Source organism: Pseudomonas sp., assembly GCF_049300855.1.
Classification (GTDB): Bacteria; Pseudomonadota; Gammaproteobacteria; order Pseudomonadales; family Pseudomonadaceae; genus Aquipseudomonas.
Map to the genome: position 1 here is coordinate 57,672 of NZ_JBAQKH010000061.1, position 57,051 is coordinate 114,722.

Sequence of the window (57,051 nt, forward strand, 5' to 3'; positions counted from 1 at the left end):
TAGATCCTAAGGTCTTTGCAAAGTCATTGCGATTGCCAGACTTCTTCTGAATCACTCCCATCTTTTCGGATACGTCAAGAAGCTCTTGGCGCCAAAGCATCATGAGCGCTTTGTCGGTGACAAAGTTTGGGTTATTTGATGCCTTGCGTTCATATCTAAATATGACTCGATCGCCTTGATCTTGCGCAACTAGGATTCCCCAGTATTCAGGAAGATTTCGTAGAGCCCACCGAACATGCTTAGTCGTAAGCACTAGTGTAAGTTTTGGGAAGGAGTGAGAATATACTTCCGCTTGTTTAAGAATTCGTTGAATGCTATCGGTTTCGCCTTTTATTTCAAAGCAATGCATTTGTTTATAAAATGCGACAACGTCAGCAATAGCATTTCCATTGTGTACATGAAGCTCCTGCAATATACGGCTAGGCCTAGGAGACCTGCTGTTTAGATGCTGCACCAGAGCGTTTCGAATTTCAGCATCTTTAAGCATGGTGATAAGTGTTCCGCTGTAACTTCTTTAAGTTTCTATTTTACACATGTGGGATAGACAAATCGACAAAGATAAGATGGAAGCGTCGTGTATGGGCTGCATACCAATTCGAGCGGATAGCTAGAGGGATTTGCTGCGAGAAGCCTGAGCAACCAGGCTGCGGCTCCCAACGCACTGCCTCCTGTGTGATCCAAAGCGGGGTGCGATGACCGCTTGGTACTCGGATCCACAAGCGTAGAAGCGTTCACCACAAGTTTCGATGCTTGAAGCGCTAATTAACGTTTGAGATTTTGATTTTCCCGCCAAACCCTCCGATCCAGCGATCTTTGATCGCGCCGATCGGAGGGTTCACTCGCTTTTTCTCGAAGCCAACTCGTTCCACCCTCCCATTTCAAATTTGATTAGCGTCAGGTCTCTTTTACCCATCAGCAATTGCCCTCAATCTCTTTCGAGTGCAACGCAGTCAGCGCTAGGGCCGAGCTTGTCGTGGGGTTACATCTAGAGATGTGGCGACAGCGGCGACATCGGCGACAACAATTGTCCTGTAAGGCTTTGAGCGTGGCGACAAAGTGGCGACTGTCGCCACTTTTTGCCCACTTTGGTCAGAGTACTTGACCGCCTTTGCGAGCGGGTATAAAAATTGGCGCACGAATCGCTGTCGTTTACAGCACCTGCCCAGGTAGTCAGAACCTTTAAGGCTACGCCACTTGCGTGGTGGTTCTCCCGAAGTGCGATTAGCGTCCGGCGGCTCGCACGGTCACTCCCCGAGAGTGATGGATGCCTACTCGACGGATCTGCCCACTGCGGCAGACGATGGACCTTCCTCGCTGCACTGCGACAACCTCACCTCTCGGCACATTTCGCTGCGCCAATAGGCGCCCGTCTCTTTCTTCTGGAAAGAGACGGGCGCTCGCAGCACTGCTGCAAGCCACGTCGTACAGGGCATTGCCGCAACTCTCCTCGTGACAATCGGCCTGACAAATCCGATTCGTCGCCATCCGCAACGACACAGGCACCGGTGCCGCAGCCAATGGAAAGGCTGCACCTGACTGACGGTCAGGCATGCCCCAGGTGTCGATGTTGTTGCCTTCTCCCTCCCAGGATCTCCAGGTGCCGAACTCGTCAGTCGGCACAGCCTCCACCCGCCCGTATCTTCGGATGCGTCTAAGGAGGCCAGATTCATGGAGTCATGCCCTTGCTCCCGGTCGTAAGGAGCCGTTCGTTCCGCGTCAGTGAACACCTCACAGGCCGCAGGGGCCTTGATCCCTGATAACACTCAACAGCCGTGGCGGGACTACGTGAGGACAACCAGCAATGAACGAGGAGAGGGCCCATGCAGCAGTTAGATCCGAAGCTTGAACTTCCACGACCACCTCGACCGCTGATTGAGTCGAATCCCGTGGCCCAGCCTTATCCGATGCAGGCACTGGGTGGGATTCTTGGGCCTGCGGTGGAGCGCATGGCCGAGGTCATCGGCGTGCCCCAAGCGCTGGCCGCGCAATCGGTGTTGGCTGCCTCGGCGCTGGCTACTCAAGGTCATGCGGGCTTACAGCTCGACGGGAGAAACTATCCCCTGTCGCTGTACCTGATCACGGTGGCCGCGTCAGGGGATCGTAAAACGGCGGCGGATCGATGTGCATTGCTCTCAGCACGGCAATGGGAGCGTGAGCAGTGGCAGCGTTACCGCGAACAGCTTGCACGGCACCGTGCCGCACAGCGGCAGGCGCAGCGTATCAAGCCTGGCGATCCTGAGTCCTCGAACGGGGCGGCGCTCGAAGCGGAGCCCTCAGCCCCCAGGCTGATCACCACGGACCCGACTATCGAGGCCCTGATCAAGGGCCTCTGTCATGACCTGCCCAGCATGGGGCTGTTCTGTGATGAGGGCGGACAGTTTCTCGGCAGCAGCACCATGAGCCGGGATAACCGTTTGAAAGCGGTCACGACCTTGTCGTCACTCTGGGACGGTAGCCCGATTGATCGTGCTCGCTCCATGGCCGGTGAAAGCCTGCGGGCTTATGACCGGCGCTTGAGCCTGCACCTCATGCTGCAACCGTACTTGGCCATGCAGTTACTCAGTGACCCGTTGCTGCAGGGGCAAGGCATCCTCGGTCGCTGCTTGATGACCTGGCCCACCAGCCTGGCCGGACAACGCAGCTACCAGGCTGTCGACTTATCCAAAGACGCCGCCCTGAAGCGATATCACCGCCGCCTTTCGGCCCTGTTTCATCAGCCGTGGTCACTTTCCGCTGACGGTGCCTTGCAGCTATCACCGCTTAGCCTCAGTCCGTTGGCCCGCCGTCGCTGGATTGATCTACATGATGCCATCGAAGCCCAGTTGGGTGAGTTTGGCGAGCTGGCCAGCGTACGGCCTAGCGGATCGAAGGCCGCCGATAACCTGCTGCGCGTCGCCGGCATCCTGGCAGTCGTGGAGGAGAGCGGTGTGGTAGAGGTCGACCATATCCAACGGGCCTCCGCTTTAGTCGGCTACTACCTCACCGAGATCCAGCGCCTGACCGAACAGGAACCTGTGTGCCGGGTAAAGGAGGAGGCGGACCGGCTGCTGCGCTGGCTGCAGGTCAAGGATTGGAAGCACTTCAGTATTCGAGACCTGAACCGCAACGGACCCCGCTTTGCCCGTAAGAGCAGTCGCCATGCCACCAAGCTGTTGGTCGAGTTGCTTGATCATCAGTGGCTGATCACCGACGGTCACACCTTCGAGGTGCGCCATGTTCAATCTTGATGAAGCACTGCGCAACCACTTAGCTCAACGCCAAAAGGAGCCGAAAGCGCGGTTTGTCGCCGGTGTCGCCGATGTCGCCACCCTCCGTAGAACTATCACCTCGACGACAGCCATTATCCAATGGTTAGAAGAGGAGGGTGCGCATCTCTACGTCACCGACAACACCCTGTGTTTTCGCCCATCTGATTGGACTCAGTTCGCCATCGTGTGCGCGAACTGGCGAGCCCTTTTACATGATCTCGTTGCAGTCGATGAGGAGCAGAGAAATGGCTCGGATCGGCAGGCGTGACGGTCGCAACTTTGGCTTTGGTCGCCAGCTCAGCTATGCAGGCCCGCAAGCACTGAAAGATCTGTTTGGCGATGGTCATTTCAGTACTGTCAAAGCCCATAGTGATCGTTGGCGGGCATTCGCGCAGTGGTGTCGATCCGAGGAAGGACCGAGGCTCAATGACGCGCGGCAGATCGACCGCGACATCCTCATGCTGTACGCCACCCACATGCGGGAGCAGGTTGATCAGGGCAACGTCGGCATCGCCACCGCGCAGAACCGCCTGTCCAGCGTGAACCGAACGATGGCTGCGCTGCGCGGTGATCAGTACGTCAAAATCTCCAGTCCGAGCAAGGCGCTGGGCTTGCAGCGCTCAAGCGTGCGTAGTGAGGCCCCGCAAGGCCAAGACCGTGTGCAGGTCAGGCTGATTGCGCAAGCGCTGTCAGATCGTCAGCAAGATAGGGTGAGCGCCATTGTGCTTCTTGCTCGGGAGACCGGAATGCGCCTGCGTGAAGCGATTTTGGCGGACCTGCCACGGCTGCAACGAGAGGCCCATCGACTGGGCAAGATCAATATCCAGGACGGCACCAAAGGCGGTCGATCAGGCGCATCGGCACCGCGTTGGGTCGCGTTCACGGATCAAGTTCGCGCGGCCCTCGACAGGGCTACCGAGGCTTCCCCCACTGGCAGCCGGAATTTGTTGGCGCCCGACGAAAGCTACAAAGACTTCATCCAGACAGTCGTGCGGCCGGCGCGGGATATTCTGCATGAGTATGGATTGAAAGGCTTTCATGAGCTACGGGCGGCTTACGCTTGTGAGCGCTATGAGCAACTGACTGGCTTTCCTGCCCCCATCAATGGAGGTCGTGGTCATCGAGAAGATCGAGCACTCGATCAGCGTGCAAGACAGCAGATCAGCCATGAGTTGGGACATAACCGCATCGATGTGATGAGTGCCTACATTGGAGGTCGGCGATGAAGTTTGAATTCGACATGGCGTTGTTTCTGAGCCCCGTGCTCAAAGGTGCCCATGTCACGCGGCAGCGGCACATCAGACAGGCAGGAAGGATGCATGAGGCGATTCGTGAGCGCTGGGGATGCGCGACGCCCTGGTCCTGGAAGGAAAAGCACACCAGATGGTTTTTAGAGCGCTATCTGCATTGCTCAGCACCAGCGACTGTCTATTACTATGAATTAACAGCAGGGCTGATCCGCCGTAGAAAGACGCAACTCGTGGTTGTCTGATAGATGCTTTTAAGCGTGAGCCCCTGAATATGGGAATGCGGAGCCTTCCCATATTCAGGGGCTTGGCCGAAGAGGCGCAGGCATCCGAAAGGTATGGCGACAGTCGTTATTTCTGTCGCCATGCTCCACGACACGGATGGCATGAATTGGCGGCGGTGATGCTCATCGTATCGGCACGACATTGCGGTCCCTGGTTTGATTGATGGCCGATGCCGACAGGCTGCCGGTGGCCGCCTTCTGGATATGTTCACTCCACCAAGCCATCATCGGACGCCGGCGTTCGATGTAGTCCGTCCTGTTGTAGGCGCTACGAACTTCGTCCTTGTCGACATGCGCCAGCGCGACCTCGATCAGTTCTGGATCCCAGCCATGCTCATTCAGGATGGTGCTCGCCATCGAGCGCAAGCCGTGGCTGACTAGACGGTCTTGAAAGCCCATGCGCTTCAACGCCATGTTGGCGGTCTGGCTATTGGCATGGGTGCGGGGATTTCTATCTGAGGGGAACACGTACTCTCTGTTACCGCTGAGTTGCTTGAGCGTCTCCAGTAACGAAAGTGCTTGATCGGTAAGAGGGATTGTATGCTGCCGACGCTTTTTCATTCGTTCTGGCGGAATGGTCCAAATGCGCTTGTCGAAGTCGATATCTGCCCATCGTGTGGTGGCTGCTTCGGCAGGGCGGGTCATCGTGTGCAGTTGCCATTCGATCAGGCAGCGGGTCGTGCGCTTGATGCTGGCGTTCGCGATTTCCATCATGAGCTCGGGAAGCTCCTCAGGTGGTAGCGCAGCCATGTTCTCTTTCTTGGGTTTCTTGAACACCGCCCGAATTCCATTGAGGGGGTTCGCAAATATCAGACCGGAGTTGACCCCGTAGGTCATGATCTCGTTGAGTCGTTGGCTCAATCGTTTCACGGTTTCGAGGCTCCCTTTGGCCTCGATTGGGCGAAGGATCTTGATAACCATCGGAGCAGTGATTTGAGAGAGTTGCGTTGTTTTCATGCTTGGGAAAACATGAAGCGTCAGCGATCTCCAAATGTCTTCGGCGTAGGCTTTGGTTACGGAGTCTTTCTTCAGCTCGAACCAGGCAGTGGCCACCTTCTCGAAAGTGTGTTCAGTCTCAGCAAGTTTGGCTTGCCTTACCTCGTCACGCTGGGTTTTGGGATCAGTGCCCAAAGCGAGCAACTCACGCGCCTCTGCGGCTTTCTTCCGGGCGTTGGCTAGGGAGAGGTCGGGGTAAGGACCAAGCGCCATGTTGATACGGCTTCTGGTCAACGGCTCGCGGTAATTGAAATTCCACATCATCGAGCCGCTGGCGCGTACTCGAAGCTGCAAGCCATCGCCGTCGCTGAGGACGAAGTCTTTACCAGTTGCCTTGACCGCCTTGAGCTGGCGATCGGAGAGGCGGGTTGCGTTAGTAGGCATGGGGGCTACCTCCAGCACCGTTTTGGTATCCTGAAAATAGCATCTGGTAGTCCGGGATACCACCTGGGATACCAAAGCGCCTGGAACTCAGGAACTCTCCAAAGACCCCAATAGCCATGAAACCCCCGTATTTACTGGATTTCAGGCACAAAAAAAGACGTCCGTGGACGTCTTTAGATGATGAAGTGGTGGAGCCGGGGGGATTTGAACCCCCGTCCGCCAGTACTCCGCTGTCGGTACTACATGCGTAGCCGTTTCTATTAAGTTAACCCTCAGCGACCCGAAGGGCAGGGTGCTTTGGGCGAGTTGTGTAAGTTTTAGCCGCTTCGTCCACAACGTACTACACGGCGATTCTGTTCTATATGACAATCATTTTGGGTTTACAGACATCCCCTGATGATTGCTGGACCCGAAGGTACCAGGAGCATTGTCAGCTGCAATTAAGCAGCGAGAGCAACACCGTATTGGTCGTCATTGGCAACTATAAGTAGTTGCAACAGTGGATTTACGACTTCTGTTACCAAGTCGGCATGCACCTAAAGTTTCGCAACCGGCGTCGAATCCTAAACGGCCCCGAACTCATTGCTCAGTACATCTGTTTGAGCAACAAGCCTGCGCAGTGTACGTCAAACGGTGGTGGAAGGCCAACCCGAAGGTTGGCTTCCGGGTGTGTCAGTTACGCGTTGGATTGCGGATCTGCATTTTCGTGATCATGCCGTTGCTGATCTCAACGCATTTCTTGTCATCCCCGGCAGCTTGCGCCTTCATGGCATCTTCCTGCGCGGTCTTGACGTTGTTCAGCGACGTCTCCGGAATGGAAGGCTGGCTGGTAATGAAGTCTTTAATGGTTTGAAGATTCCCGGCACACAGGTCTTTATCCGCCGCAAACACCGGCGACGCCAGAAGTGCACCAGCGATGAACAATCCAGCAATTGCAGAATGCTTCATGGGTATCTCCTTGAACGATGGGGGCTCGGTGCTGCCGGACGGTCTGGCGGCGATGCCGAGGTCATGACAGGCCACGTTAGTGTAGTGCCTGTTCAATCGACCGCCACGCTACGCAGGAATTCGGTTTTTTTTACATTTAGTATGAAAACGCCATCTCGCCGAGTTCACTTCTTGGTGTCGCCCGAGGCGTTCTGGATTTCCAGAATGGTGCGCTGGGTTTCTGCCAGGCAATCGTCGATCTTGCCTTGGGACTTGAGATCCTGGGCCTTTTGCACACTGGCCGAGACGCGCGCGTTCAGATCAGGCGACGTCTGATATTGCGATTTTGCGTTGTTGATCGTCTGCAGATTGGCTTCGCAGAGGCTGGTGGGCTTATCAGCGGCAAACGAAGTGGAGGCCATCATCGAGGCAGTCACGAACAGACCAAGCAATACAGAACGTTTCATGTGTATCTCCTTGCGCTGAGGGATCCAGACTTCGCTGACCTTGAGCGCCGGTCACCGAAAGAAGGAACGGCCCCGAGTATTCAGGGCCTGTTCTGTGGACTGCGGTCTTGCGCAAGGGTTCTGATTTTCTTCAGGTGGCCTTCGCCTGAGTGACTCGATCGACCAGATAAACCAGGCCGTGATAGTCGATGCCGCCGTGCTGCGTCAGGCCGATTTCACAGGTGCGGCTGGTGGAAATCCCCTCGCTGCAATGCTGCACCGCGTCCTTCAAGGTGCGCAGCGAATGGCTGTTCAGCTCCGGCGTGGTGAAGCCTTTATCGCCGGCGAATCCGCAGCAATGAATACCTTCCGGGATCACCACGGTTTTGCTGCACTTGCGCGCCAGATCTATCAGCGCCTGGCTTTCGCCCAGATGCTGAGTGCTGCAGGTTACGTGCACGGCAATCGGTGCGTCTTGCGGGGTGAAGTCCAGTCGGTCGAGAAGATGCGTACGGATAAAGCGCACCGGGTCGTACAGATCCAGACGGGTTTTTCCTACGTCCTGCACCAACCGCAGCGTGCATGGGCTGGTGTCGCAATAGATCGGATCAAGCCCGCCTCGACTGGCATGCAGCAGTGCGCTGATCAATTCCTGACGCTTGTGTTCGGCCTGCTCGGCGTAGCCTTTGGAGGCAAAAGGCTGACCGCAGCAGAGGTTGTCCTGATTGTCCGGGAAGACTACTTGGTAACCGGCCTTTTCCAGCAATCCACGGGTTTTATCGTAGAGCGACATCTGTTCATTATCACCCGCCGCCGGGCCCATGACTCGCGATACGCACGCGGCCAAATAAACCACGCGCGGACGTTCATCCGACACGCTCGGGTTGAAGCGAATGGCCTTTTCCGGTTGCGGCATCGCATTCGTCCACAACGGCACCTGCCCTTTGGACAGCCGCGTAATCGTTGCCGATAGCTTCGCCAGACGCGGCGCGCCGAGCATCATTCGCGCACCGTTGGCCACATGCAGAGTGAAGCGTGCGCCCCGCAGGGTCCTGGCGAAATTTCCTTCAATCCAGTCAGCTGTTTTCTGATGCGTGGCGTGTCGGCCCCGCAGCTTTTTCACCAGTTCGCCAGTATTGATGCCTACAGGACAGCGTTGTGCACACAGCCCCGTCGCGGCGCAGGTGTCGATGCCTTGGTATTCGTAGGCTTCTTCCAGTTCGCGGGTGTCGATGCCGGCACGTTTCTTCGCCTGAATATCGCGCCAGATCACGATGCGCTGGCGCGGGCTCAGGGTCAGGCCCTTCGACGGACAGACCGGTTCGCAGAAACCGCATTCGATGCACTTGTCGACAATCTCGTCGGCCGCCGGCAGCGGTTTCAGATGTTTGAGGTGGATCTGTGGATCTTCGCTGAGCACCACGTCCGGGTTGAGAATGCCGTTCGGGTCGAGCAGACGTTTGAGTTGCCACATCAGTTGATAGGCGTCGCTGCCCCATTCCAGTTCCACGAACGGCGCCATGTTGCGGCCGGTGCCGTGCTCCGCCTTCAACGAACCGCCAAACTCCACGGCGACCAGTTGCGCTACGTCGTCCATGAACGCTTGATAGCGTGCGACTTCTTCCGGGTTGTTGAAGCCTTGGGTGAAGACGAAATGCAGATTGCCTTCCAGCGCGTGTCCGAAAAGGATCGCTTCGTCGTAGGAGTGTTTGTCAAACAACTCGATCAGGCGATTGACGCCGATGGCCAGTTGTTCGACCGGGAAGGTCACGTCTTCGATGATCACCGTGGTGCCTGTTTTGCGCACGGCGCCGACGGCAGGGAAAGTGTCTTTGCGGATCGCCCAGAGCTTGGCGTTCTCGGCTGGGTCTTCGGTAAAGTCGACCTGCTTCTCTACCGGAAAACCACTGAGCGACGCCATGATCTGCGCCAGTTGTTCCTGCAGCAATGTGGAAGATGCGGCGCGGGATTCGATCAGTAATGCGCAGGCATTGTTCGACAGCTGTTGTACGAAAGCGGGCATGCCGGGTTTGTCTTGCACCGAGCGCAGGCTGCGCCGATCCAGTAACTCTACGGCGGACACCGGTTGGCTTTTCAGCACCGTAACCGCGTTGCAGCAGGTTTCCACATCGGGGAAGACGATCAGCGCCGAGGCCTTGTTCGGGTGATCAATCACAGTGTCGTAGGTCACCGCGCTGATAAAGCCGAGCGTGCCTTCGGAGCCGACCAGCAAGTGGCTCAAGATATCCACAGGCTCATCGAAATCCACCAAGGCATTCAGCGACAGCCCGGTGGTATTTTTCAGACGGTATTTGTGGCGAATTCTTGCAGCCAGTTCGGCGTTTGCGCGGGTTTCGCGTCCCAACGTCGCCAGGCGTTCGAGTAGATCACCGTGGCTGGCGTGAAACGCTGCAACACTCGCAGCGTCTTCGGTATCCAGGCGCGTGCCATCGGCGAGTACCAGGCGAATTCCGGCCAGGGTGTGATAGGTGTTTTGTGCGGTGCCACAGCACATGCCGCTGGCGTTGTTGGCAACAATGCCGCCGATTTTGCAGGCGTTGATCGACGCCGGATCCGGACCGATCTTGCGCCCGAACGGGGCCAGCCATGCGTTGGCCTGCGCGCCGATCACGCCGGGTTGCAGGCGAATCTGCGTGCCTTGGCCGCGAATCTCGCGGGCGTTCCAGTTATCCCCAAGCACAATCAAAACCGAATCACTGATCGCCTGACCGGACAGGCTGGTGCCGGCGGCGCGGAAAGTCACCGGGACGTTATCGCGCTGCGCCAGTTTCATCAGGGACACGACTTCGTCTTCAGACTCGACACGAATCACCAGCTTCGGGATCAGTCGATAAAAACTGGCGTCGGTGCCGAAGGCCAGCGTCGATAACGGATCATCAAAGCGTCGTTCGGCCGGAATCAGTTGCTGCGCATCACGCAGGAAGTTCGCTGGAAGCGTCATTGGTCCTCCAGGATCAGAACCACCAGGTCTTTCGGGCCGTGAGCGCCGTAAGCCAGCACTTGCTCGATGTCGGCGGTTTTCGATGGGCCGGAGACCAGCAGCGCATTGGTCGGCATGCCTTGCGCCCAATTGAATTCCTGCTGCACCTGATAGAAGTTGTCGCGGATTTCGCTGGCCTTGAGCAGGGCGAAATGCACCGGTGGTACCAAACTCATCAAGCGCGGTTCTTCGCGAGTTGGCCACATGATCAGGCTGCCGGTGGCGGCGATGGCGCCGAGGGTACCGGTGAGGCTGGCCGGGGTGTCGTTGAACAGCTCGGCTTTCCATTCTTCCATCGGCCGGTCGTAGGACTTCAGCGTTGGCAGGTCGGGATTGTTCGCCCAGTGCTGTGTGATTTTTTGCCCGTGCGCTGTCGTCGGCGCGATCAACAGGCTCGGCAACTGACGATCACGCAGCAATTGCGCGAGCAGCGCCGGCCACTCTTCACCGGAGGTCAGGTGGATTTCGGTGTGCACCGCTTCCATCAATTTGCGCAGTTGCGGGATGCGTTGTTCGGCGCTGTAGGTGTAGGGCTGCGTCACCAGATCGACATCGAAGTTGTCGGCAATCGGTGTGGCGCCGGTCAGACTTTTCCGAAGCTTGGCGAGGATATTTTGCTTGGCGCTCATCAGCGGTCTCCCTGTTTGGCCAGATGCTCGCGGGCCATGTCGTGCAAAGAGCGTGCGGCGGGTTTCGGCGCGCTGTGGTTTTGTGTCCAAGGGCCGACGTTGCTTGGCGTCAGGGCGCGCAGGCGCGTGGCGAAGAAGCCGAACAGTCGATACAAGGTTGGCGAGCTGTTGAGTTTCGCCCAGGCGTTCCAGATAAAACGTTCCTTGCGCGAATACTTGCTGCCTTGGCCGCGCATCACTTGATTCGGGCTGTCCGGGGCTTTGACGTTCTCTTCGCGCAGGCGCCGCAGGATCGCCGGGATCGGGATTTTTACCGGGCAGACTTCACCGCAGGCACCGCACAGCGATGACGCGCTTGGGTGATCCGGAACCTTGGCCAGACCGACCATGTGCGGCGTGATGATTTTGCCGATCGGCCCCGGATACACCTCGCCGTAAGTGTGGCCGCCGACGCGGGTGTAAACCGGGCAATGATTCATGCAGGCGCCGCAGCGAATGCAGTTCAGGGTCTGGCGTAATTCGCTGTCGGCGAAAGCCTGGCTGCGACCGTTGTCGAGCAGGACCAGATGCACTTCCTGCGGGCCGTCGAGTTCGTGTTCCTTGCGCGGGCCGGAGATCATGTTGACGTAAGTGGTTATCGGAATGCCCAGCGCCGAGCGCGTCAGCAGTGACAGCAGCGGCACCACGTCACGCAGGTTTTCCACGACTTTTTCGATACCGGTGACGGCGATGTGCACCGGCGGCACGGTGGTGGTCATGCGCCCGTTGCCTTCGTTTTCCACCAGCAGCAGGGTGCCGGTTTCGGCCACGGCGAAGTTGACACCGGAGACGCCGATGTCCGCTTCGAAGAATTTCTGCCGCAGGACTCTGCGACCGATCTGAATGAGTTGGTCAACGTCCTTGGTGTATTCCACGCCAAGTTTGTCGTGGAACAAGGACGCGACCTGACCGGCATTCTTGTGGATCGCCGGCATAATGATGTGTGAAGGCTTCTCGTGGTCGAGTTGGACGATGTATTCCCCCATATCGGACTCCAGACATTCAATGTCCCGAGCCTCGAGGAAATGGTTCATCTCCATCTCTTCGCTGACCATCGATTTGCCCTTGATCACTTGCCGCGCCTCGTGAGCGCGGATGATCGATAAGACGATGCCATTGGCCTCGTCCACCGTTTCCGCCCAGTGCACTGTCACACCGTTGCGGGTCAGGTTTGTTTCCAGTTGCTCGAGCAGGTCGGGCAACTTGGACAGCGCGCGGGCTTTGATCGAATTGCCCAGTGCGCGCAAATGTTCTCTTTCATGGGGATCACTGAACGCGGCTGCCCGCTTGACCATCAGTGAATCCATGGCAGTGCGGAAGTTGTTCCGCAGTTGCTGATCACCCAAGGCGTTGTGTGCCCGGGTGCGGAAATCGTCTTCTACGGCGACCGTAGGAATAATCGCGGAAGTGCTCATTGCGCACCCCCGGTTCGTTGCCACAAGAAGCTCGCGAGATGTTGCCCGCGCAGCGCTTCTTTTTGTTTCTCCAATGCGCCGTTGATGTTCATCAAACAGCCACAGTCGGCGCTCAACACCTGGTGCGCGCCGGAATTCTTCAGCGCCTGGGTCTTGTCAGCCACCATCGCGCCGGAAATGTCTGGCATACGGACGCTGAATGTTCCGCCGAAGCCACAGCATTCGCTTTCGTGGTCATGGTTGACCCGTTCCACGTTGCTCAACTGCGCCAGCAACTCGCGGCCGTGCAGGTGGGTGTTCATTTCGCGGCGTGCCGAACACGAAGTGTGCAGCGCGACTTTGACCGGTGCGCCGCTGTCCTTGAGCTGCACCTTGCAGACGAACAGCAGAAACTCGGCCAGTTCATAGGTGCGGGCCGCGAGGGCCTGAACCTGTTTCAACGTCTCCGGCTCGTCCTTGAACAAGTCGGCGTAATGCTCGCGCAGCATGCCGGCGCAGGAACCCGACGGCACCACCACCGGATAATCGCCGGCAAACAGCGCCAGTTGCGAGCGTGCAACCGTCCGTGCCTGCTCGGTGTAACCCGAGGTGTAGGCCGGTTGGCCGCAGCAACTCTGCCCTTGCGGGTACTCGACCCGAATGCCTTCGCGCTCCAGCAAGTGGATCGCGTCCATCCCGGCTTCGGGGTAGAAAAGGTCGACCACACACGTGCCGAACAGATAAACCCGCGACGGTTTCTCGCTGGGGTATTGCCGAGGTTCGGGCAGTGGCGGTGCCACGCGGGTCGCGTTCGGCACAGCGTTGTAAAAAAGCTCGCTCATCAGGCGTGTCTCCGGGTGGTCCCGGTTATCCGTCCGCTGAGGCTGCTGAATATAGAGAGTGTTGCTTTCAGCAGCCTTACAGACCGGGTGGTGAATTGCTGACGCCGGCATCACGAACCGGCGTCGATTTTTTCTGTGTTTTATTAGGTTTAGTGCACCAGCATGCCAGTGAACCAGTAGGCCTGAGCCAGGGTGATCAGACCGACAATCGTTGCAAAGAATAGGCTGTGCTTGAGGGTGAAGCGGAACAGATCCGATTCCTTGCCGACCAAACCGGTCGCGGCGCAGGCCACGGCGATCGATTGCGGCGAAATCATCTTGCCGGTCACGCCGCCACTGGTGTTCGCCGCCACCAGCAGGGTGTCATTGACGCCGATCTGGTGTGCGGTGGTCGCTTGCAGCGAGCTGAACAGGGCGTTGGACGAAGTGTCGGAGCCGGTGAGGAACACGCCGAGCCAGCCAAGAAATGGCGAGAAGAACGGGAATGCCGCGCCAGTCGCTGCCAATACCAGGGCCATTGTCGAAGACATGCCCGAATAGTTGGTGACAAAGGCGAACGCCAACACCATGCCGATCGACAGAATGGGCCAGCGCAGTTCGTAGAAGGTCTCTTTCAAAGTGGTCAGACCAGTTTTGAAATTGATCTTCAGCACCAGCATCGAGATCAGCGCCGAGAAGAAAATCGCCGTGCCGGTCGCGGAAATCGGGTCAAGTTTGAACACGGCGGGGATGGCAGTCGGCGTGGCCACGATCGGCGCAGTTTTGATCACCAGTTGATCAAGGTGCGGAATCGCGAAGTTGAACACGCAGCTGTACATCGAGCCGCCGGCGGCGAACATCGCTTTGAAAGGCTTGAGGGTCCAGATAGTCACCAGCACGGTGAGGATCAGGAACGGCGACCAGGCTTTGAAAATTTCCCCGAGGCTGTAAGGCGAAGCCACGGTGGTGCGCTTCTGGCCGAAACCACCGACGCTGGCGGTGATCGCTGCGCTTGACGTGGCGCCGGCGATTTGCGCGCCGGCGGTGCGTTTTGGCTGCCAGACTTTGAGGAACAGGGTCAGCGAGATCAGGCTGGCCAGCGCCGAAGTGATGTCCGGCAGCTCTGGGCCGATGAAGTTCGAGGTGAAGTATTGAGTGACGGCGAAGCTCAGGCCCGCCACCAGCGCGGCCGGCCAGGTTTCACGCACACCGCGCAGGCCATCCATCATGAACACTAGCCAGAACGGCACGAACAGCGACAGCAGCGGCAGTTGGCGACCGGTCATGGCGCCGATCTTGAACGCGTCAATCCCGGTGACTTGGCCGGCAACGATGATCGGAATCCCCAAGGCGCCGAACGCAACCGGTGCAGTGTTGGCGATCAGGCACAGGCCGGCGGCGTACAGCGGATTGAAACCCAGCCCGACCAGCAGTGCCGCAGTAATCGCCACCGGCGCGCCGAACCCGGCAGCACCTTCGAGGAATGCGCCGAAGCAGAAACCGATCAGCAGCACTTGCAGGCGCTGGTCGTCAGTAATCGATAACACCGAACTGCGAATGACCTCGAACTGACCACTTTTGACCGTCAGTTTGTAGAGAAACACCGCCGCGACAATGATCCAGGCAATTGGCCACAGACCGTAGGCGAAACCATAACCGGCGGCGGCGAAGGCCATGTCCACGGGCATCTGAAACGCGAAGATCGCTACGGCAATCGACAGCGCGAGGGTGATGCTCCCGGCCACATGGCCTTTGAGGCGGAACACCGCCAAAGCGAGGAAGAAGAAAACGATGGGAATGACGGCCGCGAGTGCGGACACGCCGAGACTGCCGAGCGGGCTGTAGAGCTGTTGCCAGGTTTGCATATGGGGTGGCCCCTAATTGTTGTTGGTCAGGCACTGTCAGCGTTCTTGGATAATTGGTAATACCAATTTACAATCGCTGTTGGCTAGGGTAAAAGCCTTGATGTCGGTGTGTCAATTTGTCGCCCTGAAACTTTTGTCGAACAAGCGGTGCAGATCGCATCTGATCCGGTTTCGGCAAGTGGTGTCTGGTAGGTGTCGGCAGGGCGCCGATAGGCCAGAATAGAGAGCCCGGCGAGCGGTCGGGATCGTGGAGAAATGAGTTATGGGGTTTGATCAGATACGTCAGCGCCGTTTGTCTGACGATATTGTCGAGCGCCTCGAGGGGATGATCCTCGAGGGCACGCTGAAGTCCGGTGAACGGCTGCCGGCCGAGCGCACGCTGGCCGAACAATTTGGCGTATCGCGGCCGTCGTTGCGTGAAGCGATTCAGAAACTGGCGGCGAAAGGCTTGCTGGTCAGTCGTCAGGGCGGCGGCAATTATGTGGTGGAGAGTCTCGGCTCGACGTTCAGCGATCCGTTGCTGCAGTTGCTCGAAAGTAATCCGGAGGCGCAGCGCGACTTGCTGGAGTTTCGACACACTCTGGAGGCATCGTGTGCCTATTACGCAGCATTACGCGCGACTGATGTCGATCGCGAGCGGCTGACTGCAGCGTTCGAAGAATTACAGGATTGCTACTCGCGTCACGACGAAGTCAGTCGGGCGGAAGAGGGCGCGGCGGATGCGAAATTCCATCTGGCGATTGCCGAAGCCAGCCATAACGCGGTGTTGCTGCACACCATTCGCGGGCTGTTCGATCTGCTCAAGCGCAACGTGGTCACCAACATTGGCGGCATGTACAAGCAGCGCACGGAGACGCGCGACATGCTGATCACTCAGCATCGGGAATTGTATCTGGCGATTATTGAAGGTCGTGCGGAGCAGGCGCGTGAGGTTTCCAGCCGACATATTTTGTATGTGCAGGAGGTGCTGGAAGAGGTGCGGCAAGAGGTTCAGCGCATGGCTCGGGCGGAGCGGCGCAAGGGAATATGATCAGTTGTTTCTGTGGTGATGTTGCAATAGCGTTCGCGAGCAAGCTCGCTCCCACATTTGAAATGCATTCCAAGGTGGGAGCGAGCTTGCTCGCGAATACGCTCTAAAGGCAGAAGAAATTAATCTTCCTTGCCCTTGTTGCGCACCGCACGTTGCAGTTCGCGACCGGCATCGCGTTCGCGCTCGGTGTCACGCTTGTCGTATTCCTTCTTGCCCTTGCCCAGAGCAATTTCGCACTTGACCATGTGCTTGCTCCAGTACCAGGACAGGCAGACGCAGGCGTAACCCTTTTGCTGTACAGCGGCGGCGAGCTTTTCCAGCTCGCGGCGGTTGAGCAGCAATTTGCGTGTGCGCACCGGGTCAGCGATGACGTGGGTGCTTGCGGTCATCAGAGGCGTGATGTGGCTGCCGAGCAACCATGCTTCGCCATCCTTGAGCAGGACATAGCTGTCGACCAGCTGTAGCTTGCTTGCCCGCAGACTTTTTACTTCCCAGCCGGCCAGGACCAGACCAGCCTCGAACTTGTGCTCGATGAAGTAATCGTGTCGCGCCTTTTTGTTCTGCGCGATGGTCCCTGTTGGGTGTTTCTTCTGTTTAGCCATAGGGGCGGCATTATATGGAGATAAACGGCTGTCGGCTACGGTGATGCTGCGTGCTTGAGCAGGTTGAGTGAATCCCGGACAATGCGGCCTCTTTTTCTAACGCTTGGGCGTGATAAACGATGTCGACAGACAAGGTTTCTGTCCACGGCAGTTGGGCTAGCCGCTGGGTATTCATACTCGCCGCGACCGGTTCGGCCGTGGGACTGGGTAGTATCTGGAAGTTCCCCTATATGGTCGGGGTCTACGGCGGCGGTGCGTTTGTACTGATGTTTCTGGCGTGTATCGCACTGATCGGCATCCCGGTCATGCTCGCTGAAACCCTGATCGGCCGGCGCGCCCGGCAAAGCCCGGCCAACGCCTTGAAGGTGCTGGCGCTGGAAGCCGGGCACTCGGGCAAGTGGTCGTGGGGCGCCTTTGCCGGGATGATCACCGCGTTATTGATCCTGTCTTTCTATAGTGTGGTCGGCGGTTGGTCGCTGGACTACATCGTCAATATGGGACGCGGTGACTTCCAGGGCGCCACGGCCGATCAGGTCGGTGCTTATTTCGGCCATGTCATCTCCAATCCATGGCGTCTGACACTTTGGCACACGATTTTTATGCTGTTGTCAGCGTATGTGATCGCCAAAGGCGTGGTTGCCGGGCTTGAACGCAGCCTGCGCATCATGATGCCGCTGCTGTTCGTGATGATTCTGGTGCTGCTGGGTTACAGCATGACCACCGGGCATTTCATGGAAGGCGTGCATTTCATGTTCGACTTCCACCCGGAAAAGGTCCTCGACGGCTTGTTGCCAGCAATGGGGCACGCGTTCTTCTCGCTGAGCGTCGGTGTCGGTTCGATCATGATCTACGGCGCTTACATGCCGAAGAGTTCGTCGTTGTCGGGCACCGTTGTCGGCGTGGCACTGCTCGACACCTTTGTTTCGCTGATCGCCGGTCTGGCCTTGTTCCCGATTGTATTTGCCGGCGGCCTGAACCCGAGCGAAGGGCCTGGCCTGATGTTCGTCAGCCTGCCATTTGCGTTTGGTAACGTGGCGTTCGGGCAACTGATGGGTGTGGTGTTCTTTGTGCTGGTGGCGATCGCTGCCTGGAGTTCGGCGATCTCCCTGCTCGAACCGATGGTTGCCTACTTGGTTGAGCGCACCAAAGTCAGCCGCGCGTGGGTGACTTTCTGGCTTGCCTTCACTTGCTGGTTCGTCGGTCTGGGCACGGTGTTCTCCTTCAATATCTGGAAGGAAGCCAAATTTTTCGTGAACGAAGGCGGGATGTTTCACCTCTACCAATGGGGTGCGCAGAGCGGTCTGGACTTCTTTGGCGTGATTGACTTCTTCACCTCGCGGATCATGTTGCCGCTCGGTGGCCTGTGTTTCGTGCTGTTTGCCGGTTGGGTGATGGGACGTGAAGCGGTGCGCGACGAGTTGTCGATCCGCAACCCGGCACTGTTTGCCCTGTCTTTGTTCTTGATGCGCTACGTGGCGCCCATCGGCATTCTTGTAGTGTTTGCCGCTCAGCTCTGGAAGTAACGCTCACATGACCACACATATTCAACGATCAGCGCTGCTGCCGTACCCGGCGCAATTCCTTTACGACCTCGTCAATGACGTGGCGCGTTACCCGGAATTTTTGCCATGGTGCTCGTCGGCCGAGGTGCTGGAAAGCTCGCCGGAGCATATGCGCGCCAGCGTTGGCGTGGCGAAGGGTGGCCTCAGCCAGCATTTCGTGACGCGTAATACGCTGGTGCCGGGACAGTCGATCGAGATGAACCTTGAAGAAGGTCCTTTCAATCAGCTGCACGGCGTCTGGGTGTTCAAGGTGCTGAACGAGAAGGCATGCAAGATCAGTCTGGATCTGTCGTTCGACTACGCCGGGCCGTTGGTGCGCGCCACCTTGGGGCCGTTGTTCAATCAGGCAGCCAATACGCTGGTGGACGCATTCTGCCAGCGCGCCAAGCAGATGCATGGTTGAGCCGGTGATCGAGATAGAAGTCGTGTACGCGGCCGTGGATCGGCAGGTATTGCGCTCATTCAGCGTCAATGAAGGCGTGACGGTGCGGGCTGCGGTGCTGGCGTCGGGTATCGGTAGCGAGTTTCCCGAGCTGAATCTGACGGATTGCCCGCTGGGTATTTTTGGCAAAGTGATTGCTGATCCGGATACGCGGGTGATTCAGGCGGGTGATCGCATCGAGATTTACCGCCCGTTGCTTGCCGACCCGAAAGAGGTGCGGCGCTTGCGTGCGGCCAAGGCTGCCGAAGCCAAAGCTCGAAACTCCTAAAAAACCAAATCGCAGACAATAAAAAACCCGGAATTTCCGGGTTTTTTATTGCGTCGCAAATTATTGCGGCGAGGTGTCCAGCGGCTCTGGTGTCGGAACCGGAACGGTTTCTACACCATCGACGTCCTTCTGGATCTGATCCAGCAAGGAACCTGGCTTGACCGGTTTTTCCGGTTTTGGCTTCTCGGCGTTTTCAGCAGGAGCGGTCACCGTAGTGCCACTGTCCTTGCCGAGAATGGCTTCGTCACGGCTTACGCCCGGCATAAAGTCACCGGACAGGCTGACAAGCTGGTCGTTTGAGTTGAAAATAACGCTGATGCGTTCCTGTTGGCGTTCACCGCCACCCGGTTGCAGGCTGTACAGATAATCCCAGCGATCGGCATGGAACGTGTCGGCAAGCAGAGGGTTACCCATGATAAACCGTACTTGCGGCCGGGTCATTCCCGGGCGTAACTGGTCTATCATGTCCTGCGTGACGACATTGCCCTGCTGGATGTCGATTTTGTAAACCCCGGGGAATGAACAACCGGCGAGTGCGAGCAGTCCCACAAAGGTGAAACTGGTTAGCAAGAGCTTGGTGTTTTGCATCGGTGGGCGACTTCCACTATCTTGGCTGGGACAACGTAAACGCCGATCATACCCGCATTAAGAGAAGCTGCGAAGCAGCATCGCGAGAAAGCTGACCATGGTTGAAAATAGCGAACTACGCAAAGCCGGCCTCAAAGTGACCCTGCCACGGGTCAAGATCCTGCAAATGCTCGACTCTACCGAGCAGCGTCACATGAGTGCCGAGGACGTCTACAAGGCGTTGATGGAAGCTGGCGAGGACGTCGGTCTGGCCACGGTTTACCGTGTTCTGACTCAGTTCGAAGCCGCCGGCCTCGTGGTCCGTCACAACTTCGACGGTGGCCACGCGGTATTCGAATTGGCTGACGGTGGCCACCACGACCATATGGTCAACGTGGAAACCGGTGAAGTCGTCGAATTCGTCAGCATCGAAATTGAAAAGCTCCAGAAGGCAATTGCCGAGGAGCACGGTGTCGAGTTGGTGGATCACAACCTGGTGCTGTACGTGCGCAAGAAAAAGTAAGCATGTCGCGCGAATTTCACATTCGCGAAACGAACGAAGGCGACCCAAGGGTCGCCTTCGTGCTTTCTGTCGTTCTTAAACCTTGGCAGTGACAACCATTTTTTTCGCGTGGGCCAGGGATTCCTTGGTCAGGTCGATACCACCGAGCATTCGCGCCACTTCTTCTATACGGTCGTTCTTGCTCAGTTTGGAGACGGCGGTGTGCGTAGCCTGCTCGCCGCGTACCTTGTGCACGAACAGATGCTGATGACCCTGCGCTGCCACCTGAGGCAGGTGCGTCACGGTCAGTACCTGGCCGCGATCGCCGAGACGGCGCAACAGTTGGCCGACAATTTCAGCGGTCGGCCCACCAATGCCGACGTCCACTTCGTCGAACACCAGTGTTGGGACGCGGGATGTCTGTGCGGTGATGACCTGAATCGCCAGACTGATCCGTGACAGCTCACCACCGGAAGCGACTTTTGCCAGCGCCTTCAGCGGCTGGCCCGGGTTGGCGCTGACCAGTAATTCGACCTGCTCCAGGCCGTTGGGCAGCAACTCGTCGCTGCTGTTGGCTTTCAATTCGATGGTGAATCGGCCGCCAGGCATGCCCAGCCGCTGAATCTCCTGCTCCACCGCGCTGGCGAGGCTGCCGGCGGCCTGACGACGCAAGTCGCTCAGCTCCCGCGCCTTTTCCTGATAGTGGCGTGCATAAGAGGCCAGTTCTTCGCCTAGGCGCTCGATGGATTCGTCATTGGCGTTGAGGGTTTCGATCTCATCGAGCAATTTCTGCTGCATTTCGCCGACTTCGGTCGGTTGAATCCGGTGCTTGCGCGCCAAGGTATAGATAGCGTCGAGGCGCTCTTCCAGGTATTGCAGTCGCGCCGGATCGGCATCGAAGTTATCAAGGAAGCGATTGAGCTCGCCGACGGCTTCTTCGACCTGAATCTGCGCGCTGGTCAGCAGGCTGCTGGCTTCGCCCAGTGCGCCGACGGAGTTATTCACGCTCGACAGACGATTGAGGCTGGCGGTCAGTGCGTTCAGCACATTACCGGAATCACTTTCGCTGCATTGCTCGACGACTTGCCGGCATATGCCCAGTAGGGTTTCGGCGTTGGTCAGGTTTTTGTGTTCCTGCTCCAGTTGCTCCAGTTCGTTATCGCCCAGGCCGAGGTTTTCCAGCTCTTCAAGTTGATAGCTGAGCAGTTGATGGCGGGCGCGTTGTTCGTCACCGGAATTGGAGAGACGCTCCAGTTCCTGGCGAGTCTGACGCCAGCGCTGGGCGGCCAGTTGAACCTGGCGGGCCAAGTCGGTGGCGCCGGCGTACTCATCGAGCAAGCGACGATGGGTGTCGGTTTTCAGCAGGGACTGGTGTTCATGCTGGCTGTGGATATCAATCAACAGCTCGCCCAGCGACTTGAGGTCACCGAGTGGGCAAGGGGTGCCGTTGATGTAGCCGCGCGAACGACCTTCCGACGTGATCACTCGGCGCAAAATGCACGGGCCGTCAGTCTCCAGATCGCGCTCCGCCAGCCAGGCGCTGGCCTCGGGAATGTCGACCAGGTCGAAGGTCGCTAGGATGTCGGCCTTGTCGGCGCCGGGGCGGACCACGCCGCTGTCGGCACGATCGCCAAGGGTCAGGCCCAGCGCGTCGAGCATGATCGACTTGCCGGCGCCGGTTTCCCCTGTGATCACGCTCATCCCGCGATCAAGTTCGAGATCGAGATGTTCAACGATGGCGTAGTTATGTACGGACAGGTGCACCAGCATAAAGGCCGCTCCCAGGCTTTAGGTCTGGTTATTTATACAGTGTTTTGTTTCAGGCTGACAATGCCCGCCCTTAGCTCGATTCGCTTGAACTGACATTCTTCTTAGTGCATTGAGGAATGAGAAAGCGGCACTTTTTTGTAGGGTTAATGCTTGGAAGCCCTTGAAGCCTGATTTTGCGGCCCCATATATCGGGGCAGAAGCGCGAGTCAGGCTCGCGGACGAAATTGAAAGGAGAATTCTATGGCTGACGAACAGACAGTAGATACGCAAAACCCAGAAGCCAATCAGGCGCCCGAAGGTTCGGGTAATGACCTGGCGACCCGTGTGCAAGTGCTCGAAGAGCAATTGGCCGCAGCGCAAGATCAATCTCTGCGCGTAGCTGCCGATCTGCAGAACGTCCGCCGCCGTGCCGAACAGGACGTTGAAAAGGCGCACAAGTTTGCGCTGGAAAAATTCGCCAGCGACTTGCTGCCGATCGTCGACAGCCTGGAACGCGGCCTCGAGCTTTCTAACCCGGACGACGAAAGCATCCGTCCGATGCGCGAAGGCATCGAGCTGACGCTGAAAATGTTCCACGACACCCTCAAGCGTTATCAGCTTGAAGCGATCGATCCGCATGGCGAACCGTTCAACGCCGTTCAGCATCAGGCGATGGCCATGCAGGAGAGCGCCGACGTAGAACCGAACAGCGTTCTCAAGGTGTTCCAGAAGGGCTACCAGCTCAACGGTCGCCTGTTGCGCCCGGCCATGGTTGTGGTCAGCAAGGCGCCAGCGCCAATTTCGCCTTCGATTGACGAGAAGGCTTGAAATTAGCCGCAAGGCCCCCATTTAGAAGTCAAGCGTTTAAGTGCTACCGCAGTCAGCCACCACTGCTGCGGCATCCAAATCCAAAGTTTCGGGAGAGTGAACATGGGCAAAATTATCGGTATCGACCTGGGGACTACCAACTCCTGCGTCTCCGTGCTGGAAAACGGCAAAGCAAAAGTTATTGAAAACGCTGAAGGCGCGCGTACCACGCCGTCGATCATCGCTTACGCCAACGATGGCGAAATTCTGGTAGGTCAGTCGGCCAAGCGTCAGGCTGTGACCAACCCGCACAACACTCTGTACGCGGTAAAGCGTCTGATCGGTCGTCGTTTCGACGAAGAAGTTGTGCAGAAAGACATCCAGATGGTCCCTTACAAGATCGTCAAGGCTGACAACAACGACGCCTGGGTTGAAGTGAACGGCCAGAAAATGGCGCCGCCACAAATCTCGGCTGAAATTCTGAAGAAAATGAAGAAGACCGCCGAAGACTACCTCGGCGAGCCAGTGACCGAAGCGGTAATCACCGTTCCGGCCTACTTCAACGACAGCCAGCGTCAGGCGACCAAAGACGCCGGCCGCATCGCGGGTCTGGACGTAAAACGTATCATCAACGAACCGACCGCAGCGGCTCTGGCTTACGGTATGGACAAGGCCAAGGGCGATCACACCGTGATCGTTTATGACCTGGGTGGCGGTACTTTCGACGTTTCCGTGATCGAGATCGCTGAAGTTGATGGCGAGCACCAGTTCGAAGTTCTGGCCACCAACGGTGACACGTTCCTCGGCGGTGAAGACTTCGACATTCGTCTGATCGACTACCTCGTTGACGAATTCAAGAAAGAAAGCGGCATGAACCTCAAAGGTGACCCGCTGGCCATGCAGCGCCTGAAAGAAGCCGCTGAGAAAGCCAAGATCGAGCTGTCGTCCGCTCAGTCGACCGACGTCAACCTGCCGTACATCACTGCAGACGCGACCGGTCCTAAGCACCTGAACGTGAAGATCTCGCGTGCCAAGCTCGAAGCACTGGTTGAAGACCTGGTTCAGCGCACCATCGAACCTTGCCGCATCGCCATGAAAGACGCCGGTCTGGACGTTGGTGCGATCAACGACGTGATTCTGGTCGGTGGTCAGACCCGTATGCCGCTGGTACAGAAGCTGGTTACCGATTTCTTCGGTAAAGAAGCGCGTAAAGACGTTAACCCGGACGAAGCCGTTGCCATGGGTGCTGCGATCCAGGGCGCCGTTCTGGCCGGTGACGTGAAAGACGTGCTGCTGCTCGACGTCAGCCCGCTGACCCTGGGTATCGAAACCATGGGTGGCGTGATGACCGCGCTGATCGAGAAAAACACCACGATTCCTACCAAGAAATCGCAAGTGTTCTCGACTGCCGATGACAACCAGGGCGCTGTGACCATTCACGTGCTGCAGGGCGAGCGTAAGCAAGCCACGCAGAACAAGTCCCTGGGCAAGTTCGACCTGGCCGACATTCCACCTGCTCCACGTGGTGTGCCGCAGATCGAAGTGACCTTCGACATCGACGCTAACGGCATCCTGCACGTTGGTGCGAAAGACAAGGCGACCGGCAAGACCCAGTCGATCGTGATCAAGGCCAACTCCGGTCTGTCCGACGAAGAAATCGAGCGCATGGTGCGTGACGCCGAAGCGAACGCTGAGGAAGACCGCAAGTTCGAAGAGCTGGCCGCTGCCCGCAACCAGGGTGATGCACTGGTTCACTCGACTCGCAAGATGATTGCTGACGCGGGCGACAAAGTCACCGCTGAAGAGAAGACTGCGATCGAAGCCGCTGTGGTTGCTCTGGAAGCCGCTGTCAAAGGCGACGACAAGGCTGCTATCGAAGCGAAGGTTGAGGAGCTGTCGAAAGTCTCCGCTCCGGTTGCTCAGAAGATGTACGCCGAACAGGCTCAGCCTGCTGAAGGCGCAGCGCCGCACGACGAGAAAGCTGAAAAGGCTGACGACGTGGTCGACGCTGAGTTTGAAGAAGTCAAAGACCACAAGTAAGTTGTTGGTCGGCCGGTTGACTGCCTTTAGGCAGTGACTGGTAGGATGTCGCCGCGCGGGAGCTAGCTCCCGCGTTGGCGTATCTGGAATACGCGAATTTTTACAGCATGCGACAAGGTTCGGATGTTGGCGGTATGGCCGGGAATGCTCCTGCTTTTCGTGCCGAAAGTGCCGCAAGAAACAAAGACCAGGATCGTTGAATTGACGTGAGTTGGGTCCGGGCCTGTATTGGGGCTCAACGAGTTTGGCGATCCTCAGGAGGGGTTTGTCGAACGTCCTCAAGAGTGCAGAAGACTTATGGCAAAGCGTGACTATTACGAAGTGTTGGGTGTTGAGCGCGGCTCAAGCGATGCGGACCTGAAGAAGGCCTACCGTCGACTGGCCATGAAGCACCACCCGGACCGTAATCCCGACGACAAAGCGTCGGAAGAACTGTTTAAAGAGGCCAACGAGGCCTATGAAGTGTTGTCCGACTCGAGCAAGCGTGCGGCGTACGACCAGTATGGTCATGCCGGCGTTGACCCGAGCATGGGTGGCGGTGGCGCCGGTTTCGGCGGTCAGAACTTCTCGGATATCTTTGGTGATGTCTTCAGTGATTTCTTCGGTGGCGGTCGCGGCGGTTCCCGTGGCGGCGCTCAGCGTGGCAGCGACTTGCGCTACACCCTGGAGCTGAACCTGGAAGAAGCGGTGCGCGGCACGAGCGTGAATATCCGCGTTCCGACATTGGTCAACTGCAAACCTTGCGATGGCTCGGGCGCGAAAAAAGGCTCGTCGCCGTCGACGTGTCCGACCTGTGGTGGCATCGGTCAGGTGCGCATGCAGCAAGGCTTCTTCTCGGTGCAGCAAACCTGCCCGCGCTGCCATGGCCAAGGCAAGATCATTTCCGATCCGTGCGATTCCTGCCACGGTGACGGTCGCGTTGAAGAGTACAAAACCCTGTCGGTCAAAGTACCGGCCGGCGTCGATACCGGCGACCGCATTCGTCTGTCCGGCGAAGGCGAGGCGGGTACGCAGGGCGGTCCGACGGGCGACCTGTATGTGGTCATCAATGTCCGCGAGCACGACATCTTCCAGCGCGATGGCAAGCATCTGTTCTGCGAAGTGCCGATCAGCTTCGTCGATGCGGCACTGGGCGGCGAGCTGGAAATTCCCACCCTCGACGGTCGCGTCAAACTGAAAATCCCTGAAGGCACCCAGACCGGCAAGCAATTCCGTGTCCGCGGCAAAGGCGTGGCGCCGGTGCGTGGCGGTGGTGCGGGCGACTTGATGTGCCGTGTCGCGGTCGAGACGCCGGTCAATCTGAACCGTCGTCAGCGCGAACTGCTGGAAGAATTCCGCAGCTCCCTGGCCGACGACAACAGTCATTCGCCAAAAACCACCGGTTGGTTCGACGGTGTGAAGCGCTTCTTCGGCGATCTGTAAGGAGTCGGCATGCGACGTATAGCTGTGATGGGCGCTGCTGGGCGCATGGGCAAGATTCTGGTCGAGGCCGTGCAGCAGCGCGCGCCGCTGACCGGGTTGACCGCCGCCGTGGTTCGTCCTGGCAGCACGCTGATCGGCGTCGATGCCGGTGAACTGGCGTCGCTGGGTCGCATCGGCGTGCCGCTGTCCGGGCATATCGAGGCCGTGGCTGAAGAGTTCGACGTATTGATCGACTTCACCCTGCCCGAAGTGATGCTGAAAAACCTCGCCTTCTGCCGCAAGGCGGGCAAGGCCATGGTCATCGGTACCACTGGGCTGGACGCTGCGCAGAAGCAGTTGCTGGTCGAGGCGGGTAAGGACATTGCGATCGTGTTCGCGGCCAATTTCAGTGTCGGCGTCAATCTCTCGCTGAAGCTGCTGGACATGGCGGCGCGCGTGCTGGGTGATGATGCGGACATCGAAATCATCGAAGCCCATCACCGCCACAAGATCGATGCGCCGTCGGGTACGGCGTTGCGCATGGGTGAAGTGATCGCCAGTGCGCTGGATCGTGATTTGCAGAAAGTCGCGGTCTACGGTCGTGAAGGTCACACCGGCGCTCGTGAGCGTGAAACCATTGGCTTCGCCACCGTGCGCGGTGGTGATGTGGTGGGTGATCACACCGTGCTGTTCGCCTGCGAAGGCGAGCGTCTGGAGATCACGCACAAGGCGTCGAGCCGCATGACGTTCGCCAAGGGTGCGGTGCGTGCTGCGTTGTGGCTGGACGGTCGCGAACCGGGTCTGTACGACATGCAAGACGTGCTCGACCTGCGTTGATTCATTGCTGAACCCGGCGCAAACGCCCTGTTTGCGCCGGTTTTTCTCCGCTTGGCGACGACCTGTCGCATTCTCCGGCCTTTTCGGCTCTTTAGCGGTGGACCAAAAAAGCCTTTTTCTGTAAGCTACAGCTTTAGTGTGTCCACTAAAAGCGCGCAGAATAATTCAGTGAAGAAGCGGGGTGACGTGTCCATACGTCACTCCGCTTTTTTACAACCTGCGATCGCCCTTTCATGCGTTATTTACGGGAGGTCTTCTTGACTAAGCCAGCCATACTTGCCCTTGCTGATGGCAGCATTTTTCGCGGCGAAGCCATTGGTGCCGACGGTCAAACCGTTGGTGAGGTGGTGTTCAACACCGCAATGACCGGCTATCAGGAAATCCTTACCGATCCTTCCTACGCCCAACAGATCGTTACCCTGACTTACCCGCACATCGGCAACACCGGCACCACGCCGGAAGATGCCGAGTCCGACCGCGTTTGGTCCGCTGGCCTGGTCATCCGTGACCTGCCGCTGGTAGCGAGCAACTGGCGTAACACGATGTCCCTGTCCGACTACCTGAAAGCCAACAACGTTGTGGCAATCGCTGGTATCGACACCCGTCGCCTGACTCGCATCCTGCGTGAAAAAGGCGCTCAGAACGGCTGCATCATGGCCGGCGACAACATCTCCGAAGAAGCGGCAATCGCCGCTGCGCAAGGCTTCCCGGGCCTGAAGGGCATGGATCTGGCGAAAGTCGTCAGCACCAAGACTCAATACGAATGGCGCTCGACGGTCTGGGATCTGAAAACCGACAGCCACGCGACCATCGACGCTTCCGAGCTGCCTTACCACGTGGTTGCCTACGACTACGGCGTCAAGGTCAACATCCTGCGCATGCTGGTCGAGCGCGGTTGCCGCGTCACCGTGGTGCCGGCTCAGACTCCAGCGGCCGACGTACTGGCACTGAAGCCGGACGGCGTGTTCCTGTCCAACGGCCCTGGTGACCCGGAGCCATGCGACTACGCGATCAAGGCGATCAAGGAAGTGCTGGAAACCGAAATTCCGGTATTCGGCATCTGCCTCGGTCACCAACTGCTGGCGCTGGCCTCCGGCGCCAAGACCCTGAAAATGGGCCACGGCCACCACGGTGCCAACCACCCGGTGCAGGATCTGGACACTGGCGTTGTAATGATCACCAGCCAGAACCACGGTTTTGCGGTAGACGAAGAAACCCTGCCAGCCAACGTGCGTGCGATCCACAAGTCGCTGTTCGACGGCACCCTGCAAGGCATCGAGCGCACCGACAAGAGCGCGTTCAGCTTCCAGGGTCACCCTGAAGCGAGCCCGGGCCCGAACGACGTCGCGCCACTGTTCGACCGCTTCATCAACGAGATGGCCAAGCGACGCTAAGCGTTCGCCTTGAGACTGTAGAGAGAAGCCCTCGAGGGTGGCCCCGTTACCGGCGGCCCCTTCGAGACTTCAGAAATCGATCAAGACGGCTTGCCGACTGACCTGCGGATTTGAGTGACAAACCCATGCCAAAACGTACAGACATTAAAAGCATCCTGATTCTCGGCGCTGGCCCGATTGTTATCGGCCAGGCCTGCGAATTCGACTACTCCGGCGCCCAGGCCTGCAAAGCCCTGCGCGAAGAGGGCTACCGCGTCATCCTGGTGAACTCCAACCCGGCCACGATCATGACCGACCCGGACATGGCGGACGCTACCTACATCGAGCCGATCAAGTGGCAGACCGTTGCCAAGATCATCGAAAAGGAGCGTCCGGATGCGGTGCTGCCGACCATGGGCGGCCAGACCGCTCTGAACTGCGCCCTGGACCTGGAGCGCGAAGGCGTTCTGGAGAAGTTCGGTGTGGAAATGATCGGCGCCAACGCCGACACCATCGACAAGGCTGAAGACCGTTCGCGTTTCGACAAGGCGATGAAATCCATCGGCCTGGCGTGCCCGCGTTCCGGTATCGCCCACAGCATGGAAGAAGCCAACGCGGTTCTCGAAACCCTGGGCTTCCCGTGCATCATCCGTCCGTCCTTCACCATGGGCGGCACCGGTGGTGGTATCGCGTACAACCGTGAAGAGTTCGAAGAAATCTGCGCCCGTGGTCTGGACCTGTCGCCGACCAAAGAGCTGCTGATCGACGAATCGCTGATCGGCTGGAAAGAATATGAAATGGAAGTTGTCCGCGACAAAAAGGACAACTGCATCATCGTCTGCTCGATCGAAAACTTCGACCCGATGGGCGTGCACACCGGTGACTCCATCACCGTCGCTCCCGCTCAGACCCTGACCGACAAGGAATACCAGATCCTGCGTAACGCCTCGCTGGCGGTACTGCGCGAGATCGGCGTCGAGACTGGCGGTTCCAACGTTCAATTCGGTATCTGCCCGAACACTGGCCGCATGGTCGTGATCGAAATGAATCCGCGGGTATCGCGTTCCTCGGCACTGGCTTCGAAAGCCACCGGTTTCCCGATCGCCAAAGTCGCGGCCAAGCTGGCTGTGGGTTACACCCTCGACGAACTGTCGAACGACATCACCGGCGGCAAGACCCCGGCGTCTTTCGAGCCGTCGATCGACTACGTCGTGACCAAGCTGCCACGCTTTGCCTTCGAGAAATTCCCTAATGCTGACGCGCGCCTGACCACTCAGATGAAGTCGGTCGGCGAAGTCATGGCCATCGGTCGTACTTTCCAGGAATCGCTGCAGAAAGCGCTGCGCGGTCTGGAAGTCGGCGTTTGCGGTCTGGACGAGAAGCTCGACCTGAGCAACCCGGAAAGCATGAGCGTGCTCAAGCGCGAACTGACCGTGCCGGGCGCCGAGCGTATCTGGTACGTGGCGGACGCTTTCCGCGCTGGCCTGAGCGTCGAAGAAATCTTCGAAATGAACATGATCGACCCATGGTTCCTGGTGCAGATCGAAGATCTGATCAAGGACGAAGAGAAGGTCAAAACCCTCGGTCTGTCCTCTATCGACCGCGATCTGATGTTCAAGCTCAAGCGCAAAGGCTTCTCCGATCAGCGTCTGGCCAAGCTGCTGGGCGTCACCGAGAAGAACCTGCGCACGCACCGTCAGAAGCTCGAAGTGTTCCCGGTCTACAAGCGCGTTGACACCTGCGCCGCCGAGTTCGCCACTGACACCGCTTACCTCTACTCGACTTACGAGGAAGAGTGCGAAGCCGCACCGTCGGGTCGCGACAAAATCATGATTCTGGGTGGCGGTCCGAACCGTATCGGCCAGGGCATCGAATTCGACTATTGCTGCGTCCACGCTGCCCTCGCTCTGCGCGAAGACGGCTATGAAACCATCATGGTCAACTGCAACCCGGAAACCGTTTCCACTGACTACGACACTTCTGACCGTCTGTACTTCGAGCCGGTAACCCTGGAAGACGTGCTGGAAATCTGCCGCGTCGAGAAGCCCAAAGGCGTGATCGTCCAGTACGGCGGCCAGACCCCGCTGAAACTGGCTCGTGCTCTGGAAGCTGCTGGCGTGCCAATCATCGGCACCAGCCCTGACGCCATCGACCGTGCCGAAGACCGTGAGCGCTTCCAGCAAATGGTTGAGCGTCTGAACCTGCGTCAGCCGCCAAACGCTACCGTGCGCAGCGAAGACGAGGCTGTTCGTGCTGCCGCGAAGATCGGTTATCCGCTGGTGGTGCGCCCGTCCTATGTACTGGGCGGCCGCGCGATGGAAATCGTTTACAAGGAAGACGAGCTCAAGCGTTACCTGCGTGACGCGGTGCAAGTGTCCAACGACAGCCCGGTGCTGCTCGACCACTTCCTCAACTGCGCCATCGAAATGGACGTGGATGCGGTCTGCGACGGCAAAGACGTGGTGATCGGCGCGATCATGCAGCACATCGAACAGGCTGGCGTTCACTCCGGTGACTCCGCGTGCTCGCTGCCGCCGTACTCGCTGCCGGCGCACATCCAGGACGAGATGCGCGAACAGGTCAAGAAAATGGCTCTGGAACTGGGCGTTGTCGGCTTGATGAACGTACAGTTGGCGCTGCAAGGCGAAGACATCTACGTCATCGAAGTCAACCCGCGCGCTTCCCGCACCGTACCGTTCGTGTCGAAGTGCATCGGTGTCTCCCTGGCCATGATCGCTGCCCGCGTGATGGCCGGTAAGACCCTGAAAGAAATCGGCTTCACCAAAGAAATCATCCCGAACTTCTACAGCGTGAAAGAGGCGGTGTTCCCATTCGCCAAATTCCCTGGCGTTGACCCGATCCTCGGCCCAGAGATGAAGTCGACCGGTGAAGTGATGGGCGTCGGCGACACCTTCGGTGAAGCATTCGCCAAAGCCCAGATGGGCGCCAGCGAAGTGCTGCCGACTGGCGGCACCGCATTCATCAGCGTGCGCGATGACGACAAGCCACTGGTTGCAGGCGTTGCCCGTGATCTGATCAACTTGGGCTTCGAAGTGGTTGCCACTGCCGGTACTGCCAAGCTGATCGAGGCTGCTGGCCTGAAAGTTCGCCGTGTGAACAAGGTGACCGAGGGTCGTCCGCACGTGGTCGACATGATCAAAAATGACGAAGTCACGCTGATCATCAACACCACCGAAGGCCGTCAATCGATTGCTGATTCGTACTCCATTCGTCGTAATGCCTTGCAGCACAAGATTTACTGCACCACCACCATTGCTGCTGGCGAAGCTATCTGTGAAGCGCTGAAGTTCGGTCCGGAAAAAACCGTGCGCCGCTTGCAGGATCTACACGCAGGATTGAAGGCATGATCAAATACCCAATGACCGTCCAGGGCGCCAAAGCCCTGGAAGAAGAACACGCTCACCTGACCAAGGTCGTCCGTCCGAAGCTGAGCCAGGACATCGGTACGGCCCGCGAGTTGGGTGACTTGAAAGAAAACGCTGAATACCATGCCGCCCGCGAACAGCAAGGCATGGTCGAGGCGCGGATTCGTGACATTGAAGGCCGGATTCAGAATCAGGTCATCATCGACGTTACGACCATCCCGCACACCGGCAAGGTGATTTTCGGCACCACCGTCGAAATCGCCAACGTCGAGACCGATGAAAGCGTCACTTACCACATCGTGGGTGAGGATGAGGCTGACTTCAAACTCGGCAAGATTTCCGTCGGTTCGCCTTTGGCCCGTGCCTTGATCGGCAAGGAAGAAGGCGATGTGGTCGCCGTGAAAACGCCGAGTGGCGTTATCGAGTACGAGATTGTCGAAGTCCGTCACATCTGAAAGTGGGCGCCCGCTGCGTGCGGGCGCCATGCTTTGGCAGCTGGTCCAGATGCTTTGGGTCGGCGGTCTATGGTTGATTCATCTCGGTTTGCAGCCGGCGCTGGGCGAGATTGGCCTGGCACCGTTGCTGATCGATGAAGTGGCCAGTGCATTTGAAGTGCTGGTGGTGGGGTTTGCCGCCGCATGCGTGATTTTTCAGGCTTTGGTGCTGGTTCAGGCCGAGGGCCTTGCCAGTCTATGGCGAGATTTTCGCGGGCAGGTGCTGTTGATGGCGTTGTATGCGTGTGCGATGTTTGTCGCAGTACGTGTCGGCTGGCCGGATGCGCAGCGCTGGCAGGTATTCAGCTTTCTGATTCTGGGCTTTTCCGGGTTAGTGCTGGTGCTGCAGCCAGTGCCGGGATGGAGTGGCAGGGTGCGCGAAGCACACCCTTGACCCTTGTCATCACTTGAAGCGATGAACGTTCGACAGCTGCTTGTTGGCGCTGAAGTTCTTGCGGTAAACCAGTGCCATCTTGCCGATGACCTGCACCAGATCCGCTTTGCCGACCTTGCACAGTTCGGCAATGTGCGCGATGCGCGATTCGCGATCGAGGATGTTGAGCTTGATTTTGATCAGCTCGTGATCCGCCAAAGCGCGCTCAAGTTCGGCTAACACGCCTTCAGTCAAACCGTTGTCAGCCACCGTCAAAACTGGTTTGAGGTGGTGGCCAATGGATTTGTACTGTTTCTTCTGCTCTGGAGTGAGCGGCATAATCTGACCCTTTCGTCTGGATTCTGTAAAATGGCGGCCATTTTACCCGAGGGCTCGTGGATCCGCCCAATTAATCACGACTCTTATTATCGAGGTGCCCAATGGCGCGTTCCAAGACAAGCCTTGGTTGGCTGAAACGACATGTCAACGATCCCTATGTGAAGCAAGCGCAGAAGGATGGCTACCGCTCGCGTGCGAGTTACAAACTTCTGGAAGTCCAGGAGAAATACAAGCTGATTCGTCCCGGCATGAGCGTTGTCGACCTCGGTGCGGCACCTGGTGGCTGGTCGCAGGTCACCAGTCGTCTGATCGGCGGTCAGGGGCGTTTGATCGCCTCGGACATTCTGGAAATGGACAGCATCCCTGATGTGACCTTTATTCAGGGTGACTTCACCGAGGACGCAGTGCTCGCTCAGATTCTTGAAGCCGTGGGTAATTCGCAGGTGGACCTTGTGATTTCCGATATGGCCCCCAATATGAGTGGTACGCCCGAAGTGGATATGCCGAAGGCCATGTTCCTTTGCGAGCTGGCACTTGATCTGGCAGAGCGGATCCTCAAGCCGGGTGGCAATTTTGTGATCAAGATTTTTCAGGGCGAAGGATTTGATGTTTACCTGAAGGACGCTCGCAAAAAGTTCGACAAGATCCAGATGATCAAGCCGGACTCCTCTCGTGGCAGCTCTCGCGAGCAATACATGCTGGCTTGGGGTTATCGCGGGCGTAGTGAGTAAAACGAGGTTTTTGTGCGGGGTGATAGGTTTTTAGTATTTCGCCCGGCTAGCATTAACGAATATTGTGTAGAAAGTGTTTCACAAAGGGTTACAGACGGCGCCTGCCAGAGCCGTAGGTAATGTAGTAAGTTAGGCCGGTGAATATCATGCGAAGCGCGCGCCAGTAGCGGAGCTTGCTTCAGAGGGTAGTTAATTGAACGATATGGCAAAGAATCTGATCCTGTGGTTGATCATCGCGGCTGTCCTGGTGACGGTGATGAACAACTTCTCCAGCCCTAACGAGCCGCAGACCCTCAACTATTCCGACTTCATCCAGCAGGTCAAGGATGGCAAGGTCGAGCGCGTAGCGGTTGATGGCTATGTAATCACCGGCAAACGCAACGATGGCGACAGCTTCAAGACCATTCGTCCGGCGATTCAGGACAATGGCCTGATCGGCGATCTGGTCGACAATCACGTTGTGGTTGAAGGCAAGCAGCCTGAGCAGCAAAGCATCTGGACCCAGCTTCTGGTGGCCAGCTTCCCGATCCTGGTGATCATCGCGGTGTTCATGTTCTTCATGCGCCAGATGCAGGGCGGTGCCGGTGGCAAGGGCGGACCGATGAGCTTCGGCAAGAGCAAGGCACGCCTGCTCTCCGAAGATCAGGTGAAAACCACATTGGCTGACGTTGCCGGTTGCGACGAGGCGAAGGAAGAAGTCGGCGAACTGGTTGAGTTCCTCCGTGATCCGGGCAAGTTCCAGCGTCTGGGCGGTCGTATTCCTCGCGGTGTGCTGATGGTCGGTCCTCCCGGGACTGGTAAAACCTTGCTGGCCAAAGCCATTGCTGGTGAAGCCAAGGTGCCGTTCTTCACCATTTCCGGTTCTGACTTCGTCGAAATGTTCGTCGGTGTTGGTGCCAGCCGTGTTCGTGACATGTTCGAGCAGGCGAAAAAACACGCGCCTTGCATCATCTTCATCGACGAAATCGACGCCGTTGGTCGCCATCGTGGCGCCGGCATGGGTGGGGGTCACGATGAGCGCGAGCAGACCCTCAACCAGTTGCTGGTTGAGATGGACGGCTTTGAGATGAACGACGGCATCATTGTTATCGCTGCAACCAACCGTCCTGACGTGCTCGACCCTGCGCTGCTGCGTCCGGGCCGTTTCGACCGTCAGGTCGTGGTGGGTCTGCCGGATATCCGTGGTCGCGAACAGATTCTCAAGGTTCACATGCGCAAAGTGCCCATGGGTGACGACGTCGCTCCGGCCGTGATCGCGCGTGGTACTCCGGGTTTCTCCGGTGCTGACCTGGCCAACCTGGTCAACGAAGCGTCGCTGTTCGCTGCACGCAGCGGCAAGCGCATCGTTGAAATGAAAGAATTCGAACTGGCCAAAGACAAGATCATGATGGGCGCCGAGCGCAAATCGATGGTCATGTCCGAGAAAGAAAAGCAGAACACTGCTTATCACGAAGCCGGCCACGCCATTGTTGGTCGCGTCGTGCCTGAGCATGATCCGGTCTACAAGGTGTCGATCATCCCGCGCGGTCGTGCGCTGGGTGTGACCATGTTCCTGCCGGAAGAAGATCGCTACAGCTTGTCCAAGCGTGCGCTGATCAGCCAGATCTGCTCGCTGTACGGCGGCCGTATCGCTGAAGAAATGACTTTGGGCTTCGACGGTGTGACCACCGGCGCTTCCAACGACATCATGCGTGCCAGTCAGATTGCACGGAACATGGTGACCAAGTGGGGGTTGTCGGAAAAACTCGGTCCATTGATGTATGCCGAAGAAGAGGGCGAAGTGTTCCTCGGTCGCGGCGGTGGCGGTCAGGCTGCGAGCTTCTCCGGTGAGACGGCCAAGCTGATCGACTCCGAAGTGCGCAGCATCATTGACCAGTGCTACGGCACGGCCAAGCAGATCCTCACGGATAATCGTGACAAGCTCGACGCCATGGCTGATGCCCTGATGAAGTATGAGACGATCGACGCTGAACAGATCGACGACATCATGGCGGGTCGTACGCCGCGTGAACCTCGCGACTGGTCGGGTGGTACGGGTACACCGCCACCTCCGGTAGTTCGTGACGAGCGTCCGGAAACACCGATTGGCGGTCCGGCTGCTGACGTTTAAGGTTTGAAATGACTTCTGTACAGTCCCTGACCCGGTTGCCTTGCGGCAACCGGGTTCTTGATTTGGCCCGGACGCATGTCATGGGCATTCTCAATGTCACTCCCGATTCTTTCTCTGATGGTGGCCAATACAGTCAGCTGGATGCGGCCTTGCGCCATGCGGAAGCGATGGTTGCAGCGGGTGCGACGCTGATTGATGTCGGTGGCGAGTCCACCCGACCTGGCGCGCGAGCGGTTTCTCCGCTCGAAGAGCTTGAGCGCGTGGCGCCGATTGTTGAGCTGATCAATCGCGAACTTGATGTGATCATCTCCGTCGATACCTCGACGCCTGCGGTGATGCGCGAAACCGCGCGACTGGGTGCCGGCTTGATCAATGATGTGCGATCGCTACAGCGCGATGGAGCGCTGGATGCAGCGGCGGCGACAGGGTTGCCGGTGTGTCTGATGCATATGCTCGGTGAGCCTGGCGATATGCAGGACAATCCGCATTATCAGGATGTGACTCGCGAGGTTGGAGGGTTTCTCGCGGAGCGAATGTCGGTGTGTGCGTCGGCGGGTATTCCTGCCGAGCGGATCATTCTTGATCCGGGTTTCGGTTTCGCCAAAACCTTGCAGCACAATCTAAGCTTGTTCAAGCATATGGAGGCCCTGCATGCGTTGGGGCGGCCATTGTTGGTTGGTGTTTCGCGCAAAAGCATGATCGGACACGCGCTGAATCGTCCTGTGGGCGAGCGCCTGCATGGTGGTCTGGCGCTGGCGGCACTGGCGTCAGTCAAGGGCGCGCGTATATTGCGTGTCCATGATGTGGCGGAAACGGTAGATGTGGTGCGGATGATCGCGGCCGTTGAATCAGCCGAATAAGAATGATGGAGCACTTATGAGCAAGAAATACTTTGGTACTGACGGCATTCGTGGTCGAGTCGGTGAATACCCGATTACTCCTGACTTCATGCTCAAGCTCGGCTGGGCTGCCGGCATGGCGTTCCGCAAAATGGGCGCCTGCAAGGTGCTGGTGGGCAAGGACACACGGATTTCCGGCTATATGTTTGAATCGGCGCTTGAGGCCGGTCTGACTTCGGCAGGTGCCGATGTGATGCTGCTTGGCCCTATGCCGACACCCGCGATCGCTTACCTGTCGCGCACGTTCCAGGCCGAGGCCGGTATTGTGATCAGTGCATCGCACAATCCGCACGACGATAACGGCATCAAGTTCTTCTCCGGCAAGGGCACCAAGCTGCCAGATGAGCTGGAGCTGATGATCGAAGAGTTGCTCGACACACCGATGACGGTGGTTGAGTCGAGCAAGATCGGCAAGGTGTCGCGTATCAACGACGCCTCCGGTCGTTACATCGAATTCTGCAAAAGCAGTGTGCCGACCGGTACCAGTTTTTCCGGCCTGAAGATTGTGATCGACTGCGCCCACGGTGCGACCTACAAGGTAGCGCCTAGCGTGTTCCGTGAACTGGGTGCGGAAGTGGTGGTGCTTTCGGCGCAACCTAATGGCCTGAACATCAACGACAACTGCGGCTCGACCCATATGGGTCAGTTGCAAGCGGCGGTGCTGGCTGAGCATGCTGATCTGGGTATTGCCTTCGATGGTGACGGTGACCGTGTTCTGATGGTGGATCACACCGGTGCCATCGTTGATGGTGACGAGTTGTTGTTCATCATCGCTCGTGACCTGCATGAGCGCGGCAAGCTGCAAGGCGGCGTGGTCGGCACCCTGATGAGCAACCTGGGGCTTGAGTTGGCACTGGCGGAGCTTTCAATTCCGTTCATTCGTGCCAATGTTGGCGACCGCTATGTGATCGCCGAATTGCTCGAGCGCAATTGGCTGGTCGGTGGTGAGAATTCGGGGCATATCGTTTGCTTCAATCACACCACAACCGGCGACGCGATCATTGCTGCGCTGCAAGTATTGATGGCGCTCAAAACACGTAACGAAGGCCTGGCGCAAACCCGGCAAGCGTTGCGCAAGTGTCCTCAGGTCCTGATCAATGTGCGTTTCGGTGGTGGCGAAAGTCCGCTGGAGCACCCGGCTGTCAAGGAAGCCAGTGCGCGTGTAACGCAAGCAATGGCGGGCCGTGGTCGTGTACTTTTGCGCAAGTCCGGTACAGAGCCTCTGGTGCGCGTGATGGTCGAAGGCGAGGACGAAACCCAGGTTCGTAACTATGCCGAAGAACTGGCAAAACTGGTAACTGAAGTTTCTGCCTGATACGGCTTGCAAGCCATGATTGTGTTGGGTAACATCTGCGCCCACTTTGACCGACGAGGTACAGCATGCGTCGCCCTATGGTAGCTGGTAACTGGAAGATGCACGGTACCCGCGCCAGCGTCGCTGAGCTGATCAACGGCCTTCGTCATCTGGCCTTGCCAAGCGGTGTTGAAGTCGCAGTGTTCCCGCCTTGCTTGTATATCAATCAAGTGATTGATGGCTTGAAAGGCAAGTCGATTTCGGTCGGCGCGCAGAACTCTGCGGTGGAAGCGATGCAAGGTGCGCTGACAGGTGAGATTGCACCGAGTCAGCTGGTGGATGCAGGTTGTTCCCTGGTGCTTGTCGGGCACTCCGAACGCCGCCAGATAATGGGCGAGCGAGACGGAATGCTGAATCGCAAGTTCGCAGCGGCACAGGCATGTGGCTTGATTCCGGTGTTGTGTGTAGGGGAAACCCTTGAGCAGCGTGAAGCCGGAAAAACTCTTGAGGTTGTCGGGCGTCAGCTGGGCAGCATCATCGAGGAGCTGGGTGTTGGTGCTTTTGCCAAGGCAGTGATTGCTTACGAGCCGGTCTGGGCCATTGGTACCGGGCTGACTGCAACGCCGCAACAGGCTCAGGATGTGCATAAAGCCATTCGCGAGCAGTTGGCGGCAGAGAATTCTGAAGTCGCACGAGGTGTGCGGCTTCTATACGGCGGCAGCGTGAAGGCGGCCAATGCGGTCGAACTGTTCGGCATGCCGGATATCGATGGGGGGCTCATTGGTGGAGCTTCCCTGAATGCAGATGAGTTCGGTGCGATTTGTCGCGCCGCGGGAAACTGAAAAAATGCTGGAAACAGTCGTAGTCGTTTTTCATCTGCTGGGTGCATTGGGCGTAGTTGCTCTGGTTTTGCTGCAGCAGGGTAAGGGTGCGGACGCTGGCGCGTCTTTCGGAGCAGGTGCTTCAAATACTGTGTTCGGAAGCCAAGGTTCCTCTACCTTTCTTAGTAAGTTTACTGCTATACTTGCCGCCGGTTTCTTCATAACCAGCTTGGGGTTAGGTTACTTTGCTAAAGAGAAAGCTCATCAGCTGACTCAAGCAGGTCTCCCAAATCCAGCAGTGTTGGAAGTGCCTAAGCAACAACAGCCGGCTTCTGATGATGTCCCGGTGCTTCAAGAGCAAAAGTCGGCTACTCCAGCGACTGACGTACCTCCAGCTCAAGAGCAGAAGTAAGAAGGGTTTTAAACGTAGTTTTGCCGAGGTGGTGGAATTGGTAGACACGCAACCTTGAGGTGGTTGTGCCCATAGGGTGTAGGGGTTCGAGTCCCCTTCTCGGTACCAATTAGTCAGGAGAGCCCGCTGTTGCGGGCTTTCTTGCAGGTGGAAGGTTACATTGACCCTATAAGGGATCGGTCGTATACTTCCGCCCCAGCTTTGTCGCGGGGTGGAGCAGTCTGGTAGCTCGTCGGGCTCATAACCCGAAGGTCGTCGGTTCAAATCCGGCCCCCGCAACCAGTTTAAGGAGCCCCTTTTAAGGGGCTTTTTGTTAGCTGGACACTTTCAACGCCGCTGTTCGACGGCGTTTCAAGGATGGGCGTTTCGCCCATTTTTTTATTTTGCAAAGCATGCACATATCATGCACTAGGGGGTTCAGGTGTCGAGCAAGCTAGAAGAGTTGCAGGCCTTGCTGGCCCCGGTGGTCGTGGCCCTGGGCTATGAATGCTGGGGTATCGAGTTTTCGGCTCAGGGTCGTCACTCGATGTTGCGCGTTTATATCGATAAAGAGGGTGGCGTGCTGGTGGACGATTGCGCCATTGTCAGCCGTCAGATCAGCGGTGTACTGGATGTTGAAGATCCAATCACCGTCGAATACACCCTCGAAGTTTCCTCGCCTGGCATGGAGCGCCCACTGTTCACTCTTGAGCAGTTTGCAAAATTTGCCGGTGAACAAGTGAAGATCAAGCTGCGCTCGCCTTTTGAAGGTCGACGCAACTTTCAGGGCCTTCTGCGCGGTGTAGAAGAACAGGATGTCGTGGTGCAGGTAGAAGACCATGAGTTCCTGTTGCCGATCGATATGATCGACAAGGCCAACATTATTCCCAGTTTTGACTGAGACGCGGATCCCGCGGATCCAATGGCTTGCGAAAGGCGAGGCGTACGATGAGCAAAGAAGTACTGCTGGTTGTTGAGTCGGTATCCAATGAAAAGGGCGTACCGGCAAGCGTAATTTTTGAAGCGCTGGAGCTGGCTCTGGCCACTGCTACCAAAAAGCGTTTTGAAGACGAAGTTGACCTGCGTGTGGAAATTAACCGCCACACCGGGGCATACGAAACTTTCCGTCGCTGGACGGTCGTCGAAGAGAATGATCTTGACGATCCGGCCATCGAAACCTGGCCAAGCAAGGTTGCTGAAACGCATCCGGGTGCCCAGGTTGGCGACGTCGTCGAAGAGAAAATCGAATCCATCGAGTTCGGCCGCATCGCTGCACAGACTGCCAAGCAAGTCATCGTGCAGAAAGTGCGTGAAGCCGAGCGCGCTCAAGTGGTCGACGCCTATCGCGAGCGCCTGGGGGAAATCATCTCCGGCACCGTGAAAAAAGTCACCCGCGACAACGTGATCGTCGATCTGGGCAACAATGCTGAAGCGTTGCTGGCCCGTGAAGACATCATTTCTCGCGAAACTTTCCGCGTTGGCGTGCGTTTGCGTGCGCTGCTCAAGGAAATTCGCACCGAGAACCGCGGCCCGCAGCTGATCCTGTCGCGTACCGCGCCGGAAATGCTGATCGAGCTGTTCCGTATCGAAGTGCCGGAAATTGCCGAAGGCCTGATCGAAGTAATGGCAGCGTCCCGTGATCCGGGGTCGCGCGCCAAGATCGCCGTCCGCTCCAAGGACAAACGTATCGACCCACAGGGCGCTTGCATCGGTATGCGCGGTTCGCGCGTCCAGGCAGTGTCGGGTGAGTTGGGCGGTGAGCGTGTTGACATCGTTCTTTGGGACGACAACCCGGCTCAGTTCGTGATCAACGCCATGTCCCCGGCTGAGGTTGCGGCAATTATCGTTGACGAAGATGCCCATGCAATGGACATCGCCGTTGGCGCAGACAATCTGGCTCAGGCCATCGGTCGCGGTGGCCAGAACGTACGTCTGGCCAGCCAGTTGACTGGCTGGACCCTGAACGTGATGACCGAATCGGACATCCAGGCTAAGCAGCAAGCAGAAACCGGCGACATCCTGCGCAACTTCATCGACGAGCTGGAAGTCGACGAAGACCTGGCACAGGTGCTGGTAGATGAAGGCTTCACCAGCCTGGAAGAGATTGCCTACGTACCGTTGGAAGAAATGCTCAACATCGACGGCTTTGACGAAGATACCGTCAACGAGCTTCGCGCTCGTGCCAAGGATCGTTTGTTGACCAAAGCCATCGCTACTGAGGAAAAGCTGGCAGACGCCCATCCGGCCGAAGACCTGCTCTCGCTTGAGGGTATGGACAAGGATTTGGCGATGGAACTGGCGGTGCGCGGCGTAATTACCCGCGAAGACCTGGCCGAGCAGTCTATTGACGACCTGCTCGACATCGACGGCATTGACGATGATCGTGCCGGCAAGTTGATCATGGCCGCCCGAGCCCACTGGTTCGAGTAATTAGGCGCGGCCTGAGGAGAGAAGTGCATGACGCAAGTCACGGTGAAACAACTGGCCGATGAGGTCAAAACACCGGTAGAGCGCCTGTTGCAGCAGATGCGTGAGGCAGGTCTGCCGCACACCGCCGCCGAAGAAAATGTGACTGACAGTGAGAAGCAGTCCCTGCTGACTCACTTGAAAAGCAGCCACAAGGCGAAAGTGGAAGAACCACGCAAGATCACGCTGCAGCGTAAAACCACCAGCACCCTGCGTGTGGCTGGTAGCAAGAGCATCAGCGTAGAAGTTCGCAAAAAGAAAGTTTTCGTACAGCGTAGCCCGGAAGAAATCGAAGCCGAACGCAAGCGTGAACTGGATGAGCGTCGCGCAGTAGAAAATGCTGCCCGTCAGAAGGCTGAAGAAGAAGCCAAGCAACGCGCCGAAGTAGAAGCGCGTAATCAGCCTGCTGCTGCGCAGAACGCTACCAGCGCTGCCGTTGCGGCGCCGGCTGCCGCTGCCGAACCTGTACGCGAAAGCGCACCGGTTGCTGCCGCTGCTCCTGCACCGTCTGCTGAAGTTCGCAACAAGCAGAACGAACAGCGCCGTCCGGACAAACCACGTGCCGACGACAACAATCGTCGCAGCGGTGGCGGTGATGGCGAGCGCAAAAACGCTCCGCATCGCGCTTCGGTCAAGGAAAAAGCGCCGGCGCCACGTGTGGCACCACGCACTACCGACGAAGAAAGCGATGGCTTCCGTCGCGGTGGTCGCGGCAAGGCCAAGCTGAAGAAGCGCAATGCCCACGGTTTCCAGAGCCCGACCGGCCCTGTCGTGCGTGATGTGCAGATCGGCGAGACCATCACTGTTGGCGATCTAGCCAATCAGATGTCGGTCAAGGCTGCTGAAATCATCAAGTTCATGTTCAAACTGGGTACCCCAGCGACCATCAACCAGGTGCTTGATCAGGAAACTGCTCAACTGGTAGCCGAAGAACTGGGCCACAAAGTGACCCTGGTCAGCGACACCGCCCTGGAAGATTCCCTGGCCGAGTCCCTGAAGTTTGAAGGTGAGTCGTTCTCCCGTGCGCCAGTCGTGACCGTAATGGGCCACGTTGACCACGGTAAAACGTCCCTGCTCGACTACATCCGTCGTGCCAAGGTAGCTGCTGGCGAAGCCGGTGGTATCACCCAGCACATCGGTGCATACCACGTTGAAACCGAACGCGGCATGGTCACCTTCCTCGATACCCCGGGTCACGCCGCGTTTACCGCAATGCGTGCTCGTGGTGCCAAGGCGACCGACATCGTGATTCTGGTGGTTGCAGCGGACGACGGCGTGATGCCGCAGACCATTGAAGCAGTTCAGCACGCAGTAGCGGCTGGCGTTCCACTGGTTGTAGCAGTGAACAAGATCGACAAGCCGGGCGCCGATCTGGATCGCATCCGTAGCGAACTGTCGGTTCACGGCGTGACTTCCGAAGAATGGGGCGGTGATACGCCGTTCGTACCGGTCTCGGCGAAAGTCGGTACTGGTGTCGACGAGCTGCTCGAAGCCGTTCTGCTGCAAGCTGAAGTTCTCGAACTGAAAGCGACCCCGTCTGCTCCTGGCCGTGGTGTTGTGGTTGAATCGCGTCTCGACAAAGGTCGTGGCCCGGTGGCAACCGTTCTGGTTCAAGACGGTACCCTGCGCCAAGGCGACATGGTCCTGGTCGGTTCGAACTATGGCCGCGTGCGTGCCATGCTCGACGAGAACGGCAAGCCAATCAAAGAAGCCGGTCCTTCCATCCCTGTCGAGATCCTCGGCCTGGACGGTACTCCGGACGCTGGCGACGAGATGAGTGTGGTTGCCGACGAGAAGAAAGCCCGTGAAGTGGCTCTGTTCCGTCAAGGCAAGTTCCGCGAAGTCAAACTGGCTCGCGCTCACGCCGGCAAGCTGGAAAACATCTTCGAAAACATGGGTCAGGCCGAGAAGAAGACGCTCAACATCGTCCTCAAATCCGACGTCCGTGGTTCGCTGGAAGCGTTGAACGGTGCCTTGAATGGCCTGGGCAACGACGAAGTACAAGTGCGCGTAGTTGGCGGCGGCGTTGGTGGTATCACCGAATCCGACGCTAACCTGGCACTGGCTTCCAACGCTGTACTGTTCGGTTTCAACGTGCGTGCCGATGCTGGCGCACGGAAGATCGTCGAGCAGGAAGGTCTGGACATGCGTTACTACAACGTGATCTACGACATCATCGAAGACGTCAAGAAAGCCCTGACCGGCATGCTCGGCAGCGATGTTCGCGAGAACATCCTGGGTATCGCCGAAGTGCGTGACGTGTTCCGTTCGCCGAAGTTTGGCGCGATCGCTGGTTGCATGGTGATCGAAGGTGTTGTGCACCGTAACCGTCCGATCCGTGTACTGCGTGAAGACATCGTTATCTTCGAAGGCGAGCTGGAATCCCTGCGCCGCTTCAAGGATGACGCTTCCGAAGTACGTGCCGGCATGGAATGCGGTATCGGCGTGAAGAGCTACAACGACGTCAAAGTCGGCGACAAGATCGAAGTCTTCGAGAAGGTTCAGGTTGCTCGCAGCCTCTAACTCGCGCACTTCAGGAGCCGTGATGGTTGGCCGCACTCAAGGGTGCGGCGCATCACCCGGACTCTAAACGCAACGCCCGGTCTGGCTTTTGTCAGGCCGGGCGTTTGCCGCTTTCAGACCTGGCGGGTTTCACCGCCGGGCAGTAACAGGTAACAAAATCATGGCAAAAGAATACAGCCGTACCCAACGTATCGGCGATCAGATGCAGCGCGAGCTGGCTCAACTGATCCGTCGCGAAGTCAAAGATCCACGTGTGGGTCTGGTCACCATTACCGCTGTGGAAGTCAGCCGTGACGTCGGTCACGCAAAGATTTTCATCACCGTGATGGGGCAGGACAACGCTGAAGACATCGCGCAGAGCATCAAGGTACTGAATGCCGCCGCAGGTTTCCTGCGTATGCAACTGGCCCGTGAAATGAAGCTGCGCAGCGTGCCGCAACTGCACTTCCACTACGACGAATCCGTCGTCCGTGGTGCGCATCTGTCGGCTCTGATCGAGCGTGCCGTGGCTGAAGACAATCAGCATCCGGTCGCTGCTGAACCTGAAGACACCAAGGAGTAACTCGGTGGCTCAGGTCAAACGTATCCGTCGTAACGTCAGCGGCATTATCCTGCTCGACAAGCCGTTGGGGTTCACCTCCAACGCCGCGTTGCAGAAGGTTCGCTGGTTGCTCAACGCCGAGAAGGCCGGTCACACCGGCAGCCTCGATCCGCTGGCCACTGGCGTCTTGCCGCTGTGCTTTGGCGAGGCGACCAAGTTCTCGCAATACCTGCTCGATTCCGACAAGGCTTATGAAACCCTCGCGCAACTGGGCAAGACCACCACCACGGCCGATGCCGAAGGTGAGGTTTTGCAGGAACGCCCGGTGACCGTTGGTCGCGCCGATGTCGAAGCGGCATTGCCGAAATTTCGTGGGCAAATCAGTCAGATACCGCCGATGTACTCGGCGCTCAAGCGTGATGGCCAGCCGCTGTACAAGCTGGCCCGTGCAGGCGAAGTAGTGGAGCGCGAACCGCGTTCTGTTACTATTGCGCGCTTGGAATTACTGGCCTTCGAAGGCGATACTGCGCGTCTTGCGGTGGATTGCAGCAAGGGCACCTATATTCGCACCCTGGTGGAGGATATCGGTGAGCAACTCGGTTGTGGTGCGTACGTCGCTGAATTGCGCCGTACCCAGGCCGGGCCTTTCACCCTGGCGCAGACCGTGACCCTCGAAGAGCTCGAAGCGGTACATGCCGAAGGCGGCAACGAAGCGGTGGATCGCTTCCTGATGCCGTCGGACAGCGGCTTGCAGGATTGGCCGTTGCTGCACTTCTCCGAAGCGAGTGCGTTCTACTGGCTCAACGGCCAGCCGGTGCGTGCCCCGGATGCTCCGAAGTTCGGCATGGTGCGGGTACAGGATCACAATGGCCGCTTCATCGGTATCGGTGAAGTGAGCGAAGACGGGCGCATTGCACCACGTCGACTGATTCGGTCGGAATGACCGAAACCGGTCTGTGTCAAAGCAGGCTGGCGAGGGTGGCTGTTAACAGGCACGGTCACTACTCATTTATAGATACAGGGATTTGTCCCTGGCCTGTTGAAGCTGTTTCTTTGAAACAGTTTCCTGATAAAAGGATTGCCTCATGGCTCTCGACGTTCAAGAAAAAGCTCAAATCGTTGCTGACTACCAGCAAGCTGTTGGTGACACTGGTTCGCCAGAAGTGCAAGTTGCACTGCTGACCCACAACATCAACAAACTGCAAGGTCACTTCAAGGCCAACGGTAAAGATCACCACTCCCGTCGTGGTCTGATCCGCATGGTAAACCAGCGTCGCAAGCTGCTGGACTACCTGAAAGGCAAGGATCTGGGTCGTTATCAGACTCTGATCGGTCGCCTGGGTCTGCGTCGCTAATCAGCGATTGCGCTATGAGGTTGGTGGTCTGCCAGACGTCCGCGGTTTTCCGCGGGCGCCTTGCAGGCTCCCAGCCTCAAGTTTTATCTGGATACACGTTTTACCCCGGACAAGGGTTGGGCCGATTCCCGACATTGCCCAAGAATTCGCAAGAAACCAGTTCCCCCAAGAGCCACAAAGAAGGTAGGACACCGTGAACCCGGTAATCAAAAAATTCCAGTTCGGTCAATCGACCGTTACCCTCGAGACTGGCCGTATCGCCCGTCAGGCCTCCGGCGCAGTATTGGTCACCGTTGACGACGACGTCAGCGTATTGGTGACTGTAGTCGGTGCAAAACAAGCCGATCCGGGCAAGGGCTTCTTCCCTCTGTCCGTTCACTACCAGGAAAAGACTTACGCTGCCGGTAAGATCCCTGGCGGTTTCTTCAAGCGTGAAGGCCGTCCTTCCGAGAAAGAAACCCTGACTTCCCGACTGATCGACCGTCCGATCCGTCCGCTGTTCCCAGAAGGTTTCATGAACGAAGTGCAGGTTGTCTGCACCGTCGTTTCCACCAGCAAGAAGACCGATCCGGACATCGCTGCGATGATCGGTACCTCGGCTGCCCTGGCCATCTCGGGTATCCCGTTCGACGGCCCGATCGGCGCCGCTCGCGTTGCTTTCCACGAAAGCACTGGCTACCTGCTGAACCCGACTTACGAGCAGCAAGCTGCCTCGAGCCTGGACATGGTCGTTGCCGGTACTTCCGACGCCGTACTGATGGTTGAATCGGAAGCCAAAGAGCTGACCGAAGACCAGATGCTGGGCGCGGTACTGTTCGCTCACGACGAATTCCAGGTGGTGATCAACGCCGTTAAAGAACTCGCTGCTGAAGCTGCCAAGCCAACCTGGAACTGGGCTCCGGCTCCAGAAGCCACCGAACTGCTGGGCGCTATCCGTGCCGAGTTCGGCGATGCGATCTCCCAGGCTTACACCATCACCATCAAGGCCGACCGTTACGCTCGCCTGGGTGAGCTGAAGGATCAGGTTGTTGCCAAGCTGTCCGGTGAAGAAGGCCAGCCTTCGTCCAGCGAAGTCAAAGCCGCTTTCGGCGAAATCGAATACCGCACCGTTCGCGAAAACATCGTTAACGGCAAGCCACGTATCGACGGTCGCGACACCAAAACCGTACGTCCGCTGAACATCGAAGTCGGCGTTCTGCCGAAGACTCACGGTTCGGCGCTGTTCACCCGTGGTGAAACCCAGGCGCTGGTAGTCGCGACTCTGGGCACCGCCCGTGACGCACAGCTGCTGGACACCCTGGAAGGCGAGAAAAAAGACCCGTTCATGCTGCACTACAACTTCCCTCCGTTCTCGGTGGGCGAGTGTGGTCGCATGGGTGGCGCTGGTCGTCGTGAAATCGGTCACGGCCGTCTGGCCCGTCGTTCGGTTTCGGCCATGCTGCCAGCCGCTGACGTGTTCCCGTACACCATCCGTGTGGTTTCGGAAATCACCGAATCCAACGGTTCGAGCTCGATGGCTTCCGTTTGCGGCGCTTCCCTGGCCCTGATGGACGCTGGTGTGCCGATGAAGGCGCCGGTTGCCGGTATCGCCATGGGTCTGGTTAAAGAAGGCGAGAAATTCGCCGTCCTGACCGACATCCTCGGTGACGAAGACCACCTGGGCGACATGGACTTCAAAGTAGCCGGTACCGCCAAAGGCGTTACTGCGCTGCAGATGGACATCAAGATCAAAGGCATCACCGAAGAAATCATGGAGATCGCTCTGGGCCAAGCCCTGGAAGCGCGCCTGAACATCCTCGGTCAGATGAATCAGATCATCGGCCAGTCGCGTACCGAGCTGTCGGCCAACGCTCCGACCATGATCGCGATGAAAATCGACACCGACAAGATCCGTGACGTTATCGGTAAAGGTGGCGCGACCATCCGTGCGATCTGCGAAGAAACCAAGGCTTCGATCGACATCGAAGACGACGGTTCGATCAAAATCTTCGGCGAAACCAAGGAAGCGGCTGAAGCAGCTCGTCAGCGCGTTCTGGGCATCACCGCTGAAGCCGAGATCGGCAAGATCTACGTGGGCAAGGTTGAGCGCATCGTCGACTTCGGCGCATTCGTCAACATCCTGCCGGGCAAGGACGGTCTGGTGCACATCTCGATGCTGAGTGACGCTCGCGTAGAGAAAGTCACCGACATCCTGAAAGAAGGCCAGGAAGTGGAAGTGCTGGTACTGGACGTGGACAACCGCGGTCGTATCAAGCTGTCCATCAAAGACGTGGCAGCGGCCAAGGCTTCGGGCGTTTAATCAGCCCAAAGCGTTAGCGCAATAAAAATGCCCCGCCGTGAAAACGGCGGGGCATTTTTTTGTCTGCGAAATATCGAGACATTCTGCGAAGTTGCCGGCCTTCAGAACCGGTGCTAGGTTTAGCCCACCGCCCGTGTAGCTCAGCCGGTAGAGCAGCGCACTCGTAACGCGAAGGTCGCAGGTTCGATTCCTGTCTCGGGCACCACCTCTTTTATTTCACCTTGCGGCTCAGATCCTCGACGGTACGTTTGAGCTGATCCATCGCCCGATCCTGATCGTTGATTTTCTGCTTCAGATTCGAAAGCTCGCTGCTGTTCGAGTTGGAACTGGAGCCACTGTTGCGCTTGAGGTCTTCTACCTGACGACCGAGCGTGTCCAGTTCACGATCCTGGTCTTTGACCTTGTTTCTCAACTCTTCGATTTCCTTGCCACTGGCGCTTGAGCTCGAGCCGCTGCTGCGTTTGAGTTCTTCGATCTGCCGCGACTGGTCACTGATCGTGTCGCGCATTTTTTGCAGTTCGTCGACGCTGATGTCACTTCTGATGACGACGTCTTTGCCGTAATCGTTGTGAATCAGGGCAACCTTGTCGCCATAGGAGGAGCTGCTACTGCTCAACTCGACAGCCATTGCGTTTGCAGGCAGGGCCAGAACAGCCATCAGCGCGGTAGCGGGCACAACAGAGAAAATCTTCGAAAAGCTGCGCATCACTGGTTTTCCTTGTGAACAGCGGAGAAGTGCCGAAGTGGCACATCGCTATGACTCGAAATCCGCATTTATGTTCCGCAGGTCAACTTTTTGTGCGAGAGATGTAAAGAGCCGTGTAATTCGTCATGCAAACGTCCTATATTCGGTGCCTGCATGAGCATCGCTTAGCAGTTTTCAGATGATCCCGAATGGTTCCGAAGGCCGGACAATCCGCGTCAGAGAGATCCTTGATGATCCAGATCCATCCTCCATTCTTACGATCAGCGAGAACGCCATGACCGAATTAACTCAAGAGCAACGTCACGAACAAGCGCTGGAAAAGTACAAACTCGACACGCCGCAGCTGCTGGAAGAGATCAAGGACCTCAGTCCTGATGATCAGAAAGATCAGATTCAGTGGGCCTTCGAAGACGAAGCCGAAGCGCAGGGCTTGCAACCGTGGGAGTTGACGCTCAAGTACACGAGCACGCCGGAGGAGTTCGAGGCGCAGCGCCTCGTGCTGCACAAAGAGGCGGCCGAAGTGTTGGGTGTCGAGTGGGAAGAGTACTGCGAGATGAACAATCTGGTGGTCTGAAGCAAAAACGCCAGCCTCAACCGGGCTGGCGTTTTTTATTGCGTGCAGTCTTCAGAGGCTGAGGCGCATCGACAGGTCGACCGCTTTGACATCCTTGGTCATTGCGCCAATCGAGATGTAATCCACCCCGGTCTCGGCAATCGGCAGCAACGTGCTTTCGTTGATACCGCCGCTCGCTTCCAGCTTCGCCTTGCCGCCGTTCAGGCGCACGGCTTCGCGCATGTCATCCAGGCTCAACTCGTCGAGCATGATGATGTCAGCGCCGGCATCCAGCGCTTCTTTGAGCTCATCCAGGCTTTCCACTTCGACTTCCACCGGTTTGCCCGGCGCGATCTTGTGCGCGGCGGCAATGGCTTGAGGAATGCCACCGCTGGCGGCGATGTGGTTTTCCTTGATCAGGAACGCGTCATACAGACCGATGCGATGGTTGTGGCAGCCGCCGCAGGTCACCGCGTATTTCTGCGCCAGACGCAAACCTGGCAGGGTTTTGCGGGTGTCGAGCAGTTTGACCTGCGTCTGGGCAACGAAGTCGGCCAGATAGTGCGCACGCGTGGCCACACCGGACAGCAGTTGCAGGAAATTCAGCGCACTGCGCTCACCGGTCAGCAGCGAGCGGGCCGGACCTTCCAGGTGAAACAGCGGTTGATTGGCTTGCACCCGCTCGCCATCGACCACTTGCCAATGCACCGCGACACGCGGATCGAGCTGGCGGAACACCGCATCAACCCACGCGGTGCCGCAAATGACGGCCGCATCGCGGGTGATGATGGTGGCTTTGGCCAGGCGTTCGGCCGGGATCAGTTGCGCGGTGATGTCGCCGCTGCCGATGTCTTCGAGCAACGCACGGCGCACGTTGGCTTCGATTTCGGCGGTCAAATCGGCGAGACGTAGATTCGGCATAACGGGCTCCACAAACAAAGTGATTCGATTATAGGGGCATGGTACGAGCCAACCCAAGGCGAGAACGTGCGTGCTTGCCTGCATCTGGTCGATTTTCTTTGAGCAAACCCGGCCAAGGCGTGGTCACTGAGAGGGGATCGGGCATAGGGGAAACCCTGACGGCTATAGCGTCGGGGGCATCTTTTGCCAGATAATCCGCCTTGCATTTGACGTCATAGCTTTGACGTGCGGTGCGGCCAGAGTTGTTGAGACCTGTGGGAGCGAGCTTGCTCGCGAAAGCGCAGTGTCAGTCACCAACAATGTCACTGAGAGATCGCCTTCGCGAGCAAGCTCGCTCCCACAGGAGGCTTATGTTGAAAGTGACCGAACGAATCACCGTTTCAGGAGGCTTGGATGCACAACGACGGGAAAGTAGTGCCTTTGCACAAGGCCACTACCGATCAGGCGAATCATTCGCCGCTCGCCCGCCTGCCTGTGATTCTGCTTCAGGTTCGCGACAAGGCTGCCCAGCAACTGCGACATGCGTTGCAGGAGCTGTTCGATAACGCCGACGACACCTTGTTTGAAATGGCTGATCGGGCGCGCAACGACGTCGAACAGAACATCTTCTTCGAAGCGATGCGCGACCTGCGCCTCAAGCGCAAAAACATCGAGCGTGGTTTTCTCGAGCAATTCTTTGAGGCGTTCGCCGCCCTCACGCAATACGACTCCACGCACAACGCGCTGCCACGCACGCTGATCTTCGAAGAAACCGCGCCCCGTACCGACGACATGGAGCGCGATGTGGCGGTGGAAACCATGGTGGGCCGCGTGCTCAAACGCGATGGTTTCGCCCTCGATCAGTTGAGCGCGCGATTGAGCGCGTTGCTCGGCCAGCCACTCGCCGATCAGCACAACCCACTCGGCCCGGCCCTGCTGTGTGAGTATTTTTTGCAGGCCGGACGCAATCTCGGCGTAGAGATCAAGGTCAAGCTGATCCTGCTCAAACTGTTCGAGCGCTATGTGTTGGCCGACACCGAACAACTCTACGGTGAAGCCAACCAACTGTTGCTGGCCACTGGCGTCTTGCCGCAGTTGAAACCGGCACCGACACGCCGCGCCATCGACCGCGCGGTGGCCAGTGTGCACAGCGAAGAGGGCGCGCATCCGCAACCAGCTGACGAAGGCGTGCAAGAAGTCTTTAGCGCGTTGCAGGAGTTGCTGCTACATGTGCGCGGCAGCGTTGCCCCGACGCTGGAACCCAGCGCCGCCGCGCAACCGATTTCCACCCGCGACCTGCTGCGCCTGCTCTCGCACCTGCAACAATACGTGCCGGCGCTGGCAGCGCAGGACGACTTCGATCTGCGCAATCAGCTCGAACAATTGCTGACCCGGGTCAGCGTCAGAAGTGGCAAATCGCGGATTGTCGGCGATGCGGACGAAGACGTGATCAACCTGATCGCCATGGTCTTCGACTGCATCCTTGAAGACCGTAATGTGCCGGATTCGCTCAAGGCCTTGATCGCCCGTTTGCAGATCCCGATGCTCAAGGTTGCGGTGCTCGACAAGAGCTTCTTCAGCCGCAGCAGCCACCCGGCACGACGCCTGCTCAACGAAATTGCCGAGGCCGCCATGGGTTGGGGCGATTGCGATGGCGAAGCGCGCGACAGCTTGTACCTGCGCATCGAACAAGTGGTGCAGCGCCTGCTGACGGACTTTGTCGATGACCCGGCGATTTTCTCCGAATTGCTCGCCGACTTCCTCGCGTTCACCAGTGACGAGCGCCGCCGCAGCGAGCTGCTTGAACAGCGCTTGCGTGACGCCGAAGAGGGGCGAGCGAAAACCGAACTGGCCCGGCGTCGAGTCGAACGGGCGTTGAATCAAGCACTGTTGGGCAAAACCCTGCCGCCGTCGGTGGTCAGTTTTGTACAGAATGCCTGGAGCAAAGTACTGCTGTTGACCTGCCTCAAGCATGGCGACCAGTCAGCCGAGTGGCAGGCCGACGTGCAAACCATGGAGCAACTGATCTGGAGCGTGCAGCGTCATGAGGACTCTGAGTCCAGCTTGCGTTTGCTGGCGCTGGTGCCGGGGTTGCTCAAGTCGCTGCGTGATGGCCTGACGAGCTCGGCGTTCGATCCGTTCGCCACCAGCGAATTTTTCAGTGAGCTGGAAGCCCTTCACGTGCGGGTGCTGGAGCGTGCCGTCGAGGCCGATCAGACTGCGCCAATGATCGAGGTGTCAGAACAAATCGTGCTGCCCACCGCCGACGACAGCAGCCTCGCGCTGACCTCGGTACGCTTGCCCCATGACGCCGCCGGTCTGCGCCAGGTCGAGCAACTGCGCCTGGGCAGTTGGGTGGCGTTTCAGGAAGACGATGACAACAGCCTGCGCTGCAAGCTGGCGGCCATTATCGAGGCCACCGGCAAGTATGTATTTGTCGATCGCACCGGGATGAAAGTGCTCGAGCGCAGCCGCATGGCGCTGGCGGTGGAATTCCAGCGTGGCGCGGTGCGTGCGCTGGATGACACGTTGTTGTTCGACCGCGCGCTGGAGTCGGTGCTGGGCAATCTGCGGCGACTCAATCGCGCCAAGTGATCGCGCGCCGGGTGCCGATCACGGCATACTGGGCGCTCACACAGTCGGCGTTGAAGGAATCGGTATGCAGTTGGATCCCGCTAGCGGGTGGTGTCACGGGGTGCAAGTTTGCCCATCGCCCAACTTCAATGAACGCCCTGCGGGCGAAATTTCCCTGTTGGTGATCCACAACATCAGCTTGCCACCAGCGCAGTTCGCGACCGGCAAGGTGCAGGAGTTTTTCCAGAATCGTCTGGATGTCACCGAACATCCCTACTTTGCAGGGATTGCCGACCTGCGCGTTTCAGCGCACTTTCTGATCGAACGTGACGGCAAGGTCACCCAGTTTGTCTCCTGTCTTGAGCGGGCATGGCATGCCGGCGTATCGATTTTCGACGGGCGCGAAACCTGTAACGATTTTTCCGTGGGCATTGAGCTTGAAGGCACCGATGATCTGCCGTTCACCGATGCGCAGTATCAAGCATTGACGGCGTTGACCCGCCAGTTGCAAAGAGCATTTCCGGCCATCACCGGCGCCCGCATTTGTGGGCACAGCGACATAGCACCCGGGCGTAAGACCGATCCTGGCCCGGCATTCGACTGGGCGCGTTACCGCGCAGCCCTGGCACAAGAGGAAGGACAATGAGTTTTCTGGTGTTACTGCTGGCGGTCTGGATCGAGAAGTTCTCGGCCCTGCGCCATCGGGTTCAACGCGATGGCGGATGGATCCGCGAACTGAACAAACTCGAAGCCAGCGAGCGGCTGGCCAGCAAACCCTGGCTGGTGCTGACCATTCTGGTGCTGTTTCCGCTGGCGCTACTGGCGTTGTTGCTGGTGGTGCTGGAGCCGGTGGCTTATGGCCTGCTGGCCTTGCCGGTGCATTTGCTGGTGGTGATTTACAGCCTGGGGCGCGGTGATCTGCTCGGCGGCCTCGGGCCGTTTCGCGATGCCTGGCGCCGTGAGGATCTGCAAGCCGCGGCGCATGTGGCCAAGCGTGATCTGGATATTTGCGCCGACAGCGGTGAGCAATTGCTCGATCGCGTCCAAGGCCACTTGCTGTGGGAAGCCTATCAAAGCTTCTTCGCGGTGATCTTCTGGTATTTCCTGCTCGGCCCGGTGGCGGCGCTCGCTTATCGTTTGTTGGCGCTGGCCCAAGAGCACGGCAAAAACCCGGCGTTGGTCGAACGCGCCGGGCAACTGCGTCACGCCTTCGATTGGGTGCCGGTGCGTTTGCTGGCGGCAAGCCTGGCGCTGGTCGGCAACTTCGTTGCGGTCAGTCGGGTGATGCTGCATGAGCTGCTGAACTGGAACATCAGCGCTGCGCAACTGATCAACCGGGTCGGTCTGGCGGCGGGCGAGATTCCACCTCCCGTGGTCGGTCCTGAAGGCATCAACACCCTCGATTGCCTGTGGGAACTGCTGCTGCGTGCCGCGGTGCTGTGGTATGCCGGGTTTGCCTTGTGGACCGTTCTGGTTCACTGATCAATCGGGCTGAGGGAGCAAATCCCTCGGCCCTGCTCGTCGTTAACCTTAAGTTACAAAACCTCCCGCCGATTTGAGCTATACAGACATGGCGCTCGATAGTGGCTATCTGCTGTCGCCCCGCGCCTGCCAATAAAAACAAGAAAAACCAAGGGAGACTTCCAGTGAAGAGCTTGCTCTATCCCGCCGTCTCGCTGATGAACCGTCTGAGCTTCGGCATGAAGTTCAGCCTGATCAGCGTGCTGTTCCTGGTGCCGATGCTGGTGACCAATTTCTATCTGGTGCGCGATTCCTATCGTGAATTTCAGGGCACCCGCGTCGAGCTGCAAAGCCTTGACCTGCTCGGCAGCAGCCTGGCCCTGCGTCGGGACCTGGAAACCCTCAATAACCTGGTGCAGATCAATGTCACCCTCGGCCAGTCTGGCAAGGCCGGGAATGTCGAGTCGCAGATCACCACCCTCGAACAAGCGGTTCTGGCGCGCCTGCAAGGGCTGACGGCGATGACCGACGATCCCGAGCAGATCAAGGTATTTGACGGCAAGCGCGATGAGATGATCGCTGCATTCAAGGCCCAGCAAGTGGAAAGCTCGCTGCAGAGCAAAAGCGCGCTGATTGGCAAGTTGCTCGCCAGTGCGCAGATTTTCAGCCAGATCATCACCAGTCAGGCCGGTTTGAGCCGCGATAACCAGAGTGACATTCGTCAACTCAGCGAACTGGTGACGCTGATCACTCCAAGCGTCACGCAAACCCTCGGCGAAGGCCGGGCGATGGGCTCGTATTCCTTGGGGCAGGGCTTTCTCAACAGTTCGTCGAGCACGCGTTTTGATGAGTTGCTGGTGCAGATCGAGAAACTGCAGGCCGAATACGGCTTGAAACTGCACGATGCGCTCGGCTCCAGCAACGCCGCGCGGGAACACCTCAGCGCGGCCGCCGAGAGCAGCAAGGCCTCGCTGAAACAGGCCAGCGAGCTGTTCGAAGAACAAGTGGTGATGGCCGACACGCTCGATGCGCCATGGCTGGCGTTTTACGACCAGGTCACCGCGTTGATGGACAAGACCTACCAGCTCAACGAAGCCAGCCTGAAATTCCTCGACAGCCAATTGCAGCAACGTCTGGCGCAAAACCGTACGCACATGGTCTTGCAGGCCGTGGCGCTGTCGGTGGTGTTTGTGCTGATTTTCTATCTCTACGGCGGTTTCTACGCCTCGACCCGCACCACGCTGAAACGCCTGGGGGCGATGATGGACAAGGTCGCGGCTGGCGACATGACGGTCAACTTCAAAGCCAATAGCCGCGATGAGCTGGGCGAGTTGGGCGAAGTGTTCAACGGCACGGTGCGCAAGATTCACGACTTGATCGAGCGGGTCGGGCAGACCGTCGGCGAGGTCGAGCGCCAGGCCGGGCAGGTTGAAAACGTCTCTGCGCAGAGCAATCAGGCGGTCGCCGGGCAACGCACGCAGATCGAGCAAGTGGCGACGGCGATGAACCAGATGTCGGCCACCTCCCTGGAGGTGGCGCGCAGTGCCGCGGCAGCGGTGAGCAGCGCCCACAGCGTGAATGACGAGACCATCAGCGGTCGCGGTCTGGTGGAATCGCAGCAGGGCAGCATCGCTGCACTGGCCAGCGAGATCGACCAGTCGGTGCTGGTGATCAACCAGTTGGCCAGCGACAGTCAGTCGATCAGTCGCGTACTGGAAGTGATCAAAAGCATCGCCGAACAAACCAACTTGCTGGCGCTCAACGCCGCGATCGAAGCGGCGCGCGCTGGCGAGCAAGGACGTGGCTTTGCGGTGGTCGCCGACGAAGTGCGTACCCTGGCCAAACGCACCCAGCAATCGACCGAAGAAATCGAACAGATGATCGCCAAGCTGCACGGCGGTGTCGGCGCGGCGGTGAAAGCCATGGGCGTCAGCCATCAAATGGCCAACGGCACGGTCGGGCAGTCGGAAAAGGTCCAGCAGGCGCTGGAAAACATCCTCGGTGCGGTGGGCATGATCGTCGATCAGAACCAGCAGATTGCTGCGGCGGTGGAACAGCAAACGGCAGTGGCACATGACATCGATCAGAACATTGTCGAGATCAACCGTGCCGGCGAGCGTACGGCGCAAGGTGCGCACCAGACCGAAGACGCCAGCCGGGCGCTGTCAGCCCAAGTGGTGGAGCTTAAACAGCTGATCAGCGCGTTCCGCGTCTGACTCGTTGCGGGAGCGAGCCTGCTCGCTCCCACGGGGGGCGCGGTTTATCAGAATCTTTTGTAGTACTTTTTCACTTTCGCTCGTAAGCCCAATCCTGTTTTTCTCCGTCCTCTGGCTTTTCCCCATCAATGAGCCAGTATCCATACTTATCTGATCGC

At 58.1% G+C, this 57,051-nt stretch carries 50 protein-coding genes, 3 tRNA genes and 1 other RNA gene (1 of these 54 cut by a window edge); 38 read left to right on the forward strand and 16 right to left on the reverse strand.

Annotated features, from left to right (window positions below; translation table 11 throughout):
• On the reverse strand, positions 1-487 hold the 5' portion of the coding sequence (locus tag WA225_RS28520) for a sce7726 family protein (RefSeq protein ID WP_422610532.1). The gene continues 80 nt to the left of window position 1, outside the view; only the first 487 of its 567 coding nucleotides appear in the window; the start codon lies at positions 485-487; its stop codon lies beyond the left edge, outside the window.
• 1,333 nt (positions 488-1,820) lie between these two features.
• Between WA225_RS28520 and WA225_RS28525 the strand changes: the two genes are divergently transcribed.
• The 4 genes from WA225_RS28525 to WA225_RS28540 are packed head-to-tail and all read left to right on the forward strand — an operon-like array spanning position 1,821 to position 4,740.
• Positions 1,821-3,227 carry a YfjI family protein gene (locus WA225_RS28525; RefSeq protein WP_422610533.1) on the forward strand — a complete coding sequence of 469 codons (1,407 nt, stop codon included), beginning with the start codon at positions 1,821-1,823 and terminating at the stop codon, positions 3,225-3,227.
• On the forward strand, positions 3,214-3,516 hold the full coding sequence (locus WA225_RS28530) for a hypothetical protein (protein WP_422610534.1): 303 nt from the start codon (positions 3,214-3,216) through the stop codon (positions 3,514-3,516). Before WA225_RS28525 ends, WA225_RS28530 begins: the two co-directional genes overlap by 14 nt.
• A complete protein-coding gene (locus WA225_RS28535; protein ID WP_422610535.1) occupies positions 3,494-4,474 on the forward strand; it encodes an integrase domain-containing protein in 981 nt (326 codons plus the stop codon). Before WA225_RS28530 ends, WA225_RS28535 begins: the two co-directional genes overlap by 23 nt.
• Complete coding sequence (locus WA225_RS28540; RefSeq protein ID WP_422610536.1) at positions 4,471-4,740, forward strand: hypothetical protein; 270 nt, start codon at positions 4,471-4,473, stop codon at positions 4,738-4,740. The genes WA225_RS28535 and WA225_RS28540 overlap by 4 nt, the downstream gene beginning before the upstream one ends.
• A gap of 162 nt (positions 4,741-4,902) precedes the next feature.
• Here WA225_RS28540 and WA225_RS28545 read toward each other — a convergent pair whose 3' ends face one another.
• The 9 genes from WA225_RS28545 to WA225_RS28585 form a co-directional block, all read right to left on the reverse strand.
• Positions 4,903-6,159, reverse strand: coding sequence for an integrase domain-containing protein (locus WA225_RS28545; protein WP_422610537.1), 1,257 nt, complete (start codon positions 6,157-6,159; stop codon positions 4,903-4,905).
• Between the two features lie 186 nt (positions 6,160-6,345).
• Positions 6,346-6,734, reverse strand: a transfer-messenger RNA (tmRNA) gene (ssrA, locus tag WA225_RS28550).
• Positions 6,735-6,831: 97 nt separating this feature from the next.
• Complete coding sequence (locus tag WA225_RS28555) at positions 6,832-7,107, reverse strand: hypothetical protein (protein WP_016986519.1); 276 nt, start codon at positions 7,105-7,107, stop codon at positions 6,832-6,834.
• 164 nt (positions 7,108-7,271) lie between these two features.
• Positions 7,272-7,553, reverse strand: coding sequence for a hypothetical protein (locus WA225_RS28560; RefSeq protein ID WP_008088284.1), 282 nt, complete (start codon positions 7,551-7,553; stop codon positions 7,272-7,274).
• Positions 7,554-7,683: 130 nt separating this feature from the next.
• On the reverse strand, positions 7,684-10,494 hold the full coding sequence (locus tag WA225_RS28565; RefSeq protein WP_422610538.1) for an FAD-binding and (Fe-S)-binding domain-containing protein: 2,811 nt from the start codon (positions 10,492-10,494) through the stop codon (positions 7,684-7,686).
• A complete protein-coding gene (locus WA225_RS28570; protein WP_422610539.1) occupies positions 10,491-11,162 on the reverse strand; it encodes a LutC/YkgG family protein in 672 nt (223 codons plus the stop codon). The genes WA225_RS28565 and WA225_RS28570 overlap by 4 nt, the downstream gene beginning before the upstream one ends.
• On the reverse strand, positions 11,162-12,616 hold the full coding sequence (locus WA225_RS28575; protein WP_422610540.1) for a LutB/LldF family L-lactate oxidation iron-sulfur protein: 1,455 nt from the start codon (positions 12,614-12,616) through the stop codon (positions 11,162-11,164). Before WA225_RS28575 ends, WA225_RS28570 begins: the two co-directional genes overlap by 1 nt.
• Positions 12,613-13,437 carry a (Fe-S)-binding protein gene (locus WA225_RS28580; protein WP_422610541.1) on the reverse strand — a complete coding sequence of 275 codons (825 nt, stop codon included), beginning with the start codon at positions 13,435-13,437 and terminating at the stop codon, positions 12,613-12,615. The genes WA225_RS28575 and WA225_RS28580 overlap by 4 nt, the downstream gene beginning before the upstream one ends.
• 149 nt (positions 13,438-13,586) lie before the next feature.
• The gene (locus WA225_RS28585) at positions 13,587-15,281 is read right to left on the reverse strand and encodes a lactate permease LctP family transporter (RefSeq protein ID WP_422610542.1); all 1,695 of its coding nucleotides are present in this window, start codon (positions 15,279-15,281) and stop codon (positions 13,587-13,589) included.
• Positions 15,282-15,543: 262 nt separating this feature from the next.
• Between WA225_RS28585 and WA225_RS28590 the strand changes: the two genes are divergently transcribed.
• Positions 15,544-16,311, forward strand: a complete 768-nt coding sequence (locus tag WA225_RS28590) for an FCD domain-containing protein (RefSeq protein WP_422610543.1) — start codon at positions 15,544-15,546, stop codon at positions 16,309-16,311.
• A gap of 119 nt (positions 16,312-16,430) precedes the next feature.
• Here WA225_RS28590 and smpB read toward each other — a convergent pair whose 3' ends face one another.
• Entirely contained in the window at positions 16,431-16,913 is a 483-nt protein-coding gene (gene smpB, locus WA225_RS28595) for an SsrA-binding protein SmpB (RefSeq protein ID WP_007915208.1), read from the reverse strand.
• Between the two features lie 119 nt (positions 16,914-17,032).
• Between smpB and WA225_RS28600 the strand changes: the two genes are divergently transcribed.
• From WA225_RS28600 to WA225_RS28610, 3 genes are read left to right on the forward strand one after another with little or no spacing between them, the layout of a single operon-like run.
• Complete coding sequence (locus WA225_RS28600) at positions 17,033-18,436, forward strand: sodium-dependent transporter (protein ID WP_422610544.1); 1,404 nt, start codon at positions 17,033-17,035, stop codon at positions 18,434-18,436.
• 7 nt (positions 18,437-18,443) lie between these two features.
• A complete protein-coding gene (locus WA225_RS28605; protein WP_016986510.1) occupies positions 18,444-18,878 on the forward strand; it encodes a type II toxin-antitoxin system RatA family toxin in 435 nt (144 codons plus the stop codon).
• Positions 18,871-19,185 carry an RnfH family protein gene (locus WA225_RS28610; protein WP_422610545.1) on the forward strand — a complete coding sequence of 105 codons (315 nt, stop codon included), beginning with the start codon at positions 18,871-18,873 and terminating at the stop codon, positions 19,183-19,185. The genes WA225_RS28605 and WA225_RS28610 overlap by 8 nt, the downstream gene beginning before the upstream one ends.
• A gap of 60 nt (positions 19,186-19,245) precedes the next feature.
• On the opposite strand, the gene WA225_RS28615 is transcribed toward WA225_RS28610, so the two are convergent.
• Complete coding sequence (locus WA225_RS28615; RefSeq protein ID WP_016986508.1) at positions 19,246-19,773, reverse strand: outer membrane protein assembly factor BamE; 528 nt, start codon at positions 19,771-19,773, stop codon at positions 19,246-19,248.
• 97 nt (positions 19,774-19,870) lie between these two features.
• Here WA225_RS28615 and fur point away from each other — a divergent pair, with 97 nt between their 5' ends.
• Entirely contained in the window at positions 19,871-20,275 is a 405-nt protein-coding gene (gene fur, locus WA225_RS28620) for a ferric iron uptake transcriptional regulator (protein WP_064119476.1), read from the forward strand.
• A 75-nt stretch (positions 20,276-20,350) separates the two neighbouring features.
• Here the strand turns inward: fur and recN are convergent, their stop codons facing one another.
• Positions 20,351-22,024 carry a DNA repair protein RecN gene (gene recN / locus WA225_RS28625; RefSeq protein ID WP_422610546.1) on the reverse strand — a complete coding sequence of 558 codons (1,674 nt, stop codon included), beginning with the start codon at positions 22,022-22,024 and terminating at the stop codon, positions 20,351-20,353.
• 240 nt (positions 22,025-22,264) lie between these two features.
• On the opposite strand from recN, the gene grpE reads away from it, so the two are divergent.
• The 8 genes from grpE to WA225_RS28665 all read left to right on the forward strand — a co-directional run bounded on the left by grpE (position 22,265) and on the right by WA225_RS28665 (position 32,735).
• Entirely contained in the window at positions 22,265-22,831 is a 567-nt protein-coding gene (grpE, locus tag WA225_RS28630; RefSeq protein ID WP_422610547.1) for a nucleotide exchange factor GrpE, read from the forward strand.
• A 102-nt stretch (positions 22,832-22,933) separates the two neighbouring features.
• Positions 22,934-24,850, forward strand: a complete 1,917-nt coding sequence (gene dnaK, locus WA225_RS28635) for a molecular chaperone DnaK (protein WP_064119473.1) — start codon at positions 22,934-22,936, stop codon at positions 24,848-24,850.
• Positions 24,851-25,147: 297 nt separating this feature from the next.
• Positions 25,148-26,272, forward strand: coding sequence for a molecular chaperone DnaJ (gene dnaJ, locus WA225_RS28640; protein WP_038357478.1), 1,125 nt, complete (start codon positions 25,148-25,150; stop codon positions 26,270-26,272).
• Between the two features lie 9 nt (positions 26,273-26,281).
• On the forward strand, positions 26,282-27,088 hold the full coding sequence (gene dapB, locus WA225_RS28645) for a 4-hydroxy-tetrahydrodipicolinate reductase (RefSeq protein WP_422610548.1): 807 nt from the start codon (positions 26,282-26,284) through the stop codon (positions 27,086-27,088).
• A 257-nt stretch (positions 27,089-27,345) separates the two neighbouring features.
• Entirely contained in the window at positions 27,346-28,482 is a 1,137-nt protein-coding gene (gene carA / locus WA225_RS28650; protein WP_007915228.1) for a glutamine-hydrolyzing carbamoyl-phosphate synthase small subunit, read from the forward strand.
• A gap of 125 nt (positions 28,483-28,607) precedes the next feature.
• The gene (carB, locus tag WA225_RS28655; RefSeq protein WP_422610549.1) at positions 28,608-31,829 is read left to right on the forward strand and encodes a carbamoyl-phosphate synthase large subunit; all 3,222 of its coding nucleotides are present in this window, start codon (positions 28,608-28,610) and stop codon (positions 31,827-31,829) included.
• The gene (gene greA, locus WA225_RS28660; RefSeq protein WP_003221530.1) at positions 31,826-32,302 is read left to right on the forward strand and encodes a transcription elongation factor GreA; all 477 of its coding nucleotides are present in this window, start codon (positions 31,826-31,828) and stop codon (positions 32,300-32,302) included. Before carB ends, greA begins: the two co-directional genes overlap by 4 nt.
• Positions 32,303-32,330: 28 nt before the next feature.
• Complete coding sequence (locus tag WA225_RS28665; protein WP_422610550.1) at positions 32,331-32,735, forward strand: MFS transporter; 405 nt, start codon at positions 32,331-32,333, stop codon at positions 32,733-32,735.
• Positions 32,736-32,744: 9 nt separating this feature from the next.
• On the opposite strand, the gene WA225_RS28670 is transcribed toward WA225_RS28665, so the two are convergent.
• Entirely contained in the window at positions 32,745-33,053 is a 309-nt protein-coding gene (locus tag WA225_RS28670) for a YhbY family RNA-binding protein (RefSeq protein WP_064119467.1), read from the reverse strand.
• Positions 33,054-33,154: 101 nt separating this feature from the next.
• On the opposite strand from WA225_RS28670, the gene rlmE reads away from it, so the two are divergent.
• The 16 genes from rlmE (at position 33,155) to WA225_RS28750 (ending at position 48,688) form a co-directional block, all read left to right on the forward strand.
• Positions 33,155-33,784, forward strand: a complete 630-nt coding sequence (gene rlmE / locus WA225_RS28675; RefSeq protein WP_008088328.1) for a 23S rRNA (uridine(2552)-2'-O)-methyltransferase RlmE — start codon at positions 33,155-33,157, stop codon at positions 33,782-33,784.
• A gap of 202 nt (positions 33,785-33,986) precedes the next feature.
• Positions 33,987-35,894, forward strand: coding sequence for an ATP-dependent zinc metalloprotease FtsH (ftsH, locus tag WA225_RS28680; RefSeq protein WP_016986501.1), 1,908 nt, complete (start codon positions 33,987-33,989; stop codon positions 35,892-35,894).
• Positions 35,895-35,902: 8 nt separating this feature from the next.
• The gene (gene folP, locus WA225_RS28685) at positions 35,903-36,754 is read left to right on the forward strand and encodes a dihydropteroate synthase (protein ID WP_422610551.1); all 852 of its coding nucleotides are present in this window, start codon (positions 35,903-35,905) and stop codon (positions 36,752-36,754) included.
• Positions 36,755-36,770: 16 nt separating this feature from the next.
• Positions 36,771-38,108, forward strand: coding sequence for a phosphoglucosamine mutase (glmM, locus tag WA225_RS28690; RefSeq protein WP_422610552.1), 1,338 nt, complete (start codon positions 36,771-36,773; stop codon positions 38,106-38,108).
• Between the two features lie 65 nt (positions 38,109-38,173).
• On the forward strand, positions 38,174-38,929 hold the full coding sequence (gene tpiA / locus WA225_RS28695) for a triose-phosphate isomerase (protein WP_422610553.1): 756 nt from the start codon (positions 38,174-38,176) through the stop codon (positions 38,927-38,929).
• A gap of 4 nt (positions 38,930-38,933) precedes the next feature.
• Positions 38,934-39,320 (forward strand): preprotein translocase subunit SecG, encoded by a 387-nt coding sequence (gene secG, locus WA225_RS28700; RefSeq protein WP_016986497.1) that lies wholly within the window; start codon positions 38,934-38,936, stop codon positions 39,318-39,320.
• Between the two features lie 22 nt (positions 39,321-39,342).
• Positions 39,343-39,428 (forward strand) — tRNA-Leu (locus WA225_RS28705).
• A gap of 97 nt (positions 39,429-39,525) precedes the next feature.
• Positions 39,526-39,602, forward strand: a tRNA-Met gene (locus tag WA225_RS28710).
• 139 nt (positions 39,603-39,741) lie between these two features.
• On the forward strand, positions 39,742-40,200 hold the full coding sequence (rimP, locus tag WA225_RS28715) for a ribosome maturation factor RimP (protein ID WP_064387885.1): 459 nt from the start codon (positions 39,742-39,744) through the stop codon (positions 40,198-40,200).
• A 47-nt stretch (positions 40,201-40,247) separates the two neighbouring features.
• A complete protein-coding gene (gene nusA, locus WA225_RS28720; protein ID WP_422610554.1) occupies positions 40,248-41,729 on the forward strand; it encodes a transcription termination factor NusA in 1,482 nt (493 codons plus the stop codon).
• 27 nt (positions 41,730-41,756) lie between these two features.
• On the forward strand, positions 41,757-44,288 hold the full coding sequence (infB, locus tag WA225_RS28725) for a translation initiation factor IF-2 (RefSeq protein ID WP_422610555.1): 2,532 nt from the start codon (positions 41,757-41,759) through the stop codon (positions 44,286-44,288).
• Positions 44,289-44,448: 160 nt separating this feature from the next.
• Positions 44,449-44,850 (forward strand): 30S ribosome-binding factor RbfA, encoded by a 402-nt coding sequence (gene rbfA, locus WA225_RS28730; protein ID WP_007915259.1) that lies wholly within the window; start codon positions 44,449-44,451, stop codon positions 44,848-44,850.
• A 4-nt stretch (positions 44,851-44,854) separates the two neighbouring features.
• A complete protein-coding gene (gene truB / locus WA225_RS28735) occupies positions 44,855-45,772 on the forward strand; it encodes a tRNA pseudouridine(55) synthase TruB (RefSeq protein ID WP_008088346.1) in 918 nt (305 codons plus the stop codon).
• Positions 45,773-45,914: 142 nt separating this feature from the next.
• Entirely contained in the window at positions 45,915-46,184 is a 270-nt protein-coding gene (gene rpsO / locus WA225_RS28740; protein ID WP_003177875.1) for a 30S ribosomal protein S15, read from the forward strand.
• A 193-nt stretch (positions 46,185-46,377) separates the two neighbouring features.
• Positions 46,378-48,483 carry a polyribonucleotide nucleotidyltransferase gene (pnp, locus tag WA225_RS28745; RefSeq protein WP_008088348.1) on the forward strand — a complete coding sequence of 702 codons (2,106 nt, stop codon included), beginning with the start codon at positions 46,378-46,380 and terminating at the stop codon, positions 48,481-48,483.
• A gap of 129 nt (positions 48,484-48,612) precedes the next feature.
• Positions 48,613-48,688 (forward strand) — tRNA-Thr (locus WA225_RS28750).
• Between the two features lie 6 nt (positions 48,689-48,694).
• Here WA225_RS28750 and WA225_RS28755 read toward each other — a convergent pair.
• Entirely contained in the window at positions 48,695-49,189 is a 495-nt protein-coding gene (locus tag WA225_RS28755) for a hypothetical protein (RefSeq protein WP_422610556.1), read from the reverse strand.
• 274 nt (positions 49,190-49,463) lie between these two features.
• Here WA225_RS28755 and WA225_RS28760 point away from each other — a divergent pair, with 274 nt between their 5' ends.
• Positions 49,464-49,763, forward strand: a complete 300-nt coding sequence (locus WA225_RS28760; RefSeq protein ID WP_422610557.1) for a DUF6388 family protein — start codon at positions 49,464-49,466, stop codon at positions 49,761-49,763.
• A gap of 51 nt (positions 49,764-49,814) precedes the next feature.
• Here the strand turns inward: WA225_RS28760 and nadC are convergent, their stop codons facing one another.
• Positions 49,815-50,663, reverse strand: a complete 849-nt coding sequence (nadC, locus tag WA225_RS28765; protein WP_422610558.1) for a carboxylating nicotinate-nucleotide diphosphorylase — start codon at positions 50,661-50,663, stop codon at positions 49,815-49,817.
• 393 nt (positions 50,664-51,056) lie between these two features.
• On the opposite strand from nadC, the gene WA225_RS28770 reads away from it, so the two are divergent.
• From WA225_RS28770 to WA225_RS28785, 4 genes are all read left to right on the forward strand, one after another.
• Positions 51,057-53,237: a DUF1631 domain-containing protein gene (locus WA225_RS28770; protein ID WP_422610559.1), complete on the forward strand. Its 2,181-nt coding sequence runs from the start codon at positions 51,057-51,059 to the stop codon at positions 53,235-53,237.
• A gap of 64 nt (positions 53,238-53,301) precedes the next feature.
• The gene (gene ampD, locus WA225_RS28775; RefSeq protein ID WP_064119456.1) at positions 53,302-53,862 is read left to right on the forward strand and encodes a 1,6-anhydro-N-acetylmuramyl-L-alanine amidase AmpD; all 561 of its coding nucleotides are present in this window, start codon (positions 53,302-53,304) and stop codon (positions 53,860-53,862) included.
• Positions 53,859-54,698, forward strand: a complete 840-nt coding sequence (gene ampE, locus WA225_RS28780) for a regulatory signaling modulator protein AmpE (protein WP_422610560.1) — start codon at positions 53,859-53,861, stop codon at positions 54,696-54,698. The genes ampD and ampE overlap by 4 nt, the downstream gene beginning before the upstream one ends.
• 164 nt (positions 54,699-54,862) lie before the next feature.
• On the forward strand, positions 54,863-56,893 hold the full coding sequence (locus WA225_RS28785) for a methyl-accepting chemotaxis protein (RefSeq protein ID WP_422610561.1): 2,031 nt from the start codon (positions 54,863-54,865) through the stop codon (positions 56,891-56,893).
• The last annotated feature ends 158 nt before the right edge of the window (positions 56,894-57,051 follow it).

Coding starts and splice junctions, on each gene's coding strand:
- WA225_RS28525 (WP_422610533.1), top strand. CDS start 1,821: ATGCAGCAGTTAGATCCGAAGCTTGAACTTCCACGACCACCTCGACCG.
- WA225_RS28530 (WP_422610534.1), top strand. CDS start 3,214: ATGTTCAATCTTGATGAAGCACTGCGCAACCACTTAGCTCAACGCCAA.
- WA225_RS28535 (WP_422610535.1), top strand. CDS start 3,494: ATGGCTCGGATCGGCAGGCGTGACGGTCGCAACTTTGGCTTTGGTCGC.
- WA225_RS28540 (WP_422610536.1), top strand. CDS start 4,471: ATGAAGTTTGAATTCGACATGGCGTTGTTTCTGAGCCCCGTGCTCAAA.
- WA225_RS28545 (WP_422610537.1), bottom strand. CDS start 6,159: ATGCCTACTAACGCAACCCGCCTCTCCGATCGCCAGCTCAAGGCGGTC.
- WA225_RS28555 (WP_016986519.1), bottom strand. CDS start 7,107: ATGAAGCATTCTGCAATTGCTGGATTGTTCATCGCTGGTGCACTTCTG.
- WA225_RS28560 (WP_008088284.1), bottom strand. CDS start 7,553: ATGAAACGTTCTGTATTGCTTGGTCTGTTCGTGACTGCCTCGATGATG.
- WA225_RS28565 (WP_422610538.1), bottom strand. CDS start 10,494: ATGACGCTTCCAGCGAACTTCCTGCGTGATGCGCAGCAACTGATTCCG.
- WA225_RS28570 (WP_422610539.1), bottom strand. CDS start 11,162: ATGAGCGCCAAGCAAAATATCCTCGCCAAGCTTCGGAAAAGTCTGACC.
- WA225_RS28575 (WP_422610540.1), bottom strand. CDS start 12,616: ATGAGCACTTCCGCGATTATTCCTACGGTCGCCGTAGAAGACGATTTC.
- WA225_RS28580 (WP_422610541.1), bottom strand. CDS start 13,437: ATGAGCGAGCTTTTTTACAACGCTGTGCCGAACGCGACCCGCGTGGCA.
- WA225_RS28585 (WP_422610542.1), bottom strand. CDS start 15,281: ATGCAAACCTGGCAACAGCTCTACAGCCCGCTCGGCAGTCTCGGCGTG.
- WA225_RS28590 (WP_422610543.1), top strand. CDS start 15,544: ATGGGGTTTGATCAGATACGTCAGCGCCGTTTGTCTGACGATATTGTC.
- smpB (WP_007915208.1), bottom strand. CDS start 16,913: ATGGCTAAACAGAAGAAACACCCAACAGGGACCATCGCGCAGAACAAA.
- WA225_RS28600 (WP_422610544.1), top strand. CDS start 17,033: ATGTCGACAGACAAGGTTTCTGTCCACGGCAGTTGGGCTAGCCGCTGG.
- WA225_RS28605 (WP_016986510.1), top strand. CDS start 18,444: ATGACCACACATATTCAACGATCAGCGCTGCTGCCGTACCCGGCGCAA.
- WA225_RS28610 (WP_422610545.1), top strand. CDS start 18,871: ATGGTTGAGCCGGTGATCGAGATAGAAGTCGTGTACGCGGCCGTGGAT.
- WA225_RS28615 (WP_016986508.1), bottom strand. CDS start 19,773: ATGCAAAACACCAAGCTCTTGCTAACCAGTTTCACCTTTGTGGGACTG.
- fur (WP_064119476.1), top strand. CDS start 19,871: ATGGTTGAAAATAGCGAACTACGCAAAGCCGGCCTCAAAGTGACCCTG.
- recN (WP_422610546.1), bottom strand. CDS start 22,024: ATGCTGGTGCACCTGTCCGTACATAACTACGCCATCGTTGAACATCTC.
- grpE (WP_422610547.1), top strand. CDS start 22,265: ATGGCTGACGAACAGACAGTAGATACGCAAAACCCAGAAGCCAATCAG.
- dnaK (WP_064119473.1), top strand. CDS start 22,934: ATGGGCAAAATTATCGGTATCGACCTGGGGACTACCAACTCCTGCGTC.
- dnaJ (WP_038357478.1), top strand. CDS start 25,148: ATGGCAAAGCGTGACTATTACGAAGTGTTGGGTGTTGAGCGCGGCTCA.
- dapB (WP_422610548.1), top strand. CDS start 26,282: ATGCGACGTATAGCTGTGATGGGCGCTGCTGGGCGCATGGGCAAGATT.
- carB (WP_422610549.1), top strand. CDS start 28,608: ATGCCAAAACGTACAGACATTAAAAGCATCCTGATTCTCGGCGCTGGC.
- greA (WP_003221530.1), top strand. CDS start 31,826: ATGATCAAATACCCAATGACCGTCCAGGGCGCCAAAGCCCTGGAAGAA.
- WA225_RS28665 (WP_422610550.1), top strand. CDS start 32,331: ATGCTTTGGCAGCTGGTCCAGATGCTTTGGGTCGGCGGTCTATGGTTG.
- WA225_RS28670 (WP_064119467.1), bottom strand. CDS start 33,053: ATGCCGCTCACTCCAGAGCAGAAGAAACAGTACAAATCCATTGGCCAC.
- rlmE (WP_008088328.1), top strand. CDS start 33,155: ATGGCGCGTTCCAAGACAAGCCTTGGTTGGCTGAAACGACATGTCAAC.
- ftsH (WP_016986501.1), top strand. CDS start 33,987: ATGGCAAAGAATCTGATCCTGTGGTTGATCATCGCGGCTGTCCTGGTG.
- folP (WP_422610551.1), top strand. CDS start 35,903: ATGACTTCTGTACAGTCCCTGACCCGGTTGCCTTGCGGCAACCGGGTT.
- glmM (WP_422610552.1), top strand. CDS start 36,771: ATGAGCAAGAAATACTTTGGTACTGACGGCATTCGTGGTCGAGTCGGT.
- tpiA (WP_422610553.1), top strand. CDS start 38,174: ATGCGTCGCCCTATGGTAGCTGGTAACTGGAAGATGCACGGTACCCGC.
- secG (WP_016986497.1), top strand. CDS start 38,934: ATGCTGGAAACAGTCGTAGTCGTTTTTCATCTGCTGGGTGCATTGGGC.
- nusA (WP_422610554.1), top strand. CDS start 40,248: ATGAGCAAAGAAGTACTGCTGGTTGTTGAGTCGGTATCCAATGAAAAG.
- infB (WP_422610555.1), top strand. CDS start 41,757: ATGACGCAAGTCACGGTGAAACAACTGGCCGATGAGGTCAAAACACCG.
- rbfA (WP_007915259.1), top strand. CDS start 44,449: ATGGCAAAAGAATACAGCCGTACCCAACGTATCGGCGATCAGATGCAG.
- rpsO (WP_003177875.1), top strand. CDS start 45,915: ATGGCTCTCGACGTTCAAGAAAAAGCTCAAATCGTTGCTGACTACCAG.
- WA225_RS28755 (WP_422610556.1), bottom strand. CDS start 49,189: ATGCGCAGCTTTTCGAAGATTTTCTCTGTTGTGCCCGCTACCGCGCTG.
- WA225_RS28760 (WP_422610557.1), top strand. CDS start 49,464: ATGACCGAATTAACTCAAGAGCAACGTCACGAACAAGCGCTGGAAAAG.
- nadC (WP_422610558.1), bottom strand. CDS start 50,663: ATGCCGAATCTACGTCTCGCCGATTTGACCGCCGAAATCGAAGCCAAC.
- WA225_RS28770 (WP_422610559.1), top strand. CDS start 51,057: ATGCACAACGACGGGAAAGTAGTGCCTTTGCACAAGGCCACTACCGAT.
- ampD (WP_064119456.1), top strand. CDS start 53,302: ATGCAGTTGGATCCCGCTAGCGGGTGGTGTCACGGGGTGCAAGTTTGC.
- ampE (WP_422610560.1), top strand. CDS start 53,859: ATGAGTTTTCTGGTGTTACTGCTGGCGGTCTGGATCGAGAAGTTCTCG.